At 52.6% G+C, this 57,671-nt stretch carries 49 protein-coding genes and 1 tRNA gene (1 of these 50 running past the window's edge); 19 read left to right on the plus strand and 31 right to left on the minus strand.

Annotated features, from left to right (window positions below; translation table 11 throughout):
• Positions 1-173: 173 nt before the first annotated feature.
• Positions 174-2,153, minus strand: a complete 1,980-nt coding sequence (locus ACLD11_RS13850) for an alkyl/aryl-sulfatase (RefSeq protein ID WP_080160297.1) — start codon at positions 2,151-2,153, stop codon at positions 174-176.
• A 393-nt stretch (positions 2,154-2,546) separates the two neighbouring features.
• Here ACLD11_RS13850 and ACLD11_RS13855 point away from each other — a divergent pair, with 393 nt between their 5' ends.
• Positions 2,547-3,677, plus strand: a complete 1,131-nt coding sequence (locus ACLD11_RS13855; protein WP_080160296.1) for a GGDEF domain-containing protein — start codon at positions 2,547-2,549, stop codon at positions 3,675-3,677.
• A gap of 316 nt (positions 3,678-3,993) precedes the next feature.
• On the opposite strand, the gene ACLD11_RS13860 is transcribed toward ACLD11_RS13855, so the two are convergent.
• Positions 3,994-4,081: transfer RNA gene (locus ACLD11_RS13860), tRNA-Ser, on the minus strand.
• A 394-nt stretch (positions 4,082-4,475) separates the two neighbouring features.
• Between ACLD11_RS13860 and yccA the strand changes: the two genes are divergently transcribed.
• The gene (yccA, locus tag ACLD11_RS13865; protein ID WP_000374046.1) at positions 4,476-5,135 is read left to right on the plus strand and encodes an FtsH protease modulator YccA; all 660 of its coding nucleotides are present in this window, start codon (positions 4,476-4,478) and stop codon (positions 5,133-5,135) included.
• Positions 5,136-5,221: 86 nt separating this feature from the next.
• Positions 5,222-5,551 (plus strand): sulfurtransferase TusE, encoded by a 330-nt coding sequence (tusE, locus tag ACLD11_RS13870; protein ID WP_000904446.1) that lies wholly within the window; start codon positions 5,222-5,224, stop codon positions 5,549-5,551.
• Here the strand turns inward: tusE and yccX are convergent.
• The 3 genes from yccX to ACLD11_RS13885 are packed head-to-tail and all read right to left on the minus strand — an operon-like array spanning position 5,548 to position 7,231.
• The gene (yccX, locus tag ACLD11_RS13875; protein WP_000072884.1) at positions 5,548-5,829 is read right to left on the minus strand and encodes an acylphosphatase; all 282 of its coding nucleotides are present in this window, start codon (positions 5,827-5,829) and stop codon (positions 5,548-5,550) included. The genes tusE and yccX overlap by 4 nt on opposite strands.
• A 48-nt stretch (positions 5,830-5,877) precedes the next feature.
• Complete coding sequence (locus ACLD11_RS13880; RefSeq protein WP_000548082.1) at positions 5,878-6,657, minus strand: helix-turn-helix transcriptional regulator; 780 nt, start codon at positions 6,655-6,657, stop codon at positions 5,878-5,880.
• 25 nt (positions 6,658-6,682) lie between these two features.
• Positions 6,683-7,231: a YbhB/YbcL family Raf kinase inhibitor-like protein gene (locus tag ACLD11_RS13885; RefSeq protein WP_000859417.1), complete on the minus strand. Its 549-nt coding sequence runs from the start codon at positions 7,229-7,231 to the stop codon at positions 6,683-6,685.
• A 214-nt stretch (positions 7,232-7,445) separates the two neighbouring features.
• Between ACLD11_RS13885 and rlmI the strand changes: the two genes are divergently transcribed.
• Positions 7,446-8,657 carry a 23S rRNA (cytosine(1962)-C(5))-methyltransferase RlmI gene (gene rlmI / locus ACLD11_RS13890; RefSeq protein WP_000140480.1) on the plus strand — a complete coding sequence of 404 codons (1,212 nt, stop codon included), beginning with the start codon at positions 7,446-7,448 and terminating at the stop codon, positions 8,655-8,657.
• A 57-nt stretch (positions 8,658-8,714) separates the two neighbouring features.
• Positions 8,715-9,032: a heat shock protein HspQ gene (gene hspQ / locus ACLD11_RS13895; protein WP_000561983.1), complete on the plus strand. Its 318-nt coding sequence runs from the start codon at positions 8,715-8,717 to the stop codon at positions 9,030-9,032.
• A 44-nt stretch (positions 9,033-9,076) separates the two neighbouring features.
• Here hspQ and ACLD11_RS13900 read toward each other — a convergent pair whose 3' ends face one another.
• On the minus strand, positions 9,077-9,490 hold the full coding sequence (locus ACLD11_RS13900) for a CoA-binding protein (RefSeq protein WP_001537782.1): 414 nt from the start codon (positions 9,488-9,490) through the stop codon (positions 9,077-9,079).
• A gap of 173 nt (positions 9,491-9,663) precedes the next feature.
• Between ACLD11_RS13900 and ACLD11_RS13905 the strand changes: the two genes are divergently transcribed.
• Positions 9,664-10,326 (plus strand): DUF2057 family protein, encoded by a 663-nt coding sequence (locus ACLD11_RS13905; RefSeq protein ID WP_000847732.1) that lies wholly within the window; start codon positions 9,664-9,666, stop codon positions 10,324-10,326.
• A 94-nt stretch (positions 10,327-10,420) separates the two neighbouring features.
• Positions 10,421-10,879 (plus strand): methylglyoxal synthase, encoded by a 459-nt coding sequence (gene mgsA, locus ACLD11_RS13910; RefSeq protein ID WP_000424187.1) that lies wholly within the window; start codon positions 10,421-10,423, stop codon positions 10,877-10,879.
• Between the two features lie 35 nt (positions 10,880-10,914).
• On the opposite strand, the gene helD is transcribed toward mgsA, so the two are convergent.
• Positions 10,915-12,969 (minus strand): DNA helicase IV, encoded by a 2,055-nt coding sequence (gene helD / locus ACLD11_RS13915; RefSeq protein ID WP_023228225.1) that lies wholly within the window; start codon positions 12,967-12,969, stop codon positions 10,915-10,917.
• Between the two features lie 123 nt (positions 12,970-13,092).
• Between helD and ACLD11_RS13920 the strand changes: the two genes are divergently transcribed.
• Together ACLD11_RS13920 and yccS are read left to right on the plus strand one after the other, a co-directional pair.
• Positions 13,093-13,539 (plus strand): YccF domain-containing protein, encoded by a 447-nt coding sequence (locus tag ACLD11_RS13920; protein WP_001261222.1) that lies wholly within the window; start codon positions 13,093-13,095, stop codon positions 13,537-13,539.
• Positions 13,540-13,557: 18 nt separating this feature from the next.
• Positions 13,558-15,711, plus strand: coding sequence for a YccS family putative transporter (gene yccS, locus ACLD11_RS13925; protein WP_411015018.1), 2,154 nt, complete (start codon positions 13,558-13,560; stop codon positions 15,709-15,711).
• Here yccS and ACLD11_RS13930 read toward each other — a convergent pair.
• Positions 15,698-16,303, minus strand: coding sequence for a TfoX/Sxy family DNA transformation protein (locus ACLD11_RS13930; RefSeq protein WP_411015019.1), 606 nt, complete (start codon positions 16,301-16,303; stop codon positions 15,698-15,700). The two genes, yccS and ACLD11_RS13930, sit on opposite strands and share 14 nt — an antisense overlap.
• A gap of 216 nt (positions 16,304-16,519) precedes the next feature.
• On the opposite strand from ACLD11_RS13930, the gene sulA reads away from it, so the two are divergent.
• Positions 16,520-17,029, plus strand: coding sequence for an SOS-induced cell division inhibitor SulA (sulA, locus tag ACLD11_RS13935; RefSeq protein WP_411015020.1), 510 nt, complete (start codon positions 16,520-16,522; stop codon positions 17,027-17,029).
• Between the two features lie 356 nt (positions 17,030-17,385).
• Positions 17,386-18,438: a porin OmpA gene (gene ompA / locus ACLD11_RS13940; protein ID WP_023193195.1), complete on the plus strand. Its 1,053-nt coding sequence runs from the start codon at positions 17,386-17,388 to the stop codon at positions 18,436-18,438.
• 71 nt (positions 18,439-18,509) lie between these two features.
• Here ompA and matP read toward each other — a convergent pair whose 3' ends face one another.
• On the minus strand, positions 18,510-18,962 hold the full coding sequence (matP, locus tag ACLD11_RS13945; protein ID WP_000877172.1) for a macrodomain Ter protein MatP: 453 nt from the start codon (positions 18,960-18,962) through the stop codon (positions 18,510-18,512).
• Positions 18,963-19,147: 185 nt separating this feature from the next.
• Between matP and ACLD11_RS13950 the strand changes: the two genes are divergently transcribed.
• Both ACLD11_RS13950 and fabA read left to right on the plus strand, forming a co-directional pair.
• On the plus strand, positions 19,148-20,908 hold the full coding sequence (locus tag ACLD11_RS13950) for a Lon protease family protein (protein ID WP_350389503.1): 1,761 nt from the start codon (positions 19,148-19,150) through the stop codon (positions 20,906-20,908).
• Positions 20,909-20,976: 68 nt separating this feature from the next.
• Positions 20,977-21,495, plus strand: a complete 519-nt coding sequence (fabA, locus tag ACLD11_RS13955; RefSeq protein ID WP_000227928.1) for a bifunctional 3-hydroxydecanoyl-ACP dehydratase/trans-2-decenoyl-ACP isomerase — start codon at positions 20,977-20,979, stop codon at positions 21,493-21,495.
• 99 nt (positions 21,496-21,594) lie between these two features.
• Here fabA and rmf read toward each other — a convergent pair whose 3' ends face one another.
• From rmf to rlmKL, 6 genes are all read right to left on the minus strand, one after another.
• Positions 21,595-21,762 (minus strand): ribosome modulation factor, encoded by a 168-nt coding sequence (gene rmf / locus ACLD11_RS13960; protein WP_001537784.1) that lies wholly within the window; start codon positions 21,760-21,762, stop codon positions 21,595-21,597.
• Between the two features lie 255 nt (positions 21,763-22,017).
• Entirely contained in the window at positions 22,018-22,581 is a 564-nt protein-coding gene (gene pqiC / locus ACLD11_RS13965) for a membrane integrity-associated transporter subunit PqiC (RefSeq protein WP_000759136.1), read from the minus strand.
• Positions 22,578-24,218 (minus strand): intermembrane transport protein PqiB, encoded by a 1,641-nt coding sequence (pqiB, locus tag ACLD11_RS13970; protein ID WP_150362072.1) that lies wholly within the window; start codon positions 24,216-24,218, stop codon positions 22,578-22,580. Before pqiB ends, pqiC begins: the two co-directional genes overlap by 4 nt.
• A gap of 4 nt (positions 24,219-24,222) precedes the next feature.
• Positions 24,223-25,476 (minus strand): membrane integrity-associated transporter subunit PqiA, encoded by a 1,254-nt coding sequence (gene pqiA / locus ACLD11_RS13975; protein WP_411015021.1) that lies wholly within the window; start codon positions 25,474-25,476, stop codon positions 24,223-24,225.
• 14 nt (positions 25,477-25,490) lie between these two features.
• The gene (locus ACLD11_RS13980) at positions 25,491-27,398 is read right to left on the minus strand and encodes an ABC transporter ATP-binding protein (protein ID WP_411011852.1); all 1,908 of its coding nucleotides are present in this window, start codon (positions 27,396-27,398) and stop codon (positions 25,491-25,493) included.
• Positions 27,399-27,410: 12 nt separating this feature from the next.
• Positions 27,411-29,519: a bifunctional 23S rRNA (guanine(2069)-N(7))-methyltransferase RlmK/23S rRNA (guanine(2445)-N(2))-methyltransferase RlmL gene (rlmKL, locus tag ACLD11_RS13985; protein WP_411015022.1), complete on the minus strand. Its 2,109-nt coding sequence runs from the start codon at positions 29,517-29,519 to the stop codon at positions 27,411-27,413.
• A 98-nt stretch (positions 29,520-29,617) separates the two neighbouring features.
• Here rlmKL and ACLD11_RS13990 point away from each other — a divergent pair, with 98 nt between their 5' ends.
• The gene (locus ACLD11_RS13990; protein WP_411015023.1) at positions 29,618-30,727 is read left to right on the plus strand and encodes a YcbX family protein; all 1,110 of its coding nucleotides are present in this window, start codon (positions 29,618-29,620) and stop codon (positions 30,725-30,727) included.
• Here the strand turns inward: ACLD11_RS13990 and zapC are convergent.
• The 3 genes from zapC to pepN all read right to left on the minus strand — a co-directional run bounded on the left by zapC (position 30,724) and on the right by pepN (position 35,262).
• Positions 30,724-31,266 (minus strand): cell division protein ZapC, encoded by a 543-nt coding sequence (gene zapC, locus ACLD11_RS13995; protein WP_411015024.1) that lies wholly within the window; start codon positions 31,264-31,266, stop codon positions 30,724-30,726. The two genes, ACLD11_RS13990 and zapC, sit on opposite strands and share 4 nt — an antisense overlap.
• Positions 31,267-31,431: 165 nt before the next feature.
• A complete protein-coding gene (gene pyrD / locus ACLD11_RS14000) occupies positions 31,432-32,442 on the minus strand; it encodes a quinone-dependent dihydroorotate dehydrogenase (protein WP_064000557.1) in 1,011 nt (336 codons plus the stop codon).
• A gap of 207 nt (positions 32,443-32,649) precedes the next feature.
• On the minus strand, positions 32,650-35,262 hold the full coding sequence (gene pepN, locus ACLD11_RS14005; RefSeq protein ID WP_411015025.1) for an aminopeptidase N: 2,613 nt from the start codon (positions 35,260-35,262) through the stop codon (positions 32,650-32,652).
• A gap of 266 nt (positions 35,263-35,528) precedes the next feature.
• Here pepN and pncB point away from each other — a divergent pair, with 266 nt between their 5' ends.
• The 4 genes from pncB to aspC all read left to right on the plus strand — a co-directional run bounded on the left by pncB (position 35,529) and on the right by aspC (position 41,372).
• A complete protein-coding gene (pncB, locus tag ACLD11_RS14010) occupies positions 35,529-36,731 on the plus strand; it encodes a nicotinate phosphoribosyltransferase (RefSeq protein ID WP_411011855.1) in 1,203 nt (400 codons plus the stop codon).
• Positions 36,732-36,899: 168 nt separating this feature from the next.
• Complete coding sequence (gene asnS / locus ACLD11_RS14015; protein WP_411011856.1) at positions 36,900-38,300, plus strand: asparagine--tRNA ligase; 1,401 nt, start codon at positions 36,900-36,902, stop codon at positions 38,298-38,300.
• Between the two features lie 605 nt (positions 38,301-38,905).
• The gene (gene ompF, locus ACLD11_RS14020) at positions 38,906-39,997 is read left to right on the plus strand and encodes a porin OmpF (protein WP_079981435.1); all 1,092 of its coding nucleotides are present in this window, start codon (positions 38,906-38,908) and stop codon (positions 39,995-39,997) included.
• Positions 39,998-40,181: 184 nt separating this feature from the next.
• Complete coding sequence (aspC, locus tag ACLD11_RS14025; protein ID WP_411015026.1) at positions 40,182-41,372, plus strand: aspartate transaminase; 1,191 nt, start codon at positions 40,182-40,184, stop codon at positions 41,370-41,372.
• 61 nt (positions 41,373-41,433) lie between these two features.
• On the opposite strand, the gene ACLD11_RS14030 is transcribed toward aspC, so the two are convergent.
• The 7 genes from ACLD11_RS14030 to cmoM all read right to left on the minus strand — a co-directional run bounded on the left by ACLD11_RS14030 (position 41,434) and on the right by cmoM (position 52,381).
• Entirely contained in the window at positions 41,434-42,081 is a 648-nt protein-coding gene (locus ACLD11_RS14030) for an MBL fold metallo-hydrolase (protein WP_001109471.1), read from the minus strand.
• 27 nt (positions 42,082-42,108) lie between these two features.
• Positions 42,109-42,657 carry a DUF882 domain-containing protein gene (locus ACLD11_RS14035; protein WP_411011858.1) on the minus strand — a complete coding sequence of 183 codons (549 nt, stop codon included), beginning with the start codon at positions 42,655-42,657 and terminating at the stop codon, positions 42,109-42,111.
• A gap of 259 nt (positions 42,658-42,916) precedes the next feature.
• Positions 42,917-44,767 carry a L,D-transpeptidase gene (gene ldtD, locus ACLD11_RS14040; RefSeq protein WP_411015027.1) on the minus strand — a complete coding sequence of 617 codons (1,851 nt, stop codon included), beginning with the start codon at positions 44,765-44,767 and terminating at the stop codon, positions 42,917-42,919.
• 344 nt (positions 44,768-45,111) lie between these two features.
• Positions 45,112-49,578, minus strand: coding sequence for a chromosome partition protein MukB (gene mukB, locus ACLD11_RS14045; RefSeq protein WP_079962729.1), 4,467 nt, complete (start codon positions 49,576-49,578; stop codon positions 45,112-45,114).
• A complete protein-coding gene (gene mukE, locus ACLD11_RS14050; RefSeq protein WP_000060025.1) occupies positions 49,578-50,282 on the minus strand; it encodes a chromosome partition protein MukE in 705 nt (234 codons plus the stop codon). Before mukE ends, mukB begins: the two co-directional genes overlap by 1 nt.
• A complete protein-coding gene (gene mukF, locus ACLD11_RS14055; protein ID WP_001288828.1) occupies positions 50,263-51,585 on the minus strand; it encodes a chromosome partition protein MukF in 1,323 nt (440 codons plus the stop codon). Before mukF ends, mukE begins: the two co-directional genes overlap by 20 nt.
• Complete coding sequence (gene cmoM, locus ACLD11_RS14060; RefSeq protein ID WP_001154025.1) at positions 51,578-52,381, minus strand: tRNA uridine 5-oxyacetic acid(34) methyltransferase CmoM; 804 nt, start codon at positions 52,379-52,381, stop codon at positions 51,578-51,580. Before cmoM ends, mukF begins: the two co-directional genes overlap by 8 nt.
• A gap of 140 nt (positions 52,382-52,521) precedes the next feature.
• Here cmoM and elyC point away from each other — a divergent pair, with 140 nt between their 5' ends.
• A complete protein-coding gene (gene elyC, locus ACLD11_RS14065) occupies positions 52,522-53,298 on the plus strand; it encodes an envelope biogenesis factor ElyC (protein ID WP_000899568.1) in 777 nt (258 codons plus the stop codon).
• On the opposite strand, the gene ACLD11_RS14070 is transcribed toward elyC, so the two are convergent.
• From ACLD11_RS14070 to msbA, 6 genes are all read right to left on the minus strand, one after another.
• Entirely contained in the window at positions 53,278-54,171 is an 894-nt protein-coding gene (locus ACLD11_RS14070) for a YcbJ family phosphotransferase (protein ID WP_000436893.1), read from the minus strand. The genes elyC and ACLD11_RS14070 overlap by 21 nt on opposite strands.
• Before the next feature lie 210 nt (positions 54,172-54,381).
• A complete protein-coding gene (kdsB, locus tag ACLD11_RS14075; protein WP_000011576.1) occupies positions 54,382-55,128 on the minus strand; it encodes a 3-deoxy-manno-octulosonate cytidylyltransferase in 747 nt (248 codons plus the stop codon).
• Entirely contained in the window at positions 55,125-55,307 is a 183-nt protein-coding gene (ycaR, locus tag ACLD11_RS14080) for a protein YcaR (protein WP_000350061.1), read from the minus strand. The genes kdsB and ycaR overlap by 4 nt, the downstream gene beginning before the upstream one ends.
• A gap of 51 nt (positions 55,308-55,358) precedes the next feature.
• On the minus strand, positions 55,359-56,591 hold the full coding sequence (locus tag ACLD11_RS14085) for a winged helix-turn-helix domain-containing protein (protein WP_411011860.1): 1,233 nt from the start codon (positions 56,589-56,591) through the stop codon (positions 55,359-55,361).
• Between the two features lie 43 nt (positions 56,592-56,634).
• Positions 56,635-57,612: a tetraacyldisaccharide 4'-kinase gene (gene lpxK, locus ACLD11_RS14090; RefSeq protein WP_000561698.1), complete on the minus strand. Its 978-nt coding sequence runs from the start codon at positions 57,610-57,612 to the stop codon at positions 56,635-56,637.
• Positions 57,609-57,671: the 3' end of a lipid A ABC transporter ATP-binding protein/permease MsbA gene (gene msbA, locus ACLD11_RS14095; RefSeq protein ID WP_183059723.1), read on the minus strand. 1,686 nt of this gene lie beyond the right edge of the window; only the last 63 of its 1,749 coding nucleotides appear in the window; its start codon lies beyond the right edge, outside the window; its stop codon occupies positions 57,609-57,611. The genes lpxK and msbA overlap by 4 nt, the downstream gene beginning before the upstream one ends.

Consider the following 57,671-nt stretch of genomic DNA (forward strand, 5'->3'; position numbering starts at 1 on the left):
CTTATTTGGTGGACACCACTTTGTCGGATACATCAGATTATGACCAGACGGTTCGCGCTGTACACTTACTAAAATGAAGCAAGATATAAAGAATGAAGGAAAAATCGAGTATGAAAAACGTACAGAATTGTCTGAAGTAACTCCCTGCAGCATTGAAGCCGCAGGGAATCTATTTATGGTGTAACGATATTGAACCAGAACTCAAACTTGTCCATATAGCCCAGCATCTCATCCAGTTTCGCAGCATTACCGGTGACGTTGGCTTCGCCTTTATCTTGAGCCTGCTTCAGGGTTTCTTCCTTCAGGATAATTTTATTCAGCGTGTCACGGTTCAGAGTAATCGTGGCATCAGCATCTTTCGCTTCAGCATTAGCCGTGTGATTGAGCACGCCGTTTTCCAGCTCCAGCTTGTACTTTCCGCCGTCGCTGCCAAGGTCAATGTTAAACACCGCCTGGGCATTACCTGCTTTTTCACCGTTGATATGTACAGCCAGGAAGTCAAAGAACATTTCAGGCGTCATCGCCCGAACGGTATCCGGACTTGCGGTATTTGGCGTCGGACCTTTAACCACACCGTTACGCAGCTCCTGAGCACCGGTCAGATAAAAGTTACGCCATGGACCAGATTCAGCCTGATACCCCAATTGTTCCAGCGCATCGGCTTCAAGGTTACGCGCATTCTGGTTATTTGGATCGGCAAACACGACCTTACTCACCACCTGAGCAACCCAGCGGTAGTTCCCCTGGTCAAAGTCTGCTTTGGCTTTCTGAAGAATCGCATCGGCACCGCCCATGTATTCAACAAATTTCTTAGCCGCTTCTTCGGGTGGCAGCTCATCAAGGGTTGCCGGATTGCCATCGAACCAACCGAGATACAGTACATACGTTGCTTTTACATCATGACTGATAGATCCGTAATAGCCGCGGTTGGCCCAGGTTTTTGCCAGGCTATCCGGTAGTTTGAAATTGGCCGCTATTTCATCGCGAGTCAGACCTTCATTGGCCATGCGCAGAGTCTGGTCATTGATATAACGATACAGGTCTCGCTGGCTTTTCAGCAGACCAACAACATTCTCATTACCCCAGGTCGGCCAGTGGTGCTGGGCCATAATAATTTCAGCTTTGTCACCCCAACGTACTATGGCTTCGTTGATATATTTCGACCATGGCAACGGCTCACGAATTTTCGCGCCGCGTAGCGAGTAGGTGTTATGCAGGGTGTGAGTGACGTCCTCTGCGGCTTCGATGAGTTTCTTCTCTTCGATGAACCACAGCATTTCCGAAGGGGCTTCCGAACCAGGCGCCAGCATAAAATCGTAAGTCAGGCCATCAATCACTTCTTTCTGGCCGTCTTTATCGATGATATTAGTGGGCGCAATCAGTGTCACCGTCCCCGCAGAAGTGGTCGTCCCCAGTCCGGCGCCAACCTGGCCGGAGGCATCTGGTTTCAGGAGGTTGCCATACATATAGCTGGCACGGCGGCTCATCACGTTGCCGGCCATAATATTCTCGGCTACTGCTGCCTCCATAAAGCCAGCAGGCGCATACACTTTCACCTTGCCGGATTTCACGTCCGCTTCATCGACAACGCCACGCACCCCGCCATAGTGGTCAACATGGCTATGAGTGTAAATGATGGCGACAACAGGCTTATTGCCCCGGTTTTTGAAATACAAATCCATACCAGCTTTGGCTGTTTCCGCAGAAACCAGCGGATCAACAACCGTAATCCCCTCGTTACCTTCGATGATCGTCATGTTGGATAAATCAAGGTTACGAATCTGGTAGACGCCGTCTGTTACTTCAAACAAGCCACTGATATTAATTAGTTGGGACTGACGCCACAGACTAGGGTTAACAGTGTCAGGCGATTTTTCCCCTTCTTTTATGAAAGCGTACTGCTGTGGATTCCAGATAACATTCCCTTGCTCTCCCTTAATCACATCTTCAGGTAAAGCGGCGATAAAGCCTTTATGGGCATTCGTGAAATCGGTGTTATCAGAGAAAGGGAGTTGGTTATAAAGCGCATCGTTAGCTTGCCTGGTTGAAGCAGTGGCACCTTTTGGGGCTTCCTGTGCAAATAAAGGTGTCAGCACAGTAGAAGAGAGTAGCCCCGCCAGCGCAAAACTTTTAACGATCAACTTAAGTCTCATTTGTACCCCTCATGTAAAAATATTCTATATCACTCAATCTGGTCGATTAATTATCTGTTAATTCAAACAATTAAAGTTATTGCTGATCATTTTCGCTCTTTTAAATATAACAAAAACATTACATTTCGCCATTTATGGATACAAATAAATCATGTTTTACGTCTGCCAGTTCCATCCTCTTTTAGTAAGTGGGGGGGGCTCGCTTCCGGTTTCCGGAAGACACTATAATTCTCCCCCCTACTACAGGAGCTGTGACTATAAGTTCGTCACTGTGGAACAAAATCATCTCATCAGCCAAAAATGCTGCCTGGCCTGATAGCTTTTCCATTTTTCACTGTGAGATATCAGCGCACTACACTGGATAGTAATTCTTCATTTATGAGGCGATTAAGGATGGGACAGGATTCGGACGACAGACGCCGTACTTCCAATGCTGGAAGGGTATGGCAGGATCATAAAGATATGGTCACGCAAGCGCTACGTGTAAGTATTCCGTGGTTCACATTTGTGAATATCAGCTTTGCGCTTATCATTTTATTTCGCCACGTACTCATCAGTGACTTTGACAAGTCGATCAGTGCACAGACTGGAATACTGCCGTTAATAGACGATATTATGGGCAGTATTATTGTTTTTTCGGTCCTGATACTCCTTTTCATTTACCGCCTTTCGGCCAGATTTACGCCTCTTTGTCTGGTGATGCTGCTGATTCTCAGCCTGATGTGGAGTTATTGTAGCTACTGCTTTATTGTTTGGTGGCAACTGCCTTTTGCCTGGCCTCTCAGTGTCATCCTTATGCTTACCGCGCTGGCTGCACTTTATTATTATCCGCCTGCGTTGCTACTTTTCATCGTCCCCTTATGGCTGACCGCCCTGCTGGCCAGTGTGCAACTTAACCAAAATGTAAATATCCGGTTTTTATTGGTCTGGATTATTCTCACCGCCATACTCATTTATGGTCGCTTTATCCTGCAGCGCTGGTTTGATGAAGCCTGGTTGCGTTACCAGGAAAACCGGATGCTTATCGCGCGTCTCGACGTTATGGCTCACCAGGATGCACTGACCGGGACCGCTAATCGACGTTCAATGGAAAGTTTTCTTGGGGATGCTCTCCGCCAGGCGGAGTCGTTTGCACTGATCATGCTCGATGTGGACTATTTCAAAAACTATAACGACCATTATGGTCACCAGGCTGGCGATGCCTGTCTGGCAAAGGTGGCTGATGTGATGAAGAGATCGGTTCGTACTCCGGCAGACCTGGTGGCACGTTACGGGGGCGAAGAATTTGTCGTTGTGCTGCCTTCGTCGTCGCTGAATGAAGCTGCGCTGGTTGCTGAACGTATTCAGACAAACCTGCGTGAAATCGCACTGGCGCATGTAGCATCTGCGGTTAGTGAAACGGTCACTGTCAGCATGGGCATCACCCTTTCCACAGCCGGTGACACTGTTACCGGCATTATTGCCAGAGCGGATGAGGCCCTTTATCGGGCTAAACAACAGGGACGTAATCGTTGGGTAAAGTAAAACCAGTTGCCCGGTGTTTGATACAGATGATCACCTTGCCATACTCAGATAATTAAAACTGAATATTTGGAAGCAAAAAAGACAGTCGGACTCACGGAACCTTTGCGCTGGTACAGCCTGAATATCAGATAAAATTATGTCCAGCCGCAGATAACCAGTTGACAAAGGTTACACCGACGCTGGACATACCGCTTTTGTCAGTCAACTCATGAAAAAACAGTCTTTTTTTCGGGAAATATTCTAACAGTATTTTCTAACTATATTCTAAGCGCCCAAAAAACAAAGGGGTTACCTTTCGGTAACCCCTTGTTTAATCTGGCGGAAGCGCAGAGATTCGAACTCTGGAACCCTTTCGGGTCGCCGGTTTTCAAGACCGGTGCCTTCAACCGCTCGGCCACACTTCCGGAATGAGGCGCACTATAAACATCCCGGTGCGTCATGTAAAGACCGAATGTGTTCGTTTGCGTGAAAAACAGGCAAAATTTCGTTAATTGCCTGAAATAGCGGCACATTGACCATTTCTTCAACACAAAAACTGGCTTAATACGTGTTGATCGTCCCCACTGTTTTATCGCTGTGATTATCAATTTTTTATCGGTAGCGCGTGGTTGGCGCTGCCGCCTGTTTTATGGCGTAGCGCCAGACATGAGCAGACCGTTTTAACGACGGTAATCACCTGAAATCTCTTAAGGAAACTAAACGTAAACGAATGCGTAAAGATGGGTAAAACCACTGGGTGACAGTGACTGTTTTTATTATTCTCCTTTATTAATTACATCTGTCATAAGAGAGTGACTAATGGATCGTATCATTACATCATCGCGTGATCGTAGCTCGCTACTGAGTACGCACAAAGTACTGCGCAACACCTATTTTCTGTTGAGCCTGACGCTGGCTTTCTCCGCAATTACCGCGACAGCCAGTACGGTACTGATGCTGCCCTCCCCCGGCCTGATTCTGACGCTGGTCGGTATGTATGGGCTGATGTTCCTGACCTATAAAACCGCCAATAAGCCGGTCGGTATCCTGTCTGCTTTTGCGTTTACCGGCTTCCTCGGCTATATCCTGGGCCCGATTCTTAACGCCTATCTGTCAGCAGGCATGGGCGATGTTATTGGCCTGGCGCTGGGTGGTACCGCGTTAGTATTTTTTTGCTGCTCCGCTTACGTTCTGACCACCCGTAAGGATATGTCTTTCCTGGGCGGTATGTTAATGGCCGGGATCGTCGTCGTGCTGATTGGTATGGTGGCGAATATTTTCCTGCAACTGCCTGCATTGCACCTGGCGATTAGCGCGGTGTTTATCCTGATTTCCTCGGGCGCTATCCTGTATGAAACCAGTAACATCATTCACGGCGGTGAAACCAACTATATTCGTGCGACCGTCAGTCTGTACGTTTCGCTGTACAACATCTTTGTCAGCCTGCTCAGCATCCTGGGCTTCGCCAGCCGCGACTAATCGACATTCCCCTCTTCCAGCCCTGCTTATGCAGGGCTTTATTTTTTGCTACACTGCCGTCCGTGTTGATTACGCAGTGAAACGTTATGTTGATCTTTGAAGGTAAAGAAATCAGTACTGATAGCGAAGGCTATCTGAAAGAGACGACGCAGTGGAGTGAAGCGCTGGCAGTCGCTATCGCCGCCAATGAAGGCATTGAGCTCTCTGCGGAACACTGGGAAGTCGTGCGCTTCGTGCGCGAATTTTACCTGGAGTTTAATACCTCTCCCGCCATCCGAATGCTGGTAAAAGCGATGGCGAATAAGTTCGGCGAAGAAAAAGGCAACAGCCGCTATCTGTATCGTCTGTTCCCGAAAGGCCCGGCAAAGCAAGCGACCAAAATCGCCGGTCTGCCCAAACCGGTAAAGTGTATTTAATACCGAATACTGAAGCCTGTTAACGTCTCGCGAGGGCTGTGCGGTTCAGTGAGGATTTTGTCCACACGAGCAGAGCGCGGCCCGCCCTCTTTCAGCCACTTGATGAGCTTTTCCACCTGCGCCGCGTCGCCACAGGCCACCACTTCTACGCTTCCGTCATCCATATTCTTCGCATAGCCGGTTAACCCCAGCCGCTGCGCCTCATGCTGCGTGGTATAGCGAAACCCGACTCCCTGAACGCGACCATAAACCCAGGCGATAATGCAGACGTTCGACATGATGGTTCTCCTTTCATAATCAGTGGTGGAGGCTCATACAGGACATACTTAACGTACCTGACTGGGCAAACACCCATAATGTTGGCGGAATCTGGCCGTAAACCGCGACCCCGACAGGTAGCCGCACCGTAGCGCTATTTCGCCGATTGGCAGCGTCGTCGATTGCAGTTGAGAAAGCGCGCAGGACATGCGCACCTCTTCAACAATTTGTCGATAACTCTGCGATTCACGCTGCAAACGCCGACGCAACGTCGATGTTCCCATAGCAAGACGGCGGGCTATCTCCTGGGCTGTCCATAGCTTAGCAGGCGAGAGCATAATCAGTTGCCGCACCTGCTCCGTGAGGGTGTAACGCCGTTCAATAAGCAGTGGTCCCGCCGCGCCATCATGTAAAAGCGCTAACAGTAACCCCATCGCCTGATGTTCCTGTAGCCCAACGGGCAACCCCTGGCGCACAGCATCCAACACGTTCTCCCACATAAATGTCAGGCTACGGCTCATCGGCGTACACAGCGATGTCAGGTTTGCCGGTGGATAATCCTGAACGTACATCGTTTTAAAGCGAGCAATAATCTCCGGTGAAAGTAACAACAGGTCGGAGCGAAAACCGTTCTGCGCAGGCTGATTAATAATCTCCAGCGGCGTGTTCGCCGGAATAATAATCAACTCGCCCGGCCCGGCGACAAGGCGGCTATCATCCTGAATGATGACTTTACTGCCCTGCGTAATATGGCAGATAGCGGCGGAAAAAAGCGTAACACGATGCAAACGGTGCAGATGACTGGAACGCACCTCTGCCGTCGTAAGATCCTGATGTCGAATATGCATCTCCTGCACCGTGCCGTCCTCTATTTTATCTTCCGTATGTGGCCGTGAATTGTGCTTTCGCAATCACATGCGCGTTAAGCATAAACCCTACCAACGCGCCACTCGACTCACTGTCGAGCGGCAGTGTTGCCGTATTCAGCGCCCACACAGTAAACTGATAGCGATGAGGCTTATCGCCCGGCGGCGGACAGGCGCCGCCAAAGCCAGCATAACCGAAATCATTACGTCCCTGCACCACTCCAGCGGGTAACGTTTTTTTATCAGCCCCCGTCGGCAGGTCGTGAATCTGCGCAGGAATATTCACCATCGTCCAGTGCCACCAGCCACTTCCGGTGGGCGCATCAGGATCGAAGACGGTAATAGCGTAGCTTTTGGTTCCGGCAGGCGGATTGCGCCAGCTCAGCTGCGGCGAAATATTTTCTCCGCTACAACCAAATCCTTTAAAGACGTGCTGTTGCGTTAAACGAAAATCCGCCGGAATATCCGCGCTACTGAGGCTAAACGCCGATGCGGCAGATACGCCGCCACTCAATGCCATCATTGCGGCTGCGGTCAAAGAGAAGACTGTTTTCATTGTATTTCCTTCTTCATGTAAAGAAATAACACTATAAAAAGCGCCCACTGAAGAAACTGTGCCTTTACGATTCTATTTTGTGCAGAAACGCTCACCACCATACGCTGATGATTGCCCCTCTTATCTGTGCTACCCTACGCGCCATTTCGTTTTCACGGTCCCTGGCTGGAGCTATCATCCGGCTCGCGTCACTGTTTGTGAGAGGTTACTCCGCATGACTGAATCTACATTTCCGCAATATCCCCGTTTAGTCCTCAGCAAAGGGCGAGAAAAATCTTTACTCCGCCGCCACCCATGGGTCTTTTCCGGCGCCGTCTCCCGTCTGGAAGGCAAAGCCAACCTCGGTGAAACTATCGATATCGTCGACCATCAGGGAAAGTGGTTAGCACGCGGCGCCTGGTCGCCAGCATCCCAGATCCGCGCGCGCGTCTGGACATTTGATAAAGCAGAATCCATTGATATTGCGTTTTTCACCCGCCGCCTGCGCCAGGCGCAGCAGTGGCGCGATTGGCTGGCGAAAAAAGACGGCCTGGATAGCTATCGTCTGATCGCCGGTGAGTCCGATGGCCTGCCTGGCGTCACTATCGATCGTTTTGGTCATTTTTTGGTGCTGCAACTGCTCAGTGCCGGGGCCGAATATCAACGCGCCGCATTAATTAGCGCTCTGCAAACATGCTATCCGGATTGCGCTATTTACGATCGCAGCGACGTCGCCGTGCGGAAAAAAGAAGGGATGGCGCTGACGCAAGGTCCGGTCACTGGCGAACTGCCGCCTGCGCTTCTGCCAATTGAAGAACACGGTATGAAATTGCTGGTCGATATCCAGGGCGGCCACAAAACCGGTTATTATCTTGATCAGCGCGACAGTCGTCTGGCGACGCGCCGCTACGTGGAAAATCAGCGGGTACTGAACTGCTTCTCTTATACCGGCGGTTTTGCCGTGTCGGCGTTAATGGGCGGTTGTCGCCAGGTTGTCAGCGTGGATACCTCACAGGATGCGCTGGATATCGCCAGGCAAAACGTTGAACTGAACCAACTGGACTTGAGCAAAGCCGAATTCGTGCGCGATGACGTGTTTAAGTTGCTGCGCGCTTACCGTGAACACGGCGAAAAATTCGACGTCATCATCATGGACCCGCCCAAATTCGTCGAAAATAAAAGCCAGTTAATGGGGGCCTGCCGGGGCTATAAAGACATTAACATGTTAGCGATTCAACTGCTCAATCCGGGCGGCATACTGCTGACATTCTCTTGCTCCGGACTGATGACCAGCGATTTATTTCAGAAAATCATTGCCGATGCCGCAATAGATGCCGGTCGTGATGTACAATTTATAGAGCAGTTCCGTCAGGCCGCCGATCACCCGGTGATCGCCACCTACCCGGAAGGGCTGTATCTGAAAGGGTTTGCCTGTCGCGTCATGTAACTTGAAAAGTGGAATAGTATCCTCATATAAAGGGTATCTATTTCCCGGGAGGTGACTATGATAGCCAGCAAATTCGGTATCGGCCAACAGGTCCGCCATTCCCTGTTAGGTTACCTCGGAGTGGTCGTCGATATCGACCCGGAATATTCGCTTGATGAACCGTCGCCTGATGAACTGGCGGTTAACGACGAACTTCGCGCCGCTCCGTGGTACCACGTGGTAATGGAAGATGATGATGGTCAGCCAGTGCATACTTATCTGGCCGAGGCCCAGTTGCGAAGCGAAATGCGGGACGAGCATCCAGAACAGCCATCAATGGATGAACTAGCGCGTACCATTCGCAAGCAGCTTCAGGCGCCGCGACTACGTAACTGATTGTATTTAAAAGGCCGGAGAGCGATATCCGGCCATTTAAACTTTTATTTCGCCAGCCCCAGGCGAGGGATCTCAATCGCCGGGCAGCGATCCATCACCACGGTCATGCCTGCATCCCGCGCCAGTACCGCCGCCTGCTCGTTGATCACGCCAAGCTGTAGCCACAGCGTTTTTGCGCCGATGGCGATAGCTTCCTGTGCGACGCCCCATGCAGCTTCAGAGTTGCGAAAAACATCCACCATATCGACTTTTTCGGGAATGTCCGCCAGCGTGGCATACCCCTGTTGCCCCAGCAATGTCTTACCCGCGACTTTTGGCGCAACCGGAATCACATGGTAGCCCTGTTCAAGCAGGTATTTCATTACCCGATAACTTGGACGATCGGGTTTATCGCTCGCACCTACCAGCGCGATAGTGCGAGTGGACGTCAATACATCAGCAATATCGGTCTCTTTCATCATCTTTCTCCTGGCTGTTTTGCAAAGTGTACGACAAACCTGACATAGCAACCATTCATCCCATACCGATGTATGAGAGCAAAACGCCAAAATATGTCTATATGTTAGTAAACATGATCTAAGAAAAATTTCGATACATTATTAGCCAGACGGCCTTTGGACAGGAGAACCTTATGAAAACCGGCGCGCTAACCACCTTCCTTGCTCTCTGTTTGCCGGTGACTGTTTTTGCCACAACGCTCCGTTTGTCGAATGAGGTTGATCTGCTGGTGCTGGACGGTAAAAAGGTGTCCAGCTCTTTATTACGCGGCGCAGAGAGCATCGAACTGGAAAACGGGCCGCATCAACTCGTTTTCCGGGTGGAAAAAACCATCCGACTGCCCGGTAATGAAGAGCGGCTTTATATTTCTCCGCCGCTGGTGATAAGTTTCGATACCCAGTTGATAAGTCAGGTCAATTTCCAGCTCCCGCGGCTGGAAAACGAGCGCGAAGCCTCGCATTTTAACGCGGCGCCGCGTCTGGCGCTTTTGGACGGCGACGCCATGCCCATTCCGGTAAAACTCGATATTCTGGCCATTACTTCTACGGCTAAAGTGGTCGATTATGAAATAGAGACCGAGCGTTATAATAAATCGGCGAAACGCGCCTCGCTTCCTCAGTTCGCCACGATGATGGCAGACGACAGCACATTACTTTCCGACGTCTCAGAGCTTGATACCGTACCGCCGCAATCACAAACTCTGACAGAACAGCGGCTGAAATATTGGTTCCGACTGGCCGACCCGCAGACACGCCATCATTTTCTGCAATGGGCGGAAAAACAGCCGCCCTCTTGATATGAGTTGTCCCAGCGCGCAATTTTTTTGTCTTTCTCTTGCAGCATCAAGCGCTTCCAGTAATCTGTAGACAGGTTAACTACGGAATCGAATTATGGAACTGACGACTCGCACCTTGCCGACGCGCAAACATATCGCGTTGGTTGCTCACGACCACTGCAAACAGATGTTAATGAACTGGGTGGAACGCCATCAGCCGTTGCTGGAAAAACACGTTCTTTATGCAACCGGCACCACGGGGAATCTGATCCAGCGCGCAACCGGTATGGACGTTAATGCGATGCTGAGCGGCCCGATGGGCGGCGACCAGCAGGTTGGCGCGCTCATTTCAGAAGGGAAAATCGACGTGTTGATATTCTTCTGGGACCCGCTTAACGCGGTACCGCACGACCCCGATGTCAAAGCGCTACTGCGTCTGGCCACCGTATGGAATATCCCTGTCGCCACTAACGTCTCAACGGCGGACTTTATCATCCAGTCCCCGCATTTTAATGACGCTGTAGATATTCTTATTCCGGATTATGCGCGTTATCTGGCCGAGCGCCTGAAATAACCGCTACGCGGGCGGGGTGCTGTACCGCCCGCGCTTTAGGGCTTCCTCGCCACCGGAACATCCAGCTGTTTAAGCGCCTCCACAAAGCGCGAGGGATTATCTTTATTGAAAAGCAGCCAGACCCGCGCGCGCGCGCGCGTCAACGCCACATATAACAAACGCCGCTCTTCAGCGTCCGGAAAATCCTCAACCTGAGGAAGAAGCGCACTTTCCATAATGGACTCTCGCGCCGGGGCGGGGAAACCGTCGTTACCCTCCTGCAATCCGACAAGAATCACGTAATCGGCCTGTTGGCCTTTGCTGGCATGGATAGTCATGAAGTCTATCTGTAACTTCGGCCAGCGAGTCGCCGCTTTTTGTAGACTCGCGGGTTTCAGATGATGATAGCGCGCCAGCACCAGGATACGTTCATCTTCCTTCGCATAGCCGGATAATTTATCCAGTAACGCGTCCAACTGGCTTTCATCCAATAACGTCACCGCTTTTTTATCGCCTGGGGTCAGACTATTTAACGGTTTTTTAAGCTGGTGCGGATTCTGCTGTACAAAGCGATTGGCAATATCGCCAATCCGACTGTTAAAACGGTACGTGGTGTCCAGGTGGCAATGCTCGCCCTCGCCGAACGTCTGATGAAACGCCGTCGTTAAGGAGAGCTGCGCCCCGCTAAAACGGTAAATTGCCTGCCAGTCATCGCCAACGGCAAACAGCGTAGTCTGGCTATTCTGCTTGCGCAGCGCCTCTAACAGCGCCGCCCGTTGCGGGGAAATATCCTGAAATTCATCGACCAGAATATGCTTCCACGGGCTGATAAAACGCCCTTTTTCGAGGATCACCATTGCCTGATGGATCAGCCCGGAGAAATCAACGGCATTTTCCGCTTTCAACGCGCTTTTCCAGGCCTTTAGCAGCGGCGCCATCAGCTTAATGCGTTTGCCAAACAGCTCGCGGCACTCCTCTGGTGCGCCAGCGATCATTTCTGCCTGCGCGCCGCCGTGCATACGCATCAAACTGACCCAACGATCCAGGCGAGGGGCCAGACGCCGCTGCAATGTCTCATCATCCCAGAAATTACCTTCCGGCACCGCCCACTGCATCTCCTCTTCCAGCCACTGACGCCAGCCTTTGGCCTGCGCTTTTTTCTCGCTACACTGCTGACGCCAGGTGCGCAGAAATAGCTGATGCCGCGCGGTGGCGTCACTTTCCAGCTTACTGACAACCGGCGCTTTTTTACTGCCTTGCTGAATAATATACAGCGCCAGCGAATGGAACGTACGGGCAGTAATCTCTTCCGTATGTAAGCGCTCGCGGATACGCTCATCCATCTCTTCTGCCGCCTTGCGACCAAACGCCAGTAAAAGAATTTGCCCCGCATCGGCTTGTCCGCGCGCCAACAACCAACCCGCGCGCGCCACCAGCACCGAGGTCTTACCGCTTCCCGCGCCCGCCAGTACCAGTAACGATGATTCGCCGTTAACCACCGCCCTGGCCTGGGAAGGATTAAGCGGAGAGGATTCTATCTGCGTAAAAAAGTCGGCATGCGCTTCCAGCATGGCATCAGCATACGCCTGATTATGCTGCTGCCGACTTCCCTCGCTATCCTGTAACCATGCCAGACACTTACGCCATATCTCGCGACAGTGAGCAAACTCCTCCAGACGTGAGACCGGTAGCGGCAAGGCGGCAAACGTCTGGCGAATTTCGTGTTCCAGCCCCCGAACGCGTTCACGGGTAAGCCATTGGTTTTCGCCCGTTCGCTCACTAATACGCGCCCATTGCTCCTGCAATGCCTGCGCGGCGACATCACTCATCTCCTGGCTCCAGCGACGCCAATGCGCGTCCAGATAGCGATGGAATTGCTGGGTTTCCGACCACTCGGTACCGTGCAAACGTACGACTTTATCCTCCGGCAGGACAAACTCCAGCTCGCCCCATACCAGCCCACGCTTACAGTGAATCGCCAATAACTGATTGAATGGAATAAGATATTCATGCCTGTCGCCAGACACTTTCACCCCAGCGTTGAGGATCACGGCACGATCATACGGGTGTTGCGCCAGACGTTTTCCAAGAGAAGTTGCTTTCAGTTCCATGACTCAGCGAATCCAGACGTAAAGATGTGCTTATCAGTGTAACCGCCAGAGAAAACGTGCTCCAGTCTAAAAAAACGTTACAATTGCCCGCAGTGATAGAAAACCGGAATGAACTGAGGGTTTATGCGTACCGTTCTGAATATTTTAAACTTTGTACTGGGCGGCTTTGCCACTACGCTGGCCTGGCTGCTGGCGACGCTTGTCAGTATTGTGCTTATTTTTACCCTGCCGTTGACCCGCTCCTGCTGGGAGATAACCAAACTGTCCCTGTTCCCTTACGGTAATGAAGCCATTCACGTTGACGAACTTAATCCGGCGGCGAAAAGCGTATTAATGAATACTGGCGGTACCTTGCTGAATATTTTCTGGTTACTTTTTTTCGGCTGGTGGCTATGCCTGATGCACATTGCCTCCGGTATCGCGCAGTGTGTCACTATCATCGGGATACCTGTCGGTATTGCGAACTTTAAAATTGCCGCGATTGCGCTTTGGCCTGTCGGTCGCCGCGTCGTCTCTGTAGAAACCGCTCGCGCCGCGCGAGAAGCTAACGCGCGCCGCCGTTTTGAATGATCGGGACAAATAGCCTTTATGTTAAGTCCGTTGATTCGCCGTTATACCTGGAACAGTACCTGGCTGTATTACATCCGCATTTTTATCGCTCTGTGCGGCACCACCGCCCTGCCCTGGTGGCTGGGCGACGTCAAACTGACCATCCCGCTCACGCTCGGTATGGTTGCCGCGGCGCTAACCGATCTCGACGATCGCCTTGCCGGACGCTTGCGTAATTTAATCATTACCTTAATTTGCTTTTTTATCGCGTCGGCTTCTGTGGAGCTGCTCTTTCCCTGGCCGTGGCTATTTGCGTTGGGCTTAACGTTATCCACCAGCGGGTTTATTCTGTTGGGAGGACTGGGGCAACGCTATGCCACCATCGCGTTCGGCGCGTTACTCATTGCCATCTATACGATGCTGGGTACCTCTCTATACGATCACTGGTATCAGCAACCACTGCTCCTGCTGGCAGGCGCAGTATGGTATAACCTACTGACGCTAACCGGGCATCTGCTATTTCCGATCCGTCCGTTGCAGGATAATCTGGCACGCAGTTACGAACAGTTAGCGCACTATCTGGAACTGAAATCACGTCTGTTTGATCCTGATATTGAAGATGAAAGCCAGGCGCCGCTCTATGATTTAGCGTTAGCGAACGGGCAGTTAATGGCGACGCTGAACCAAACGAAAGTGTCGTTGTTGACTCGCCTGCGCGGCGATCGCGGTCAACGCGGTACGCGCCGCACCCTCCATTACTATTTTGTGGCGCAGGATATTCATGAACGCGCCAGTTCTTCGCATATTCAATACCAGACGCTGCGCGATTATTTTCGCCATAGCGACGTCATGTTCCGCTTTCAACGTCTGATGTCGATGCAGGCGCAGGCCTGTACGCAGCTGGCGCGCTGTATCTTACTGCGTACGCCGTACCAGCATGATCCGCGTTTTGAACGCGCCTTTACCCACATTGACGCCGCGCTTGAACGTATGCGCGCCAGCGGCGCTTCTTTAGAGCTGTTAAATACGCTTGGGTTCTTATTAACCAACCTACGCGCCATTGATGCGCAACTGGCGACGATCGAGTCGGAGCAGGCCCAGGCAATGCCGCGCAATGAGTCAGAAAACCAGTTGGCTGATGATAGCCTGCACGGGTTTAGCGACATCTGGCTGCGTCTGAGCCGTAATTTTACCCCGGAGTCCGCTCTCTTTCGCCATGCGGTACGCATGTCGCTGGTATTGTGCATCGGTTATGCTCTCATCCAAATTACCGGGATGCGCCACGGGTACTGGATATTGCTCACCAGCCTGTTCGTTTGTCAGCCTAACTATAACGCGACCCGCCATCGCCTTGCGCTCAGGATTATCGGTACGTTGGTAGGCGTTGCGATCGGCCTGCCGATTTTATGGTTTGTTCCTTCGCTTGAAGGACAGTTAGTTCTGCTGGTGATTACCGGCGTGCTTTTCTTCGCATTCCGTAATGTGCAGTATGCCCATGCGACGATGTTCATCACCCTGCTGGTATTACTCTGCTTTAACCTCCTGGGCGAAGGCTTCGAGGTAGCGTTACCGCGCGTCGTCGACACGTTAATTGGCTGCGCTATCGCCTGGGCTGCGGTCAGCTTTATTTGGCCGGACTGGCGCTTTCGCAACCTTCCCCGGGTACTCCAGCGCGCCACCGATGCTAATTGCCGCTACCTTGATGCGATCCTTGAGCAATATCACCAGGGACGGGATAACCGCCTGGCCTATCGCATTGCCAGACGCGACGCGCACAACCGCGATGCAGAACTGGCATCCGTGGTTTCTAATATGTCGAGCGAACCCGACGTCACGGCCGAAACCCGGGAGGCGGCGTTCAGGCTGCTTTGCCTCAATCACACTTTTACCAGCTATATCTCCGCCCTCGGCGCGCACCGCGAAAAGCTCAGTAATCCGGACGTGTTGGGGCTTCTGGATGACGCGGTCTGCTACGTTGATGATGCGCTTCATCATCAACCTGAAGACGAACAGCGCGTACACCAGGCGCTGGAGGGTTTAAAGCAGCGAGTTCAGTCACTGGAAACACGTCCGGACAGCAAAGAACCTCTGGTTGTTCAACAAATTGGTTTGCTCATTGCCTTACTGCCCGAGATTGGACGCTTGCAACGGCAAATTTCACCGCCGACTTCTAGATTAATTACCCAGCCGTAAGCGAATGAGCCCAGTCGGCAAGCTCCTGGCGACGACTCGCCGGGAGCGCCGCTTCATGTACGCCGACAATTGCGCCTTCCAGGGCATACAAAACTTTCACCGTCAGCAAGGGATTGCTTTGTCGCAACCTTAGCCAGCACATTTTCGCGCCCAGTATGCGTAACATATTTTCGTCCTTTATCCCTGACTCATTGAGCAATGTTTCCAGATGGAAGGTCATATTGGGGAGATCTTTGAGTCTGTGCTGTAAAATACGGCTGTGTTTTTCCTTCATTGCCGCGTCAAGAGAATACTTCGATAAACGCACCAGCTGCTGCTGATCGCGCCACAGGCTTTCATCCACCCGGTAATAGTTGAGCATAACGGGACGTCCACACTTCATAAACATGAGCCAGGCGGGAGGATGCTTCACACAGTAGGGTACGCTTTCTTCACAGGCGCGGAGATAAAGCTCGCCATTAGCCACCATCGCAAAGACGGTATCCTCCACGGTCAGACTATAGCTACCGAATAAAGATCGATACTGGATCGTCCCCAAAGAGGCCAAATATTCTTGCGATTTATAGATCCTGGCATAAGAGAGTGCTCTCATAAAATTCCTTTTAAATCATAAAGTAAAAGAATGATTTGCAGTAACGGATCCGTTAATGACGAAAATAGGCAACTTATACTCCGCGAGCAAGATGATTTTTATTTTTGACGCCACTAAGAATAAAAATTGCGAGACAGTTTCCGAAAATAGAGTTGATCTTTCATCGCCACAGGGGTACTGTATGAATATACAGTAACTCACAGGGCTGGATTGATTATGTACACTTCAGGTTATGCAAATCGTTCTTCGTCATTTCCTACCACTACCCACAACGCTGCGCGCACCGCTACGGAAAATGCCGCGGCAGGACTGGTCAGTGAAGTTGTCTACCACGAAGACCAGCCCATGATGGCGCAACTCCTGCTTTTGCCTTTACTCCGTCAGTTAGGCCAACAATCACGCTGGCAGCTCTGGCTCACGCCGCAGCAAAAGCTCAGCCGTGAATGGGTTCAGTCTGCAGGTTTGCCATTAACGAAAGTGATGCAAATTAGCCAGCTTGCGCCTCGTCATACGCTGGAGTCGATGATCCGCGCTTTGCGTACAGGAAATTACAGCGTGGTAATTGGTTGGTTGACTGAAGAACTGACAGAAGAAGAACATGCCAGCCTGGTTGAAGCAGCGAAGGTAGGTAATGCGGTAGGGTTTATCATGCGCCCTGTACGTGCACACGCTTTACCCAGGAGACAGCATTCCGGGCTAAAAATTCACTCTAATTTGTATCATTAAGTAAAATTAGGATTTATCCTGGGCTTTTTTTTACGCGAGCGCATCTCCTTTGAGTGGTAACGTTTTTTTTGCGAGAAAGCTTGCCAGAAGCGGTTTCCGCAATTTTTGCTGTACGATTTATTATCTGAAACTGTTAAATGATGTGTATATCCGTCATGTTTTTTTCACATGTCTGACGGAGTTCACACTTGTAAGTTTCCAACTACGTTGTAGACTTTACATCGCCAGGGGTGCTCAGCATAAGCCGTAGATATCGGTAGAGTAACTATTGAGCAGATCCCCCGGTGAAGGATTTAACCGTGTTATCTCGTTGGAGATATTCATGGCGTATTTTGGATGATAACGAGGCGCAAAAAATGAAAAAGACAGCTATCGCGATTGCAGTGGCACTGGCTGGTTTCGCTACCGTAGCGCAGGCCGCTCCGAAAGATAACACCTGGTACGCTGGTGCTAAACTGGGCTGGTCTCAGTACCATGACACCGGCTTCATTAACAATGATGGCCCGACTCATGAAAACCAACTGGGCGCAGGTGCTTTTGGTGGTTACCAGGTTAACCCGTACGTTGGCTTTGAAATGGGCTACGACTGGTTAGGCCGTATGCCGTACAAAGGCGACAACATCAATGGCGCTTATAAAGCTCAGGGCGTTCAGTTGACCGCTAAACTGGGTTATCCAATCACTGACGATCTGGACGTTTATACCCGTCTGGGTGGTATGGTATGGCGTGCAGACACCAAGTCTAACGTCCCTGGCGGCGCGTCTACTAAAGACCACGACACCGGCGTTTCCCCGGTATTCGCGGGCGGTATCGAGTATGCCATCACCCCTGAAATCGCAACCCGTCTGGAATACCAGTGGACTAACAACATCGGTGATGCCAACACCATCGGCACCCGTCCGGACAACGGCCTGCTGAGCGTAGGTGTTTCCTACCGTTTCGGCCAGCAAGAAGCTGCTCCGGTAGTAGCTCCGGCACCGGCTCCGGCTCCGGAAGTACAGACCAAGCACTTCACTCTGAAGTCTGACGTACTGTTCAACTTCAACAAATCTACCCTGAAGCCGGAAGGCCAGCAGGCTCTGGATCAGCTGTACAGCCAGCTGAGCAACCTGGATCCGAAAGACGGTTCCGTTGTCGTTCTGGGCTTCACTGACCGTATCGGTTCTGACGCTTACAACCAGGGTCTGTCCGAGAAACGTGCTCAGTCTGTTGTTGATTACCTGATCTCCAAAGGTATTCCGTCTGACAAAATCTCCGCACGTGGTATGGGCGAATCTAACCCGGTTACCGGCAACACCTGTGACAACGTGAAACCTCGCGCTGCCCTGATCGATTGCCTGGCTCCGGATCGTCGCGTAGAGATCGAAGTTAAAGGCGTTAAAGACGTGGTAACTCAGCCGCAGGCTTAAGTTTCCGTCTGATAAAAAACCCCGCGCCGCGGGGTTTTTTGCTCTGGTCTGGATGACAACGCCTTTCAGCGTTACTTCTTGCCTAATAACGCCTGTAAATCCTGCTTTAACGTGGTCATTTGCGTGGCATATTTCTCTTTATGCTCCGCGTCTTCTATCAGTTGCACTATCGTTTCGGATAATGTTTTACCGCGTCGCTGCGCAAGGCCCGCCAGACGCTGCCAGACCATAAACTCTAAATCGATAGATTTTTTGCGCGTATGCTGATGTTCCGCATTGAAGTGTCGTTTGCGTCTTGCCCGAATGGTTTGTTTCATCCGATTAAGCAAGGCAGGATTCATATGCCTGTCTATCCAGACATTTACCCGCACCGGTTCATTTTCGAGGGCCAACAACAAATTGACGGCTTCCTGGGCAGCACTGGCTTCCACGTAGCGGGTGATCAACTCCCCTTCGCGGTGCTTTTTCACCAGATATTTCCATTTCCAACCGCTTTCAAGATTTTCAAGTTGTTGATATTTCATTGTGATCCCAATGTTACCGTGTAACTGTTATCAGAATATCAGTTTTTTAGCCATCTGAAGAAAAGAATCTCGAACCTGTGAATGGTTACACGTCTTCATATTACTTTGCATTCGCTTTCCGCGTGTGCAGCGTGACGGGTTAGGCTATAATCCCCCCTTTTACAACAGACTAAAAAACCTCAACTTTGACCATTACGAAACTTGCATGGCGTGATCTGGTTCCGGATAGCGAAAGCTATCAGGAGATATTTGCACAGCCACACGCGACTGACGAAAACGACACCTTACTCAGTGATACTCAGCCACGACTGCAATTTGCGCTTGAGCAGCTTATTCAGCCGTGGAGCTCATCCTCTTTTATGCTGACTAAAGCGCCTGAAGAGCAAGAGTATCTCACTTTACTTTCAGATGCCGTCCGCGCTCTGCAAACCGATGCCGGACAATTAACCGGCGGACATTATGATGTTTCCGGGCATACTGTTCATTACCGCGCCGCGCAGAATGCGCAAGACAACTTTGCCACCGTCACACAAGTCGTCAGCGCGGACTGGGTCGAAGCCGAACAGCTCTTTGGTTGCCTACGGCAGTATAACGGCGACATTACCCTGCAGCCGGGACTGGTTCATCAGGCGAACGGCGGCGTGCTGATTATTTCCTTACGAACCCTTCTGGCGCAGCCGTTGCTATGGATGCGTCTGAAAGCCATCGTTAGCCGCGAACGTTTTGACTGGGTGGCCTTTGACGAATCGCGTCCATTGCCGGTCTCCGTGCCATCAATGCCGCTCAAACTGAAGGTGATTCTGGTTGGCGAACGTGAATCACTGGCCGATTTTCAGGAGATGGAACCGGAGCTCGCGGAACAGGCTATCTACAGTGAATTTGAAGACAATTTACAGATAGCGGACGCAGAAGCTATGACCCTGTGGTGTCAATGGGTGACGCGTATCGCTTCACGCGATAATTTGCCTGCCCCGGCGCCGGACGCCTGGCCCGTCCTGATACGCGAGGCTGTGCGCTATACCGGCGAACAGGATACGCTGCCTCTTTGCCCACTGTGGATAGCCCGCCAGTTTAAGGAGGCGTCGCCTTTATGCGAAGGCGATACCTGCGGCGCAGAAGCGCTCAGCCTGATGCTTGCCCGACGCGAATGGCGAGAAGGCTTTCTGGCGGAGCGGATGCAGGATGAGATTCTGCAAGAGCAGATCCTGATTGAAACCGAAGGCGAACGCGTTGGACAAATCAATGCGCTTTCCGTCATTGAGTTTCCCGGGCATCCGCGCGCCTTTGGCGAACCGTCGCGAATTAGCTGTGTTGTGCATATCGGCGATGGCGAATTTAACGATATTGAGCGCAAGGCCGAACTTGGCGGAAATATCCACGCTAAGGGAATGATGATTATGCAGGCCTTCCTGATGTCGGAGTTGCAGCTGGAGCAACAAATTCCCTTCTCTGCCTCGTTAACCTTTGAGCAGTCCTACAGCGAAGTGGATGGCGATAGCGCCTCAATGGCGGAATTATGTGCGCTCATCAGCGCGCTGGCCAATGTGCCAGTGAATCAAAACATTGCGATTACCGGCTCGGTCGATCAGTTTGGTCGCGCGCAACCGGTGGGCGGGCTAAACGAAAAAATTGAAGGTTTCTTCGCCATCTGCGAGCAGCGGGAATTAAACGGTAAACAGGGCGTGATTATCCCTGCCGCCAATGTCCGCCATCTCAGTCTTAAATCTGAACTGCTGCAAGCGGTTAAAGAAGAGAAGTTCACTATCTGGGCGGTAGACGACGTGACCGACGCCTTACCGTTACTGTTAAATCTGGTGTGGGATGGCGAAGGTCAAACGACGTTGATGCAGACTATCCAGGAGCGTATCGCGCAGGCGACGCAACAGGAAGGCCGCCATCGTTTCCCGTGGCCGTTACGTTGGCTGAACGCTTTTATTCCGAACTGATCGGACTTGTTCAGCGTACACGTGTTAGCTATCCTGCGTGCTTCAATAAAATAAGGTTTACATAAAACATGGTAGATAAACGCGAATCCTATACAAAAGAAGACCTTCTTGCCTCTGGTCGTGGTGAACTGTTTGGCGCTAAAGGGCCGCAACTCCCTGCGCCGAACATGCTGATGATGGACCGCGTCGTTAAGATGACCGAAACGGGCGGCAATTTCGACAAAGGCTATGTCGAAGCCGAGCTGGATATCAATCCGGATCTATGGTTCTTCGGATGCCACTTTATCGGCGATCCGGTGATGCCCGGTTGTCTGGGTCTGGATGCTATGTGGCAATTGGTGGGATTCTACCTGGGCTGGTTGGGCGGCGAAGGCAAAGGCCGCGCTCTGGGCGTGGGCGAAGTGAAATTTACCGGCCAGGTTCTGCCAACAGCCAGGAAAGTCACCTATCGCATTCATTTCAAACGTATCGTAAACCGTCGCCTGATCATGGGCCTGGCGGACGGTGAGGTTCTGGTGGATGGTCGTCTGATCTATACCGCACACGATTTGAAAGTCGGTTTGTTCCAGGATACTTCCGCGTTCTAAGTGTTGAATTGATATTCCGCGCTATCGGTATCATGCTTGCAAAGCCAATAAAGGCGAAACCTCCGCACTGCGGAGGTTTCTTTTTCTAAAGAGACAGAATCAGGCCATTACCGCCCTGTCCTCCATGGCTTGTCGCCAACCTCCCAACCAGTATGACCGTTGATTCAGCGTCTGATAGGGACACATTTCTTTTGATCGTCCGGCGATGCCGGCCTGATATCCACGTTGATGTGCCCGTTCCAGGCGATCTCGTTTTTGTCTCTTCATGCCTCGTTTCCCTCATATTTGTATCTGGTGGAAAAGAAAACAGTGATTACAAAATGTGCAATCACACTACACGAATACCTCTAAATGGATCGCCCGTCAATGCGCAAAATTCACACCAATGTCATATTTGTGAGCTATACGGTAAATCATTTGTACAAAAAATGTGAGCCAGAACAATTATTTTTCCGGCGTCAAAAATAAAAAAACCGCCTCAGGCGCACGACCTGAAGCGGTTAAATTTACATTACTTTTATCTCAGGGAAGTCGCTTTATCTCATCTGCGATAGCGGCTGCTTCCTGACTCCATGCGCTTGCCAGTACTTTGACCATCTCATCATAGCCATCTTTCTGCTGGCTGGCTTCGATATGGAAAGGCCGCTTAATCAGTTGTCCGTTGTGGTTTAATAGCCACTCCCCGCTGACGATAACTTTACCATCGTAACGTCCATGGAATCCGGTTACGGTAACGTTTAACGTATCCTGGGTGGTTCCCAACGGCTGGGAAGCGACGACCCAGCCAGGAAGCCGGGCGCTAAGATTCGCCACCAGCGTGTTACGTAATTGCTGGTCCAGCGGGCTGGCCCACAGATTGTTATTGGCAATCACATACTGGACATCACTGGTTTGATACACCACACCGTTACCTGCCAGATAGTCAGGTACGGAAACCTGCTCTACCCATAAGAGACGGTTGCCCTGGCTTGCGGTGCTTTGCACACCGCTTTGCGCTATCGGGAGCTGATAATAGCTTTTATTCTCTCCGCCGGAGCTACATGACGCCAGCCAGAACGCCATTATCACGACTAGCCATTTTTTCATTGTTTCGCCCTCTTAGGCTCAGGATCTTTTTTATCCTTCGCTTCAAATACCAGCGCGTTGCTCTTCTCGTTCAGAGTTTTCAACACCGGTTGTAACTCACGAAGCACCTGATCGAGACGCTGCATATCCGCCACCATTTTGTTATACGCCGCCGATCCAGGCTGGAAACCTTGCATACTGCGGTTAAGTTCGCGTAACGTCGTTTGCATATCCGCCGGAAGCTGCTGCATCGACTGACTGGAGGTAATCTTGTTCATATTATCCAGCGTGGTTTGCAGCCGACGCATAGTACGCTGGCTTTCAGACAGCGTATTGGTCGCTTGTTCGATCATCGGATTCAGCGGCAGGTTGTTGATCTTATCCAGCGTTTCCACCAGTCGCTGTTGAATTTGCGCCAGGCCGCTGCTGACGGTGGGAATAATTTCATAACCATCAAATTCACGTAGCCCGGTAATCGGCGGCTCTTTAGGATAAAAATCCAGATCGACATACAGCGCCCCGGTCACCAGGTTACCGGTTTTAAGCGAAGCGCGTAAACCGCGCTTAAGCAGTTCCGTCAAATGCGCGCCAACATCCGCATTTTCTCCCAGTTGCGCTTTCAGACGCTCCGGTTCAATGCGCACCAGCACAGGAATACGGTAATCGTCGTTAAACACCTGACGCATATTAGACGCAAAGAAAGGCACTTTGCTTACCGTCCCCAGACGAATACCGCGGAACTCCAGCGGCGCGCCGGGTTGTAATCCGCGCACCGAATCTTTAAAGAACATCAGGTAATCGATATGATCGGTGTACAGCGAATCCTGAATACTTTTTTGATCGTCGTAGAGGTTAAACGCCGTTTTTTCGGCGACGGGTTGCCCCTGCTCAAGTCCTTCCGGCACATCAAAACTCACGCCGCCGCCAAACAACGTCGTCAACGATCCCATTTCCACGCGCATTCCCGCCGATGTCAGATCCACAGCGATACCGCTATCTTTCCAGAATCGGACATTACTGGTGACCAACCGATCGTTTGGCGCCTTAATGAACAACTGATAACTCATTGTCCGTTTTTGCGGATCGAAAGAGCTGGTTTCAACGGACCCTACCCGATAGCCCCGGAACAGAACGGGATCGCCGGGACTGAGTTGACCGGCCTTTTTGCTGTCCAGAATCACACGAATACCTTTGGCATCAGGCGGTGCCAACGGCGGTGAGTCAAGAAGCTGATAGCTTTCTGGCTGGCTGCCCTTATTCCCTGGTTGTAGTTCAATATATGCGCCTGATAACAGCGTCCCAAGCCCGCTGATGCCTTCACGCCCCACCTGCGGTTTTACGACCCAAAATACCGAGTCTTTATGCAGCAATTTTTCCATACCGGAATGAAGCCGCGCTTTGATTTGTACATGGGTCAGATCGTCAGTCAGCGTCGCGCTTTCAACCACGCCGACATCCACGCTGCGACTTTTGATCGTCGTTTTTCCGCCTTCAATGCCTTCCGCATTGGTGGTGATTAAGGTAACTTCCGGTCCCTGGTGGCTGTAGTGATAAAACAGAATCCAGGCTCCGATAAGCGCAGTAACAATCGGGAATATCCAGACAGGCGACCAATTTTTCACCTTTTGTACTTTGGCTTCCCCTTTTTTAGGTTCCATGCTATCAGGACTCCTCATGGCCTGGTTCGTATTCACGATCCCACGACAGACGCGGATCAAAGGTCATCGCAGAAAACATTGTCATTATGACGACTAAAGCAAACATCAACGCACCCATCGCAGGATAAATATTCATTAACCCTCCCATGCGCACCAGCGCAGAGAGTACGGCAATGACAAAGACATCAATCATTGACCAGCGCCCCACAAACTCCACTACTTCATAAATAAAATGCATCCGTTCACTGTCGCGCTTACCGTGGCCTTTCGCATCCCAACAAAGCCAGGCAATGGCGATCATTTTTAGCGTCGGCACCATAATACTGGCGAGAAAGATAACCGCCGCCACCGGATAAGACCCCTCGCTCCACAGCAAAATCACGCCAGCCAGAATGGTCGACGGCATTTTCGAGCCCAGTAAGTCGGTAATCATAATCGGCAAAATATTGGCGGGCAGATAAAGCATGATCGAGGTAAATAATAACGCCAGCGTCCACTGCAAACTGTTTTTACGCCGGACATAGCCTTTCGTATGGCAACGCGGACAGACGAGACTCTCCGCAGGCAGGATCGCCGTGCAGCAGGCGCAAGAACGCAAAGACTGCCGGATACCGGTAATCCCCGGCGTTAACGGCTGCGCCAGTGCAGGCTGCGGGGCGATATCATCCCACAACCAGCGGCGATCGACACACTGGAACGCCCGCAGTTGAACGAGACAAAATAAGCACCAGGGAATAAAGCTGCTGCCGATGCCGATATCGCCGTAGGCCATCAGCTTAACAAAACTGACCAACACCCCGGCGAGAAATATTTCCGCCATTCCCCACGATTTGAGGAGGAAAAAAATCCTTGCCAGCGTTTTTTTTACCGACAACGGCAGATTGGCGCGGTTGACAAGTAATATAATGGTCACCAGGCAAAATGCCGGCACCAGTTGGACAAATAATAAAAAGAACGTGCCGAGGCTGGCGTAATCTTCAGAAAACATGACGCCGGGGATTTCCAGAAGCGTGACTTCGCTGGTGACGCCCGCGACATTCATATTCACGAAGGGAAAAAGGTTAGAAAGCAGCAACATAAATAGTGCCGCTAACGCATAGGCTGTAGGACGCTGCCGGGGCGCGTCCCACTCGGTCGTTAACGTTGCGCCGCATCGTGGACATGCTGCTTTTTGCCCATGCGAGAGGCGGGGTAAAGCCACCAGCATGTCGCATTGCGAGCACAATATGTGCTTCGCAGCATGGTGATGTTCACACATAGGAGCTCCTTTCGTTATGCCCCGTTTTTCAGACCTTCAAGATACTCCCAACGTTCGAAGGCTTGCTCAAGTTCTTGCTCCGCCTGACTTAAATCGGCCAGAACTTTTTGCGTTTGCTCATGGGGTTGGCTAAAAAAGGCCGCATCCGCAACCTGCGCCTGTAGCGCTTCCAGCTTCGCTTCCAGGTCTTCAAGCTGACCGGGTAACTGCTCCAGCTCGCGCTGCAGTTTATAGCTTAGTTTGCTACTGCCACGTTTTACAATTTCTGCTTTAGGGGCAATAACTTCCTCATTTTTTTTCGCCATCGGCTGTTTCGTCGCCAGATGCTGCTCTTGCTGCGCGCGCGCATCATGGTAGCCGCCGATATAACGTCCGATTTTGCCGCCGCCCTCGAAAATCCAGCATTCCGTCACGGTATTATCGACAAATTGCCGATCGTGGCTGACCAGTAGTACCGTGCCCTGATAGCCATCAATTAATTCTTCTAATAGTTCCAGCGTTTCGACGTCAAGATCGTTCGTTGGTTCATCGAGAATTAAAAGATTGCTCGGCTTGAGGAACAGTCGTGCCAGCAGCAGACGGTTACGTTCGCCGCCGGAAAGCGCGCGAACGGGTGTCATCGCCCGTTTGGGGTGAAACAGGAAGTCCTGCAAATAGCCCAGTACATGGCGCGGCTTACCGTTTACCATCACCTCTTGCTTGCCTTCCGCAAGGTTATCCATCACGGTTTTTTCCGGGTCCAGTTCGGCGCGATGCTGATCGAAGTAGGCGACTTCCAGCTTCGTTCCTACGTGGATGCGCCCGCTGTCAACCTGAAGCTGTCCCAGCATCAGTTTCAGTAGCGTGGTTTTACCGCAGCCGTTCGGGCCAATTAACGCAATCTTGTCGCCGCGCTGCACCTGAGCGGAGAAATCTTTTACCAGTTGTTTTCCTTCTACCTGGTAATCGACGTTTTCCATCTCAAAAACGATTTTACCGGAGCGCGTCGCCTCTTCGACCTGCATCTTCGCCGTGCCCATCACTTCCCGACGCTCGCTGCGTTCACGACGCATCGCTTTTAACGCCCGCACGCGCCCTTCATTACGGGTGCGGCGCGCCTTGATACCCTGGCGAATCCAGACTTCTTCCTGCGCCAGTTTGCGATCAAATTCCGCGTTTTGTAATTCTTCTACGCGCAGCGCTTCTTCTTTCTCCAGCAGGTATTGATCGTAATTTCCCGGATAGGTGACCAGTTTGCCACGATCGAGATCGACAATGCGGGTCGCCATATTGCGAATAAACGAACGATCGTGAGAGATAAAAATAATCGTTCCGTTAAAGGTTTTCAGAAACCCTTCCAGCCAGTCGATAGTTTCGATATCCAGATGGTTAGTCGGTTCATCCAGTAACAATACGCGCGGATTGCTGACCAGCGCCCGACCCAGCGCGGCTTTACGCAGCCAGCCGCCGGAGAGCGACGACAGCGCGGCGTTAGGATCGAGTCCAAGCTGCGCCAGCACTTCATTAATACGGTTTTCCAGCTGCCACAGATTATGATGATCGAGCTGTTCCTGTACACGCGCCATTTCATTGAGGTTTTTCTCGCTGGGATCGGTCATCACCAAACGGGAAATCTCATGATAACGCTTGAGGTATTCCGCTTGTTCTTCGATACCTTCGGCGACAAAGTCATAGACGCTGCCCGCAATATTACGTGGCGGGTCCTGTTGCAGACGCGCGACGATCAGATCCTGCTCATAAATAATACGCCCATCGTCCAGACCCTGTTCGCGGTTAAGAATCTTCATCAAGGTGGATTTCCCGGCGCCGTTACGCCCCACCAGACAGACGCGTTCGTTATCTTCGATATGCAACTCTGCGTTATCGAGAAGCGGCGCGTCGCTGAACGACAGCCATGCGCCATGCATACTGATTAATGACATTTACTTTTCCTTTCAGGCGGCGCGGATCAGCCAGCAGTTATGGATCTGACGGTTACGGGCAAAATCCGGGGAGAGCGTTTTTTGCGTAATTTCTTGTGCTGCAAGCCCCAGTTCCGCCAAACCTTCCAGATCCATACGGAATCCGCGCTTATTATTTGAGAACATGATGGTGCCGCCTTTACGCAGCAGGCGTTTTAAATCTTTCATTAACGCGACATGATCGCGCTGAACATCAAACGACTCTTCCATACGTTTTGAGTTAGAGAACGTCGGTGGATCGATAAAGATCAAATCGAACTGTTCATTCGCCTCGCGCAGCCAGCCCAGGCAGTCGGCCTGAATCAGGCGATGCGCGCGGCCGCTCAGTCCGTTCAGACGCAAATTACGTTCGGCCCACTCCAGATAGGTGCGGGACATATCTACCGTTGTGGTGCTGCGCGCGCCGCCCAGACCTGCATGTACGCTGGCGCTGCCGGTATAAGAAAAGAGATTCAGGAAATCTTTGCCTTTGCTCATTTCTCCCAGCATCCTGCGGGCAATACGGTGATCGAGGAACAGACCGGTGTCGAGATAATCCGTCAGATTTACCCATAAGCGCGCATTATATTCGCTGACCTCAAGGAACTCGCCCTTCTCGCTCATTTTCTGATACTGGTTTTTTCCTTTTTGCCGTTCGCGGGTTTTTAACACCAGTTTATTCGGCGGAATACCGAGCACTGACAAGGTTGCCGCAATAATATCGAACAGACGCTGCCGCGCTTTTTGCGCATCCACCGTTTTCGGTGGCGCATATTCCTGAATCACCGCCCAGTCGCCGTAACGGTCTACCGCCACGTTATATTCCGGCAGGTCGGCATCATACAAGCGATAGCATTCAATCCCTTCCTGGCGCGCCCATTTCTCCAGCTTTTTAATATTTTTACGCAGGCGATTAGCGTAATCTTCCGCCACCGTCGCCGGCTTACTGTCCGCCGTGGTTTCCGCAATATGATAGTTTTTCTGCACGCAGTCCAGCGGGCCATTCTTGGCTTTAAACTGTTTGTCGGCACGCAATTGCAGGCTGCCCAGCAAATCGGGCGAAGCGCTGAACAGCGACAGGTTCCAGCCGCCAAACTGATTTTTCATGGTACGGCCCAGCAGGCTGTGCAACGCAATCAGCGCCGGTTCGCTGTCCAGACGTTCGCCGTAAGGCGGGTTACTGATCACCGTACCATACGGGCCTTTCGGCAATGGATTACTCAGTTGCGCCACATCTTTCACTTCAAAGGTGATAAGCTCCCCGATACCGGCGCGACGGGCGTTGCTGCGCGCCCGCTCAATGACGCGCGCATCGCTGTCGGAACCGTAGAAATGAGAGGAATACTCCGCCAGCCCCTTACGCGCCCGGGTCTGCGCTTCGGCTTTCACTTCCTGCCAGATAGTTTCGTCATGCTGTGCCCAGCCGCTAAATCCCCAGTGACCACGGTGCAGGCCCGGCGCGCGATCGGTCGCCCACATCGCGGCCTCAATCAACAGTGTCCCCGAACCACACATAGGGTCGAGTAGCGGCGTACCGGGTTGCCAGCCGGAACGCATAACAATCGCTGCCGCCAGCGTCTCTTTAATTGGCGCCAGCCCGGTGCGATCGCGATAACCGCGCAGGTGCAGGCCATCACCACTGAGATCCAGCGCAATGCTGGCAGTTTCTTTATTCAGCCAGACGTTAATACGGAGGTCCGGCGATTCGCGGTCCACATTTGGACGCGGAAGATTTTTCCGCGTAAATGCATCGACAATCGCGTCTTTAACTTTCATCGCGCCATACTGACTATTACGGATGGTGTCGTTCAGGCCGCTGAAATGCACCGCAAACGTCGCGCCAGGATTAAAAATCTCTGTCCAGTTTATCGCCTGAACGCCGAGGTAAAGATCGAGATCGCTGTAGACCTTGCACTCACCCATCGGCAGGATAATACGCGAGGCCAGGCGGCTCCACATCAGGCTCTGGTAAATAAGCCGCGTGTCGCCCTGAAAATGGACCCCACCCTGAACAACCTGACACCCTACGGCGCCCAGTTTTTCCAGTTCAGTTTTTAACAGCTCTTCCAGCCCGCGGGCCGTACTGGCAAACAGAGAATTCATATTGTCACTTTTACGCTAAGAAAATTGTTGCGCATTATAGCTAATCTCACGCCCATGTCATAAAGTTGAAGGCTTATTTTCATTTGAGGGACTGTACGGTGGCGACGTTATCACGGCTCTTTATTCATCCGGTCAAATCCATGCGCGGCATTGGTCTGACTCATGCGCTGGCAGATATCAGCGGCCTGGCTTTTGATCGCATCTTCATGATAACCGAGCCTGACGGCACATTTATCACCGCCCGCCAGTTTCCACAAATGGTACGTTTTACCCCCTCTCCCTTACACGACGGCCTCCATTTGACCGCGCCAGACGGCAGTAGCGCGCTGGTTCGCTTTACGGATTTCACCCCGCAGGATGCGCCGACCGAGGTCTGGGGAAACCATTTTACCGCTCGCGTCGCCCCGACGGCGATTAATCAATGGTTGAGCGGCTTTTTCTCCCGCGATGTCCAGTTGCGCTGGGTTGGGCCGCAATTGACGCGCCGGGTTAAACGGCATAACGCGGTGCCGCTGGGATTTGCCGATGGCTACCCGTATTTATTGACCAACGAAGCCTCGCTGCGCGATCTGCAACAGCGTTGTCCGGCAGGCGTACAAATGGAACAATTTCGCCCAAACTTAGTGGTTTCCGGCGTAGCGGCCTGGGAGGAAGATAGCTGGAAAGTGCTTCGCATTGGCGATGTGATTTTTGACGTCGTGAAGCCCTGTAGCCGCTGTATTTTTACGACCGTCAGCCCTGAAAAGGGGCAAAAACATCCTTCCGGCGAACCGCTGGCGACACTGCAAGCTTTTCGTACCGCCCAGGACAATGGCGATGTGGATTTCGGTCAGAATCTGATTGCCCGCAATAGCGGCGTCATTCGCGTCGGCGATGAAGTGGAGATTCTGGCGACAGCCCCGGCAAAAGCTTATGGCGCCACAACGGTCGACGACAGCGTTACGTCAGATAAACACCCGGACGCGAGTGTAACCATCGACTGGCAGGGGCAAACCTTCTGCGGGAATAATCAACAGGTACTACTGGAACAGTTGGAGAATCAGGGAATTCGTATTCCGTATTCTTGCCGGGCAGGTATCTGTGGTTGCTGCCGGATACGTTTGCTGGAAGGCGAAGTAAGTCCGCTGAAAAAATCGGCTATGGGTGACGATGGTACGATTCTGAGCTGTAGCTGCGTGCCTAAGACCGCGTTACGACTGGAAAATTAAACCGCTTGTTCAAGGCTGAAACTGTGACAGTGAACCTGCGGTTTCAGCCTGTCGTTCATAATTTTAATCGCATCGCCAAGCTGCATGGTTCGGCCTGCTATCACCACGCCCGGCTGTGCCAGCAGACACAACGCGGCATTTTCTCCCGGCTCAACGACCAGCAAATTAACCTGTTCCGCAGTATCGCTTAACCAGACGCTTGCGGCATCGCCCATTCCCGGGGTCCACATTTCGCCATGCGCCACAAAATGCCAGCTTTTTGGCATCTGCGGTTTGAGATAGCGAATCGCCACCAGCGCATTCAACACCAGCTCCGCGCGTTGCTCTTTGGTTAATTCGAAATCCCGGCATTTTTCTTCAAAGGAAAAATAGAGCGCGGCATCATCCACACAAAAACCGGTCGGGCAAAACGCGTCCGGCGTAAGCATTTTACGAGAGAAGCGCGAGCGAAAAAGCATACCATTGGCGAGATCGAGCATCATACGATCGTGCTCTTCATCATAATACCAGCGCCAGTTATCGTCAGGTTTAATTCGCATTACCTCTCTCCCGCTTTTAAGCAACTCGTAACAGCATTGTCCTTTCGCCGCTTCGTTTATTACCCCAATAATAAAAGCCTAAAATGTCTAAATAAGCAACAGTGGAGAAATATAAAACAACCAGCGCCGGAAATAAAGCCCTGGTTGTCTGATAAAGGGTAAAGTTTAGATATGCGTTACGATTTCTTTAATCAATGGCGGGCCTTTAAAAATAAAGCCGGAATAAATTTGTACCAGCGTAGCTCCTGCCGCTATCTTCTCGCGCGCGGCGATAACTGAGTCAATGCCGCCGACGCCGATAATAGGCAATTGTCCTTTTAATTCCAGGGATAAACGGCGAATAATTTCTGTGCTTTTTAATTGTAATGGCCGGCCACTTAATCCCCCCGTTTGCTGGCAATTTTTCATTCCTTGTACCAGAGAACGATCGAGGGTGGTATTTGTCGCAATCACCCCATCAATATTATGACGAAGCAGGCTATCGGCAACCTGGATCAATTCTTCTTCACAAAGATCCGGCGCGATCTTTACTGCCACCGGCACATATTTATGGTGGATCGCCTGAAGATCGTTTTGCTTATTTTTAATGGCAGTTAACAGATCGTCCAGCGCATCGCCATACTGGAGCGTACGTAGCCCTGGCGTATTCGGCGAAGAAATATTAATGGCGATATAACCCGCATAAGCATAAACTTTTTCCATACAAATCAGGTAGTCATCTTTGCCATTTTCGACAGGCGTATCTTTATTTTTACCGATGTTAATTCCCAGAATGCCATCAAAATGGGCTTTTTTAACATTCTCGACCAGGTTATCGACGCCCAGATTATTAAAGCCCATCCGATTGATCAGACCTTCAGCATCCACCAGACGAAAAAGACGCGGCTTATCGTTACCCGGCTGTGGGCGCGGCGTCACGGTGCCGATTTCCAGGGAGCCAAACCCCATCGCGCCTAACGCGTCGATGCACTCCCCGTCTTTATCCAGACCGGCAGCCAGCCCCAGTGGATTTTTAAAGGTAAGTCCCATGCAGGTAACGGGTTTTGTCGGTACTTTCTGGCGCACCAGCGCTTCCAGCGGCGTACCTGTAATGCGGCGTAATTGTTGAAATGTAAATTCATGAGCGCGCTCTGGATCGAGCTGGAAAAGGGCTTTACGAACGAAGGGATAGTACATGAACTCTCCTGGATTCCCGGTGTGCAAACCGGGGGCGTATTATGGGCGATAACAAAGCAAAAGGGAATTGACCTACGGCAATAAATAGCAATCGTTTTCCTTCATTCTCATTTCACGTTTCGCCAGCGAGCGTCATCGTCCGGCAAAAAAATGCCCGGCAGCGCTAACGCTTACCGGGCATGTCTTACCTCTTTATAACGGATACTGTCAGGCTAACGCTTTAGTTATCTTCTCGTACAGATCGCCGGAAAGATTCTCCAGTCCTTTTAGCTGCTCCAGCGCCGCGCGCATTTTCTCCTGACGCTTATCATCATAACGTTTCAGACGAATCAGCGGTTCAATGAGGCGAGATGCTACCTGCGGGTTACGGCTATTCAGATCGGTCAGCATCTCGACCAGGAACTGGTATCCGCTACCGTCTTGCGCATGGAACGCCGCCGGGTTGCTGCCAGCAAACGCGCCAATTAATGAACGGATGCGGTTCGGGTTGCTCATACTGAAAGAACGGTGTTTGAGCAGGCCGCGTACGGTTTCCAGTACATTTTCCGCCGGGCTTGTGGATTGCAGGATAAACCATTTATCCATTACCAGGCCGTCCTGATGCCACTTATCGTCATACTCCTGCATCAGCGTATCGCGGCACGGCAACTGCGCCGCCACCGCAGCAGACAGGGCCGCCAGCGCATCGGTCATATTATTGGCGTCGCGATACTGTTTGCTGACCAGCGTATTAGCCAGCTCCGTCTCGCCGAACGCCAGGAAGCGCAGGCAAGCATTGCGCAGCGTGCGCTTACCGATATCGCCGTGATCAACACGATACTCATCCAGATGATTGGCGTTATAGATAGCCAGGAACTCATCCGCCAGTTCTGCCGCCAGCGTACGCGTTAGCGCTTCACGAACTTGCGCAATGGCGATCGGGTCAATGACCTCAAACAGCTCCGCAATTTCATTGGCCGAAGGCAGCGTTAAAATTTCTGCGGCCAACGCCGGATCGATTTTCTCATCCAACAGTACTGCGCGGAACGCATCAGCGACATGCACCGGAAGCGATAGCGGTTGCCCCTGCTGATGACGCGCCACATTCAGTTTAATGTATGTGGCCAGCAGGCTTTGCGCCGCATCCCAACGGGAGAAATCATTGCGCGCATGGCGCATCAGGAACGTCAACTGCTGATCGCTCCATTTATATTCCAGTTTCACCGGCGCTGAAAACTCGCACAGCAAGGCCGGAACAGGCTGGAAGTAGACATTATCGAAGGTAAATGTCTGCTCCGCCTGCGTGACGTTCAGCACGGCATTGACCGGATGACCGCCTTTTTGCAACGGAATGACGTTGCCTTCGTTATCGTACAGTTCGATGGCGAATGGAATATGCAGCGGCTGCTTCTCCGCCTGATCCGCCGTCGCCGGAGTACGCTGGCTGATGGTCAACGTGTACTGCTCGGTTTCCGGATTATAATCATCTTTTACCGTTACAATCGGCGTGCCGGACTGACTGTACCAGCGGCGGAAATGGGACAAATCGACATTAGAAGCATCTTCCATCGCCTGTACGAAGTCATCACACGTCGCGGCGCTGCCATCATGGCGCTCAAAATAAAGCTGCATCCCCTTCTGGAAATTTTCCTCACCCAGCAACGTGTGGATCATGCGAATGACTTCCGCACCCTTTTCATAAACGGTGAGGGTGTAGAAGTTATTCATTTCGATTACTTTATCCGGGCGGATAGGATGCGCCATCGGGCTGGCGTCTTCCGCGAATTGTAAACCGCGCATGGTTCGCACGTTACTGATGCGGTTCACCGCGCGTGACCCCAAATCAGAGCTAAACTCCTGATCGCGGAACACGGTTAGCCCCTCTTTCAGGCTCAACTGGAACCAGTCGCGGCAGGTGACGCGGTTGCCGGTCCAGTTGTGGAAATACTCATGACCTATCACGCGCTCAATATCGAGATAATCTTTATCCGTCGCGGTATCGGTTCGCGCCAGCACGTATTTGGAGTTAAAGATATTGAGACCTTTATTCTCCATCGCGCCCATATTAAAGAAATCCACCGCGACAATCATATAGATGTCGAGGTCATATTCGAGCCCAAAACGCGTTTCATCCCATTTCATGGAATTTTTCAGCGAGGTCATTGCCCACGGCGCGCGATCCAGATTGCCACGGTCAACGTACAGTTCTAACGCGACGTCACGCCCGGAGCGGGTGGTAAAGGTATCGCGCAGCACGTCAAAATCACCGGCCACCAGCGCAAACAGATAACACGGTTTCGGGAACGGATCTTGCCACTGAACCCAGTGACGGCCATTCTCCAGTTCACCCTGCGCAACACGGTTGCCATTGGAAAGCAGGAACGGATATTTGCTTTTATCGGCAATAATTTTGGTGGTAAATCGCGCCAGTACGTCCGGGCGGTCAAGATACCAGGTAATATGGCGGAAGCCCTCCGCTTCACACTGGGTACAGAGCGCATCGCCGGACTGGTACAATCCTTCCAGCGCCGTATTCGCCGCCGGACTTATCTCGTTGACAATGCGTAACGTAAAACGCTCTGGCAGGTCGCTGATGATAAGCGCGCCCTCTTCTTCCTTATATGCTGTCCACGGCGCATCGTTGACGTGGATAGATACCAGCGTTAAATCTTCCCCATCAAGGCGAAGAGGCGCATCAGGCGCGCCATGACGAACAGCCTGGCTTATTGCGGTGACCACGGTTTTTTCGGCATCGAGGTCAAAGGCCAAGTCAATATCAGTAATCTGGTAATCCGGCGCGCGATAGTCATGGCGGTATTTGGCTTGTGGCTGTTGTGTCATAAAAAACCTTTCGCATCTTTGTGTAGAGTGTCAACTCCAGTCTATTCCTGTTGCGCAAATCGCGCTACGCAGAATGTTCATCTTTTCAGGCACAAACGGCCTATTTGCTACATTTTTATAACATGGGGCACGAAATGCGCTCGACCCTAAAGACAGCTTATGGTGTGATCGGGGTTCAATAAATCGCTAAACAAGGTATACTCCAGCGGTTTTCTTAGTTGTTTATTGTACTAAACGCTCCCGTGAGAGGACGCTACAGCGCACCTATGACACAATTCGCTTCTCCTGTTCTGCACTCGTTGCTGGATACAGATGCTTATAAGTTGCATATGCAGCAAGCCGTTTTTCACCACTACTATGATGTGCAGGTAGCGGCTGAGTTTCGTTGCCGTGGCGACGACCTGCTGGGTATTTATGCCGATGCTATTCGCGAGCAGGTGGACGCGATGCAGCACCTGCGCCTCCAGGAGGACGAGTTCCAGTGGCTCTCCGGCCTGCCCTTTTTTAAACCGGATTATCTGAACTGGTTACGCGAGTTTCGCTATAACCCAGCTCAAGTCTGTGTCACCAACGATCACGGCAAGCTGAATATTCGCTTAACCGGCCCGTGGCGTGAAGTCATTATGTGGGAAGTGCCGCTGCTGGCCGTGATCAGTGAGCTGGTTCATCACTACCGCTCGCCAAACGCGGGTGTTGATCAGGCGCTCGACGCGCTGGAAAGTAAGCTGGTTGATTTCACTACGTTAACCGCCGATCTCGATATGTCCCGCTTCCACCTGATGGACTTCGGCACCCGCCGCCGTTTCTCTCGTGAAGTGCAGCAGGCGATAGTTAAACGTCTCCAGCAGGAGTCATGGTTCGTCGGCACCAGCAACTATGATCTCGCGCGTCGCCTGGCGCTGACGCCGATGGGCACTCAGGCGCACGAATGGTTCCAGGCGCATCAACAAATCAGTCCGGACCTGGCGACCAGCCAGCGTGCCGCGTTGGCCGCCTGGCTTAACGAATATCCGGACCAGCTTGGTATCGCATTGACAGATTGCATTACAATGGATGCGTTTTTACGCGATTTCGGCATTGAATTTGCCAGCCGTTATCAGGGGTTACGCCACGACTCAGGAGACCCTGTCGAATGGGGCGAAAAGGCGATTGCCCATTATGAAAAGCTGGGGATTGATCCGCTGACAAAAACGCTGGTCTTTTCAGATAACCTTGATCTGCAAAAGGCGGTCGAGCTCTATCGCCATTTCGCCTCTCGCGTGCAGTTAAGCTTCGGCATCGGTACCCGCCTGACCTGCGATATCCCTCAGATAAAACCGCTCAATATCGTGATTAAGCTCGTGGAATGTAACGGAAAGCCGGTGGCTAAACTTTCCGACAGCCCCGGTAAAACGATCTGTCATGATAAAGCGTTTGTGCGCGCGCTGCGTAAAGCCTTTGATCTCCCGCAGATCCGCAAAGCCAGTTAATTCTTTCCAGGGAGCCTGCCAGGGCTCCTTTTTCAGGTTTATTTCCGAAATCTTTCACTTCAGCTGCGATTTCTGCTTGTCTGATTGCAGATGCCAGGTAACATAGGAATACCCCCATTTCGGGTGGACAAGTGTTTATTTTTTCCGACTATTAACAGAGAGAATATTATGAGCGTTGTGCCTGTAGCCGACGTACTCCAGGGCCGCGTAGCCGTTGACCAAGAAGTCACCGTGCGCGGATGGGTGCGTACCCGCCGAGATTCAAAAGCTGGCATCTCCTTCCTCGCCGTTTATGACGGCTCCTGCTTTGATCCTGTACAGGCTGTCATTAATAATTCTCTGCCCAATTATAATGAAGAAGTATTACACCTGACGACAGGCTGCTCCGTGGTAGTAACAGGTAAGGTTGCCGCGTCGCCGGGACAGGGGCAAAGTTTCGAAATCCAGGCCACGAAAGTAGAGGTCGCAGGCTGGGTGGAAGATCCGGATACCTACCCGATGGCGGCAAAACGCCATAGCATTGAGTATCTGCGTGAGGTCGCGCATCTGCGCCCGCGCACCAACCTGATTGGCGCGGTAGCGCGCGTCCGCCATACTCTGGCGCAGGCGCTGCATCGCTTCTTCGATGAGCAGGGTTTCTTTTGGGTCTCTACCCCGCTGATTACCGCTTCCGATACCGAAGGCGCTGGCGAAATGTTCCGCGTCTCAACGTTGGATCTGGAAAACCTGCCGCGTAACGACCAGGGCAGAGTAGATTTTGACAAAGACTTTTTTGGCAAAGAGTCATTCCTGACCGTCTCCGGCCAGCTCAACGGTGAAACGTATGCCTGTGCGCTGTCCAAAATCTATACTTTTGGGCCGACCTTCCGCGCGGAAAATTCCAACACCAGCCGTCACCTGGCGGAGTTCTGGATGCTGGAGCCGGAAGTGGCGTTCGCCGATCTGGAAGACAACGCCCGTCTGGCGGAAGCCATGCTGAAATATGTCTTCAACGCGGTTCTGGAAGAGCGTGCGGATGACATGAAGTTCTTTGCCGAACGCGTGGATAAAGACGCTATCGCTCGTCTGGAGCGTTTTGTCTCCACCGACTTCGCTCAGGTGGATTACACCGATGCGGTCGCCATTCTCGAACGCTGTGGTAAGACATTTGAAAACCCGGTGTTCTGGGGCGTCGACCTCTCTTCCGAACACGAACGCTATCTGGCGGAAGAGCATTTCAAAGCGCCGGTAGTGGTGAAAAACTATCCGAAAGAAATTAAAGCGTTTTACATGCGCCTTAACGAAGATGGCAAAACCGTGGCTGCCATGGATGTGCTGGCGCCGGGAATCGGCGAAATCATCGGTGGTTCTCAGCGTGAAGAGCGTCTGGATGTGCTGGATGCCCGTATGGCCGAAATGGGGCTGAATAAAGAGGATTACTGGTGGTATCGCGACTTGCGTCGCTACGGTACTGTACCGCATTCCGGCTTTGGCCTGGGCTTTGAACGCCTTATTGCTTACGTCACTGGTGTGCAAAACGTGCGCGATGTTATTCCGTTCCCACGGACCCCACGCAACGCCAGCTTCTGATTTTTACGTCACACTCAAGGCCAGCTATGCTGGCCTTTTTTTCGCCTGAATGTCAGCTTTATTATCAATAAGTAAATAAATTTAATTACAACCCTCTGAATTACCACATCTTGTTACGGTATATTTCACAAAAATATTTACACATAAAAATTAATCCTTAATTTTATTGCGGATTAGATTTTTCTGTTCTAATAGCACAATTTTTCACCACAATTTCAGACATCAAGACTTCTAAATGGCTATTTTTATGAAATAGCTCGTCTGCTGCTTTTTCAGGCACAACGGTGTCGCAAACCAATAAATGCAATAAAATCATAGTGATAAAATAAAAATGATCAAATCAAAGCGAGAACTCAGGGGAAGTTTGACGTTGTTCACAAAGTTCCGCAAAAATAACATTTATTTACATATTCTTTCTTTTTGAAACTAAATTTTTATATTTGTAGCACTTTCACGGTAGCGAAACGTTAGTTTGAATGGAAAGATGCCTGTCAGACACATAAAGACACCAAACTCTCATCAATATTTCTGTAAATTTTTATTGACGGAATTTATTGACGGCAGTGGCAGGTGTCATATAAAAAAACCAATGAGGGTAATAAATAATGATGAAGCGCAAAATCCTGGCAGCGGTGATCCCTGCCCTGCTGGCTGCTGCAACCGCAAACGCAGCAGAAATTTATAATAAAGATGGTAATAAGCTGGATCTGTACGGTAAAGCCGTGGGTCGTCACGTATGGACAACGACCGGCGATAGCAAAAATGCCGACCAGACTTATGCCCAGATTGGTTTTAAAGGGGAAACGCAGATTAACACCGATCTGACCGGTTTCGGTCAGTGGGAATACCGTACTAAAGCAGACCGCGCTGAAGGCGAACAGCAGAACTCGAATCTGGTCCGTCTGGCCTTCGCGGGTTTGAAATACGCGGAAGTGGGTTCAATCGATTATGGTCGTAACTACGGTATCGTTTACGATGTTGAATCCTATACCGATATGGCCCCCTACTTCTCCGGCGAAACCTGGGGCGGCGCCTATACCGATAACTACATGACCAGCCGTGCTGGCGGTTTGTTGACCTATCGTAACTCTGACTTCTTTGGTCTGGTGGACGGTCTCTCTTTCGGTATCCAGTATCAGGGTAAAAATCAGGACAACCACAGCATTAACTCTCAGAATGGCGATGGCGTAGGTTACACCATGGCATATGAGTTCGACGGCTTTGGCGTCACCGCAGCGTACAGCAACAGCAAACGTACTAACGATCAGCAGGATCGCGATGGTAATGGCGATCGCGCAGAATCGTGGGCCGTTGGCGCGAAATATGATGCAAACAACGTCTACCTGGCTGCCGTATATGCTGAAACCCGCAATATGAGTATTGTTGAAAATACGGTTACCGATACCGTGGAAATGGCAAATAAAACGCAGAACCTGGAAGTGGTCGCTCAGTACCAGTTTGACTTCGGCCTGCGTCCGGCAATCTCGTATGTGCAGAGTAAAGGTAAGCAGTTGAACGGCACCGACGGCTCGGCCGATCTGGCGAAATATATTCAGGCGGGCGCGACTTACTACTTCAACAAAAATATGAACGTATGGGTTGACTACCGTTTCAACCTGCTGGACGAAAACGACTATAGCTCCAGCTACGTTGGCACCGACGATCAGGCGGCTGTCGGTATTACTTACCAGTTCTGATCAGCAGACCCCTTTGTTTTATGCCTCAAAAACAGGACTTCGGTCCTGTTTTTTTATCTCTCTTAGAGAAAATGTGCGTCTTTCAAAAACAGGCGGGCTTTTTAGCGCTAACGGTTGGCATTTTGTAAATCTGCCGTTAACCTGATAGCGGATTTCCCTTCTGTAACTATAATGGAACCTCGTCATGTTTGAGAACATAACCGCCGCTCCTGCCGACCCAATTTTGGGCCTGGCCGATCTGTTTCGCGCCGATGACCGTCCAGGGAAAATTAACCTTGGCATTGGCGTATATAAAGATGAAACCGGCAAAACACCGGTGCTCACCAGCGTTAAAAAAGCCGAGCAGTATTTACTGGAAAATGAAACGACGAAAAACTATCTCGGCATTGACGGGATTCCGGAATTTGCTCGCTGTACTCAGGAACTGCTGTTCGGCAAAGGCAGCGCGCTGATTAACGATAAGCGCGCACGCACGGCGCAAACGCCGGGCGGTACCGGCGCGTTACGCATTGCCGCCGACTTTTTGGCAAAAAATACTCCGGTAAAACGGGTGTGGGTGAGCAACCCCAGCTGGCCGAACCACAAGAGCGTGTTTAACGCTGCCGGCCTGGAAGTTCGGGAGTACGCTTACTACGATGCGGAAAATCACACGCTGGATTTTGAAGCGCTACAAGCCAGCCTGAGCGAAGCACAGACCGGCGATGTGGTTCTGTTCCACGGTTGCTGTCATAACCCAACCGGCATTGACCCTACTCTGGAACAGTGGCAGGTTCTGGCTGAGCTTTCCGTTGAAAAAGGGTGGCTGCCGCTATTCGATTTCGCTTACCAGGGCTTTGCCCGCGGCCTGGAAGAAGATGCGGAAGGTCTGCGCGCCTTTGCCGCGCTGCATAAAGAGCTTATTGTCGCCAGCTCCTACTCCAAAAACTTCGGCTTATATAATGAACGCGTCGGTGCCTGCACCCTCGTGGCTGCCGATGTGGAAACCGTGGATCGCGCTTTTAGCCAGATGAAATCCGCCATTCGCGCTAACTACTCCAACCCACCAGCGCACGGCGCGTCCATCGTCGCGACTATCCTGAGTAATGACGCCCTGCGCGCTATCTGGGAACAGGAACTGACGGACATGCGCCAGCGTATTCAGCGTATGCGTCAACTGTTCGTGAATACCTTGCAGGAAAAAGGCGCGAACCGTGACTTCAGCTTTATTATCAAGCAGAACGGGATGTTCTCATTCAGCGGTCTGACCAAAGATCAGGTGCTGCGTCTGCGTGAAGAGTTTGGCGTTTATGCCGTGGCTTCTGGTCGCGTGAACGTGGCGGGCATGACCCCGGATAATATGGCACCGCTGTGCGAAGCCATTGTCGCGGTACTGTAAAAAGCTGCCGACTGGCGTGACCGATAAAAAAGCCTGCACATTGCAGGCTTTTTCATTCTGCTTACCAGACCGGCATCTCATCTTGCAGGAAGGGATTATGCAGACGCTCGTACCCGAGCGTAGAGAGCGGGCCGTGGCCAGGAATAAAGGTCACATCATCGCCAAGCGGCAATAATTTTCGCTTAATGGCGTCAATCAACTGGGTGTGATCGCCGCGAGGAAAATCGCTGCGCCCAACGCCACCTTTGAAAATCACATCGCCGGAGATCAGCAGTTGCGACTGTTCATCAAAGAAAACCACGTGTCCCGGCGTGTGTCCCGGACAATGTAACACCTGTAACGTCACATTCCCTACGCTGACGCGATCGCCATCGTTCAGCCAGCGATCAGGCGTCAGCGGCTGACACTCATCCAGACCAAACATGCGGCTTTGCGCCGGCAGTCCTTGCAGCCAGAACTCATCTTCTTTTTCCGGACCGATAACAGGAACGCCGTAATGCTGCGCCAGTTCACTCGCCGCGCCGACATGATCGAGATGCCCATGCGTGAGTAAAATTTGCATCAACGTCACGCCGCTGGCGTCCACTTCCTGTTTAATTTTTTCCGCGTCGCCGCCCGGATCGACCAGCGCCGCCAGCCGGGTTTGTTCGCACCAGATTAATGAACAGTTCTGGGAGAACGCGGTGACCGGAATAATACGATAGTTCATACTGCTCCTTTGATTAAGCCTCGCTGATTACCAGTGCCGCGCCGGCCCGGTATCAATATGCACAAAGTTACTACGTGGGTAATATCCTACACCACCTGCGCGCATAGATAACGCCGCTTTGCGAATATTGTTCAGCGCCACGCCCTCAATATGAAAATCCATCGCCTGCCCTTTTGTATGGTAGCTTTTTTTCGCTACGCCGCTGCTACGGGCGCGTAATTCATTATTGGTATCAAGAGAACGGTAGCCTGAGATGAGCTGCACAGGTTTACGCGTCCCTAACAGCCCCTGAAGTCGGTAAAGTTGGTCAAACAGGCGGGGATCGATTGATCGGACTTTATTCGCGCGATAGTCACGGAAAAAATGGTTTAACTTTGCTAATTCATCCTGAATGTAGGCTCTTCCATCGAAAAACTCCGCCTTGATTGACTCTCCGGTATGGAGATTGTTTAACGTCAAAATGCGTGGGCGTGGGGTCGAGAGTGTGGCAAACGCTGGCACGGGCAGGATGGCGGCGCCGAGAGCGACACCACCAAGCGCCAGCAGCTTGCGGCGATTAGCGTCAAATTTGTCCATGATAATCAGGTCTACAGGTCAATGTTATCGTTAATACACTTCTACCTTTAAGCAGACATGATACCGGCTGGCACAGACTTCTGAACGGCCCGGTCGACTTAAAGGTTGTTGTATATGCACTTCTGGCGCACGAAAGGCACCTTAACTGCCGATAAAGCCCGCGTCAAGATGGCCCTCCCCCAGCCACAACGGGGGTCTACAGCGAAACGCCCCGTTGAAGCCAAACATTAGGACAACATATTTACCAGAACTTCTTCATTTACCTGATTAATTGTTCAACCTTTGGCACAATTTGTGCGCTGGATCGCGCTGTGAGATCGTAATTGTAAATATCTGTACGATATTGCATACGTCCATCTGCACCGACAAACGCGGTCAGATAGTAAAGATTTACTGGAATGTTCTGCCGGATGTTGACATACCGCGTGTCGCCTTGCTTCAGAGCGCCTGAGATCCGCGCATCGTTCCAGCCCGCATCCTGCAAGAGCATATTCGCCAGTTCAGAGGCCTTATTGACCCGCACGCAGCCGGAACTTAACGCCCTGGCGTCACGCTGAAAGAGATTATGGTTGGGCGTATCGTGCAGATAGATCGCATCTGAACTCGGCATATTAAATTTATAACGCCCCAGAGAATTGTGCGCGCCTGGTGCCTGCTGGAAACGGAACGGAAGATTCGATGGCGTAATGGTGGCCCAGTCAACCTGCCACGGATCGATCGCTTCTTTGCTGTTCCAGCCGCGCATCACGGTGTAGCCATGGCGCTCCAGATAGCCTGGGTCATTCCACACCTTCGGTAAAATGTCTTTACGCGCAAGCGTGGGTGGAACGTTCCACGGCGGGTTCACCACCACATTATTCAGCGCGCTGCTCATCATCGGCGTTTTACGATCGGGACGCCCGACGATCACCCTCGAAGCCAGCACCTGGTTGCCATTCTGATAGTAGACCAGCGAATAAGCGGGAATGTTTACCATAATACCGGTAGAGAGTTCCGCTGGCAGCAGGCGTAAACGTTGGATATTCAGTGCCAGTACGCCTGCGCGTTGCGCGGGGGTCATATTAAGCCAGTTACGCGTCGCCGGGCCAATAACGCCATCCGCCCCCAGCCCTTGCCATGCCTGAAAACGCTTTACCGCCTCGACCAGTTCATTATCGTAGGCGGCGCGTACCGCCGGAGCCGGCTTACTACGGCGGGCCGTTGGTTCGTCGACCGGCTGCGCCACCGATGTTTCGACGACCACGGCGGAGGGGCTGACGACGGCGCTCTCAGCAGTGTTATCGCCGGGTAAGGCTATCTTTGGACCGCCATCCAGCATCCCCGTACGCTGTAATATTTCGCGCAGCGCAGGCACATCGTTACTCCATTGCCCCGGACGCAGCGTCGCGGTATTGGTCAACTGCGGCCACGGGCGAGAGTCTGCCACCAGCTTCAGCAACGCGTCATGCATGGGCGCATATTGTGGATGCTGCGGCGCCAGGCTGGCGACAAACATCGGCAACTGGCCCTCTTCCAGCGCGATTTGCCACTGGTTAATCACCGAGACTGGCGGCGTCGCCAATGCGTAAGGTTTGTTACTATATAACCAGCGGTTGCCCTTAACGGGGATATTCGCAATGAAATGGAGATAGCCCATCATGGCGTCTGACAACACAACATCGCGCGCCATACCGTTTACGGCGGGATCGGTCAACAATGCCACCCAGGCGGTAAACTGCGGCTGGAATCCGGCAATCGCCACCTCCGCCAACTGTTGCTGGAAGGCTTTCACCGCATCGCGATTATCCCACATGGGCTTCATGTCGCGCGCGGCATACAGCAATGTTAGCTGGCTCATATAGACCGGCGTATAGCCGGAAGGAAGCTGCGACTGTAAATCAGCCCGGACTTTCTCGGCTGAAACGCCCTCCGGCAGCGGCTGAATCCCGGCCATAATCGCCGTCGCGGCGGATTGCTTCTGCGGCCCAGCCTGATCCGTTGCGGCAACGGCGCTATCGCCAGGTATCATTTCAGGCTCATCGGCCTGCGCATTGAACAGTGGAGCGAATGTTACGGCCAGGCATAAACTGATTGCCGACAGACAACGACCACACATCTTATTAAGCAACATCCCTTGCCCCCTGTTTTCGTTATCATACTCCGCATGACTGTGCTGCCCGCAGAGCGGGTCAACCGCAACCAATGCTTTTGTTTAGTATGACGAGTCAGCCGGCTCACTCGTCAGGCTTAACTCCAGTATATAAAGTTCGTTACGTTTTTGCCTAACCTAATGTAAAGAAGTTTAAAGAAAATGCACTACCCGGAGAGATTTTTCAGATAAAGAAAAAGGCGGCTTTCGCCGCCCCAGGCTAATGATAAAACAGAACTTGTTGTGCCGGATGGCGGCGTAACCGACTTATCCGGCCTTGCCTGATAAGCGAGGCGCCATCAGGCACTTCATTATTTCTGCCGTGTTTAACTCGCTTCTGAAGGCGTATCTTCCGTCTGCGTACCGGGAAGCGTTTCCGGAAGCTGCGGCGCAAAGCCACGCAGCCCGACAACATGAACATGCTCAGTATTCTGAAACACTTTACGCACCAGTTTATACGTCGTGCCCTTCTCCGGACTGATGTTTTCCGGCGCCGCGATGATGAGCTGCATCTGCAAACGTTCGCATAGTTCAAACAGCGTGGCGATAGAGCGCGCATCCAGACGCGCCGCTTCATCGAGGAACAGCAGGCGACATGGCGAAATATCTTTCCCGCGCAGTCTGCGCGCTTCGTCTTCCCAGCTTTGCACCACCATCACCAGAATTGACATCCCGGTCCCGATAGCTTCACCCGTTGATAGCGCGCCGGATTCCGCACGCAACCAGCCGTCGGACCCACGGTTAACTTCAACTTCCATTTCCAGATAGTTACGGTAGTCCAGCAGCTCCTCGCCGATGGTCTGCGGCGTGCGTTGCCCCATATCGATCTGCGGATTCAGACGCTGATACAGTTTCGCCAGCGCTTCGGAGAAGGTCAGACGATTGCTGTTAAACAGATCCTGGTGCTGCTCCTGCTGTTCTGAAAGCACATCCAGCAAGGTGGCATGTGTTTCACGCACGTTAACGTTTAACCGCACGCTATTCACCTGGCCAAACGAGACGCTTTGCAACCCCTGGTTCAGCATACGAATACGGTTCTGCTCACGCTGGATAGTCTTGCGGATGATGTTTGCCACGCTGCGGGAACTGATCGCCAGCTTTTGCTCACGCGATGTCAGCTCTTCCGTCAGACGGCTCAGCTCAATCTCCATTTGTTCAATGGCTTCAACCGGATCGTCGGTACGAATAATATCCTGACGAATACGCTCGCGCAGATGCTGGTAAACGGCCACAAAGAACTGGATTTTACGTTCCGGGCGTTTCGGATCTTCCGACAGACGCAATACGTCGCGCAGATGTTCGTTATCCGCGACGGCCAGGCGCAACGCGCCCAACGCCTTATCCGACATGGAGCGCAGTTCATCCGCCGACAGATAAGCCAGCTCACGACGGTGCAGACGGCGTTCCACGCCATTGTCTTTCACCATCCGCATGACTGCGCACCAACCGGCTTTCGCGGTCACAACCTGCTCGCGCATTTCATGATAATCGCGCTCCAGCTTGCGCAGCTTACGGGTCAGGTTATCCATCTCCGCTTCGCAGAAGGTGAGCGCTTTCTCAAGCTGATTGCGACGCGAACGGTTATTGCTCAACTGGGCGTGCAGTTCATCGCGACGCTGGCGGGCGCGTTCTTCCGCCCCGCTGTCGGCGCGAACGCCAATATCCTGTAATTCGCGCTGCAAATCGTTAAGCAGCTCTTTTTTCGTGTCGTAAGAGCTTTTTAGCGAGGCCAGGACCTGGCTGTACTGACTTAACTGCGCGGCATGGCTGCGCAGCGCTTCGCGGGCGCGGGTACGCTCGGCTTCCGCCTGCTCCAGCCGCTGGCGCAGCTTTTCGTTGAGATCGCTGTTGCCGCTCAGCATTTCCGCCGAGTCGGAATAGCTGAAATGCGCCCGACGTTCGACGACTTCAGCCAGCGCAAAAGCCTGCTGGCGCGCGTCGCGCTGCATTTGCTGCGACCATGCATAGTCTTCTTTTAACTGCTCAAACTGTTCCGGATCGCTTTGCAGAACGGAAACCACCGGCTCCAGTTTGGCTAACTGGTTGCCATATTGCTGCACAAATCGCGCCGCTTCCTGCGCCTCATCCAACCGTTCCTGAATTTCATCGACCCGATCGGCCAGCGTTTCATCGGCCAATAAATTCAGCCGCGGCAGCAAACGGTTAAGCGCGGAAACGCCCTCTTTCGCCTGCTCAAACTGAAGGCGCTGTTGCTGGTTGTCGCTTTCATGCGTCGCCAACGCGCGCTCCAGCTCGACGCGACGCCCGTTCAGTCGGCGAATTTCCGCTTCCGGATCGTCCTCAAAGGCAACGGAAAGGTGGCTACCGATAAAACGGCTGAACGCCTGGTGCAAACGCTGGGTTTTCTGCACGTCAAACGAGAGCGTGGCAAAGCGCTCGGAAAGCACTTCCCGTTCCGCATGGAGACTTTCAATACGGTTCTCGCGCGCCGCACGGCCAAAAATAGGCAGCGACGGGAAACGCGAATAACGCCACTGACGGTCGGCAATTTTCACGACCACCGCCTTTTCCAGCTCGTCAACGCTGAATACGCTGTCATCAAAAGACTGCGGATCGCCTTCGATCAGGTACAGATCTTCCGGGCAGTCGGTCAGACCTTCAAGCTGTTCGGCTATTTGCGATAAATCCGGTACGACGATCGCATGGCGCGACGGGCCATACAGTGCGGAAAAGTACGGCGCATCTTCAAGACTGACATCGTCGTAGATTTCCGACAGTAGTACCCCGCCAAAACGCTCCGCCAGCGCATTCAAACGCTGATCTTCCGCGCCGCCCGGCTGGCTTAAACGTTCGATCTCTTCATCAACCGCATTTTTACGCGCGCCCACTTCGTCGCGTTCGACAATGGCTTCGCGCTCACGCTCCAGTAGCTGTTGCAGGTATTCGGTCACTTCCTGGCTGGACGTAAACTCCTCGCCGCACTGTTCGCTAAGCTGGTTCAGGCTATTCTGCGCCGCCAGCCAGACAGGAGCGCGTTGCATCAGATGTTGAATACGCGACTGAAGCTGTTCCTGTTCCTGACGCAAGGCCATACGCTGTTCGCTGGCTGACGATACGCTATCAGACAAGGACGCGATGCGGGCTTCCAGCTCCTGATGCAGCGCTTCCAGTTCGTCAATATCAAAATTTTTGCCCTGTCGCTTACAGAACTCCGCCAGCAGACGTTCTGCCTCTTGCTGCTCGCGCAGCCGCTGTTCCAGTTCGCTCAGGCGCATCCGCAGCGGCTGTACCTGTTCCGCCAGATGACGCTGGTTCACGCCGTCCCGTAACAGCTCGCGCGCCACGTCCCAGGCTTCGCTACGCGCCAGCGGGCCGTTGATCGCCGCCACCAGCTGGTAAGCCTGCTCAAACTGGCTGTGCGCGGTTTGCGCCACGCTCATTTTTTGTTCCAACGACAGCAGTTTTTCCGTAGCTTCCTGCTCTTTCGCCTGGAAAGTATCCAGCCATTCGGCGGCGCTTTCCGGCGTTAGATCCGGCAGATGGCAAAGTTCTTTAGCGCGGGCAAGCGCTGATATCGCCTGGTTATACTGAATCGCGCGCGTTTGCTGTACATCCAGCGCCTGCTGGTAATCCGCAAGCTGGCTTTTGAGTTCATCGACTTCCAGCTCGGCGGCTTCGGCACGCGCTTCATTTTCGTCCTGCATTTCGGCGGCTTCCGCCACCACTTCATTTTGCTCTTCGAGTCGAATCTGCAGCTCTTCAAGATCCGCTTCGTAGCGTTCAATTTTTTCCTGCTGGCGCAGCGCGGTTTGCACCAGATTCAGGTGATCGCTCGCCGCCTGGTAATCCGCTTCAAGAGAACCTTCGGCGCCGTTATGTTCGCCCAACTCACGGGCCATATCGACGTGCTTATACTGCTCTGCCGCCAGTTGTTTGCGCGATGTGTACAGTTCGCGTCGAAACGCCAACGCCTGATCAAGGTGAACCCGACGCTCATTGGCGTGGCGCATATAATCCGCCGCCACATAATCGGTGGCTTCGCTGATCAAATGCTTAAACAGATCGCGATCGGATTGGGTAACACGAATCGCTTCCAGCGTGAGTCGGTTCTCGCGCAGCGCCGCTTCCATATCCTGGAACGCCTTGCGCACACCGCTGTTTTCCGGCAATAAATAATCGCGTAGCGATCGGGTAATGGCACTGGAGATCCCGCCGTACAGCGAGGCCTCTATCAAACGATAGAATTTACTACGATCGGAAGCGGAGCGCAGACGACGGGCGATAATCCCTAAGTCAAACATCAGCGAATGATAATCGGTGATGGAGTTAAACTGCTTAAACTGCACGCCTTCCATCTCGTCAAGCTTGTCTTTCAACTCAGCAAGCGACAGTACGCGCGCCTGACGTTCGTTTAATGTCTCCGTCACCAGTTGTGTCGGCTGTACCGACATCGGCAGCCCCTGGATAGCGAACGGTTTGATGTCCACTTTGCGATCGCGCCCAGCGACCTGCTGCAGACGCACGCCGACCACCACCCGCTGATGGCGGGAATTAATAGTGTCGAGCATGGAGTAACAGACGCCCGCCTTCAGCTTACCGTGCAGGCCTTTATCGCGCGAACCGCTGGTGGCGCCGGCTTCCGTGGTGTTACGAAAGTGCAGTAATGTAAGATCCGGGATCAGCGCCGTGACGAACGCCGCCATCGTCGTGGATTTCCCGGCGCCGTTGCCCCCGGATAACGTCGTGACCAGTTCATCCAGGTCAAAAGTGCGGGCAAAAAAACCGTTCCAGTTAATCAGCGTTAGCGAGCGAAATTTACCGCGTTCAATCATTATTCTTCCTCTCCACTGTCCGGCTGACTCTCTTCGGTCTCATCATTAAGTTGCAGATGGTTTTCAATGGGCATCGCTTCCCCGTCGCGGATGAGACGACGCTGCGCCTCGCGAGGATCGTCGCCGGCGCGGACATCCGCGCCAAAGCGGAAGACCGATTCGGTAATGCGGAATTTGCTGCTGTCGTGGCCCATAAACCATACCATGCCCAAACGACGCAGGCGGTTTAAAGAAGAACGCACCTTTTCCTGCAGTTTCTGACGATCAACGTCAGATCCCGTCGAGCGGTTATTCACCAGCTTTAGCAGTTTGGCTTCGTCCGCAAGGGTAAGCAGCTCGTCGTACAACTCTTGCTGAGTAAAGATCCCTTCGTTGGCCAGACGCTCCGGGCTAAGATAGAGGTAGCAGAGAATTTTACCGACCATCATATCCAGTTCGGATAACACCGAGCGCGGGATAAGCGTGGTAGAACGCGGACGCAGGTAGAAGAATCCCTCCGGCGCGCGGATCAGTTCCACGTTATAACGCGCGTAAAACTCTTCCAGGTATTCCTGAAAATCCATCAGAAAGGCATGATTATCCAGTTCGTCCAGCCCGATGTGGCGGCCCGAACGTAATGCGCTATCCAGCGCCGGAAATAACGGATTCGCCAGCGCCTGCGCCAGCTTAACCGGCATCACTTGTTCAATATTTGTCAATGACATGCGCCTGTACCTTGGCTCCGTAATCATTAATCGGCTGCCATTTGGCTGGCAGTCCGGTGAAATCTGCTTGCGCTACGCCAAGACGTACCGCTTGATCGATAACAATACGCGCCACGTCGAAATGACGCGCGCGCGGGTATTGCGCCAGATACTCGCGCACCACCAGCCCAAGATCCAGTGGCGTTTGTCTGGTTTTGTAGATAGCCAGCTGTTCTTCAATGATGGCCGCTAACTGCTCGCGGATCTCGTTAAACTCTTCATATTCCAGATCCGGCGGCAACTCCCCGGTGACTTCATCGTCACGCAACGCCATCTCTTCATCGCGCATATCCAACAGACGATCGGCATTCGCGTAGGTTAGCGCCCACGGATCGTCAAAATAAGTCTGCACGGACTGGCGCAACCGCTGGGCGAAGACACGGTTTTTATCCATATCGATCGCGGTACGGATAAATTTATGCACGTGACGATCGTAGCCGATCCATAAATCAATAGACTGCTGACCCCAACTGATAATGCGGTCGAGTTTACTTTGTAAGTCAAACACCAGCCTGTCGACAAAATGCAGATCGTCGTGCGTCATCGTGGCATCCTGAATGCGCAGCAGGTTAGCCTGCAGCTTATCGCCCGCCGCCTCCAGCGTATCCTGCAACTCGCGCAGCGTACCGGACGTTTCGGAAAGCAGCAGCTCACAGCTGGAAATCGCCGCCCGCCAGTCTTTATTCAGCAGTTGTGCGATATCGTCTTTCACCTGCTGCTGCTGTTCATCCATGATGCGCTGGGTCAGATCGATACTGTCGAAAATCTCCGCCACCGAATATTTCAATGGCGCGTAAACGTTGCGATGCCAGTGGAACTCATCGCCACCCTCCGCTGCCGCATCCGCCGCGCGCTTCAATTCGCCGGCCACAATCGACAACTGCATAGAAAGACGCAGCGTAGAGAATTCGCGTTGACGAATGTAGTAATCGGTGATGCCAATCCCGAGCGGGGTTAATCGGTAAATCGCATTGCCTTCCGCCTGCTCGCTGGTAAAGCGGTTCAGCAGACGTTGACGCACCATATCGTTAATCGCGTTATTAGCGCGCACGCCGATGGTTTCGCTGGTTTGCTCAAACGCATCACTCACATGGCGGAATGCATCCACCAGCTCGCCTTCACTCATCTCGCCGTCAAGGCGTTCGCCGTTCAACGTGGCGACCGCCAGCAGAAAGGAAAGTCTGTCTACCGGCAGCGAGATGGAAAAGTCGTTTTTTCTGGCCCAGGCAACCAGTTCGGGGACTGTCTGGGAAAATTCACTCATAGGTTATCCTTGCATCTGCGGCTAGCGCCGGGCTTTTAATCGCGGTGACATGAATGTAGCGCCCAAGGCTAATATACGGCTCCTGGCGGCAATAACGCGTTTCCAGTTCGACCAGGGTCTCATAACAGTCACGCTGCTGGTGTTTTTCACGCAGATAATCATGAAACACACGCACGCCGGTTTTACCGGTAATCTGCCAGCCAATCGCCTCCAGCCACTGGTACACCTGCGCGGGGTCGCGCGGGTAGTCAGGCGACAGCGTGCGCTTCTTGCGTTTAGGCATCCCCGCCTGCACGTAGTCAAAATTACCCGCCACCATATTGTGCATCAGTAAACCGTTAGCGTTATAGAACATCAACGACAGCGCGCCGCCAGGGCGCAATACTGACCAGAGCGTTTCTAATACGCCGACAGGATCGGCTACCCACTCCAGCACAGCATGAAACAATATCAGATCAACCGGGCTTTCCAAATGCGAAGCGACGTCCTGAGCCGGGCATTGTATAAAATGCATGTCTTTGCTCACACCTTTTGCCTCGGCCGCCTGCCGCGCGCGGGCGATCATTTCGCCAGACAGATCGCATAACGTCACCTGATGGCCGCGTTCCGCCATCTTAATCGCCGTTTGCCCTTCGCCGCCGCCGGCATCCAGTACCCGCAGTTTTCGCCCGCCAATCTCCTCCAGCACGCGATCCAGGTCTTGCCACAGAATGGCTTGCCGCAGTTGCCCTTTGGTCGTGCCGTAAATGTTACGGGAAAACTTTTCAGCAATGTCATCAAAATTGCGATCCTGCATCGGACTCTCCACAGGCTGGCTCAGGCGTTATCTGATATGATAAAACCGCTATTTTGTCACAGCCACGGCGAGAATGAACCTGTCTGGTGTAATATCATCGTTAATCCGCCGCTATATGGTTAAAAAAGGAACCAAAAAGGATGCTTTTTACGCTAAAGAAAGTGATTGGCGGTATGTTATTGCCGCTTCCGCTGATGTTGCTGATGATTGGCGTCGGCCTGGCGCTGGTCTGGTTTAGCCGCTTTCAGAAGACCGGAAAAGTATTTATCAGCGTAGGTTGGCTGGCGCTATTGCTATTAAGCCTGCAACCCGTCTCTGACCATCTGCTGCGTCCGATAGAAAACCGCTACCCTACCTGGCAGGGTCCGCAAAAGGTGGAATATATTGTGGTTCTCGGCGGCGGTTATACCTGGAACCCGCAGTGGGCGCCGAGCTCTAATTTAATTAACAACAGTTTACCGCGGCTGGCGGAAGGCATTCGGCTGTGGCGCGCGAATCCGGGAGCCAAGCTGATTTTTACCGGCGGCGTAGCAAAAACCAATACGGTAAGCACGGCGGAAGTCGGTGCGCGGGTGGCGCAGTCGCTGGGCGTACCGCGTAGCGATATTATTACGCTGGATAAGCCAAAAGATACGGAAGAAGAAGCCGCCGCCGTTAAGCAAGCCATCGGCGACGCGCCTTTCCTGCTGGTAACCTCCGCCTCGCATTTGCCGCGAGCGATGATTTTCTTTCAGCATGCCGGGCTGAATCCGCTTCCCGCGCCGGCGAATCAGTTGGCAATCGATTCGCCGCTCAATCCCTGGGAGCGGGCAATTCCGTCCCCGGTCTGGCTGATGCACAGCGATCGCGCTGGGTATGAAACATTAGGGCGACTTTGGCAATGGCTGAAAGGCATATCAGGCAAGCCAGGGGAGTAATGATTTCGCCGCCAGATCAAAATTGGTACGGTTAAAACGTCCGGTATTGACCAATTGCGCAACCTCGTCCCACAGCACATAGAGCCAACGCCGCCAGATGAAGGACTCCGCCACTGGCGCGCGTTGCAGATAATGCCAAAGCAATCCCTCCGCCAATGGATTATCCATCAGGCGAAACAGTTCGAACTCTCTCGGCGCCCACAGCATCAGCCCGGGGCCGACCATCGCCAGAAGCTGATCGCTACGGGCGTCTTTAAGCATACTGCGCAGGCAGAAGTTGCCATGCACCAGTACGCAGTTGTCGTTAAACCCTTCAAATAACGAAGGAAGACATTCTCTGGTACGAAACAGAATGCGTTTGTCCTGCATCGTCAGGCCGGTATTGCTGAACTGATTTAGCGTCGTCCACAGCACCTCCACCCGCTGACGATACCAGGAAGGCCAGATATTCTCCTGAGTATGGTCCACGGCGCCAACGCAACCGCGGCTATCCTGCCGATGCCAGGCTAACAGCCCTTCGACAATCTGATCTTTTAGCTGTTCCCAGCGTTCCGGAGTGCGCGCCGGCGCCTCGACCGGCACACCGCGCAGTCGTTCCAGTAGCAGCACATCCGGACCAGGATGCTCTTCATGCGTCAATACGCCATAGATTACCGGCATCCTCACCGTACCGCTACGCGCCAGCATTGAGGTTTTCCATGCCAGTTGCTGCGCAACGCCGGGAGTGGTAAAACTTCGCGCCATCAGCGGCATCGGATTTCCCTGGCTGTCATATAATGACCACAATGCGGAATCCGCTTTCTCATTCACGCACTCTATACGGCTAAGTTTTTCACCCAACAAATGACTGAGTTCGGCCCGCAACTGTTCCATTCCAGATTACCCCCATTAGTGCTACTGCTTTAATAATGAGCGTCGTATGGACAGATGTCACCCGTATCAGATCAAGGGAAGAAAAGAAAAATGAGGAAAATCGTAACGGTACGAGAAAGCCGCCACTGATGAGCAGACGTGAGTATTCATCTTTGCGCTATCATACCGCGCTGTTCATGACCGTCTAAGACGATCATGAACAGGATCATGTTAACGCATTTCAGCGCGCACGCGCTCCAGGTCGTCGGCGGTGTCTACGCCCGTGCCGGGCACCGCTTTGGCGACAGCGACATGAATTTTTTCGCCGTACCACAGCACACGGAGTTGCTCCAGCATTTCAATATGTTCCAGCGGGCTGGGTTGCCAGCTCACGTAACGGCGGATAAATCCCGCGCGATAGCCATAAATGCCCAGGTGACGAAGGCAAGTATCCCCTACCGTTTCCAGACTTTTTGCAAAGCGATCGCGATCCCAGGGAATCGTCGCCCGGGAAAAGTAAAGCGCATAGCCTTCAGCATCCAGCACGACTTTTACCGCATTCGGGTTAAACGCTTCTTCGGCGCTGTGAATCGGCACCGCCAGCGTCGCCATGCCAACCTGGCGCTGCGCCAGATTTTCCGCGACCTGGCGAATAATAACCGCCGGGATCATCGGCTCATCGCCCTGAACGTTCACAATAACGGTATCGTCGCTGAATCCGCACTTCTCTACCACTTCCGCCAACCGTTCGGTGCCGGACTGGTGATCGGCGCGCGTCATGCACACTTCGCCGCCAGCCGCTTCTACCGCACGAGCCACGTCTTCATGATCGGTCGCGACAATAATGCGTTCCGCGCCAGATTCGCGCGCCCGCTCCAGGACATGAACAATCATGGGTTTACCATTAATATCCACTAATGGTTTGCCTGGCAGTCGGGTAGATGAAAAACGGGCCGGAATGATGACGACGAAACTCATGATTTACTCTCATCAGATGTCAGGGCGCGAGCTTCATTTTCCAGCAATACAGGAATGCCGTCGCGTAACGGGAAAGCGAGATTATCCAGTTTGCAAATTAATTCTTGCTGTTCCTGGTTATACCAGAGTTTGCCGTTACATACCGGGCAGGCGATGATTTCAAGCAGACGATGATCCATAGTTCCTCCAGATGGACCGGATTGTGAATCCTTCAATATTAACATAATCGGTTATGGTGCAGGGTCTATTTCCCAGCCATGACGCATGGCGCTAAACAGGCCTGGCGGACATTGTCCCAGCGTCACGCGCGATGCCCGTTGCCAGGCAGCAAACGCGCTAATCGCCTGCCAGATTCCTTTTTGCAGATTAACGCCAGGACGAATATCGTCCTCCAGATACAGCGAGATAACCTCAAGTACCCCCGTTTTACGGTGCATTTTGGCATCCATTCGCCCGACTAAACGGCCCTGGTATAATAGCGGCAGCACAAAATAACCGTACTGGCGCTTCGCCGCGGGCGTATAACATTCCAGCCGATAGTTAAATCCGAAAAGCTGCGCTGCCCGCTTGCGATCCCATACCACAGGATCGAAAGGCGACAGTACTGCGCTATGGGTCGCCTTTAAGGCGTTATTCAGCGCCGGTTCAAGCTGCGAAAGAAGATCGGCATGAAGCCACATCCGCCCCAACGTTTCCACCTCGACCGGAATAATCTGCTGCTGTTCCGCCCGGCTCTCCCGCCATCCCTTCAGGTCAGGACGTTTCAGGCGGTAGTAATCCGCCAGCCACTGTTCACGGAAAATCCCCAGACTGCGCGCGCTATTATCCAGCATCAGGTTTTCCGCCTGCGACTGTGACAGTCCATCGCGTCCATCATCCCAGTGCGGCATCACACGGGGCGTTAAATCATATACACGTTGAAAATTACGCCGCTCAACAACCATGACTTTTCCGGCGGTAAATAAACCCTCAAGGTGGCGTTTATGTGGTTTCCATTCCCACCAGCCGCTGACGCCTTTCTGCGCATGTTCAAAATCGGCAGAACGCACCGGACCGTGCTCCTGAATATGCCGAACCAGCTGTTCTATTTCTTCCGCGTGCTCATGCATCCATGCCGCGCGATATTTCCAGCCCATCTTTTCCGGCGACAGCATACGATGGCGGATAAGTTTAAAGTCGTCGCGTGGTAAGAAACAGGCCTCATGCGCCCAGTATTCCATTAACTCGCCGCGTCGCAGCGCCTCATCCAGCCAGGCCTGCGGGTACGAGCCGAGACGGCTAAACAGCACCAGATAGGGGCTACGTGCGACAACATTGATGGTATCAATTTGCAACAACGCCATGCGTGAGATGGCGGCAAGAACATCGCCAGGCATCGCGTTACGGCGCGGCTTTTTCAATAGCCCCTGCGCAGCAAGGTGAAGACAACGGGCCTGGGAAAGAGAAAGGTACGGCAATGACATTCATGACTCCATAAATTCATCACTGCCGCAGCATTGGGGTACGCTAGCGAACCAGCGAGGTGATATGTTCAAGCAACTTATCAGGCTGCTCACCGGACAAACGCGCATCAACCGGTAAGAACCACCAGTTATCTTCGGCAAAAGCACGGCATTTCACCGCGTCTTTTTCCGTCATTACCAGGGTCTGCCCTTCACCGACCAACGCCTGAACGTCAGCAGGGGCGAGCGTTTGATGATCGGCCAGCGGGACGCACTTTTGCGGATGCGCGCCACAGGCTTCCAGCGTCGCGAAAAAGCGCGGCGGATGACCGATGCCCGCCATCGCCACAATATTGCTCAGTTGCGCCACATCGCAACGCGCTCCCGTACGTAAGTTCACCGCCAGTCCAGGCGCTAGCTGCATGGGTATTTCGCCTGCCCGGGCGACGCCGCCATTCACGATAGCGGCGTCCACGGTTTTCAGGCGACTGGCGCGTTCGCGCATAGGACCGGCAGGAAGCCACCAGCCGTTGCCAAAGCGGCGCACGCCGTCAATCACCACAATTTCAATATCTCGCGCGAGTCGGTAATGCTGCAACCCATCGTCAGTGATAATAATCTGCACATTATGCGCCGCCAGAATCGCTTTCACCGCCGCGGCGCGTTCAGGCGCTACCGCGACAGGCGCGCCGGTCCGTTGATAAATCAATACCGGTTCATCTCCCGCTTCTGCGGTTGTCGTCTCCGGCGTCAGAAGTAGCGGATAAGCGGCAGCTTTCCCGCCGTAGCCGCGGGAAACGACCCCCACGCGCACGCCACGCTGTTGCAGCTTTTCCACCAGCCAAATGACTACGGGGGTTTTACCGTTACCGCCAGCCGTAAGATTCCCTACCACAACCACCGGTACTGGCGCTCGCCAGGCGCGTTTCAAACCAAGCTTATAGCTCAGACGAATCGCCCCGCTCACCAGGCCATACAGCCAGGAGAGCGGCAGCAGTAACCGCCATAGCGGGGATTCACCCGACCAGATACGCGCAATCATTGGCCAAATTGCATCTTATGTAGCTGGGCGTAAACGCCGTGTTGCGCCAGCAGCTCGCT

This window comes from Salmonella sp. 741265116_PST (assembly GCF_046567715.1).
GTDB classification, from domain to species: domain Bacteria; phylum Pseudomonadota; class Gammaproteobacteria; order Enterobacterales; family Enterobacteriaceae; genus Salmonella; species Salmonella enterica.

Excerpts from the sequence above, each read along its gene's own strand:
- helD (WP_023228225.1), bottom strand. The coding sequence starts at position 12,969 with ATGGAACTGAAAGCAACTTCTCTTGGAAAACGTCTGGCGCAACACCCG.
- ompF (WP_079981435.1), top strand. The coding sequence starts at position 38,906 with ATGATGAAGCGCAAAATCCTGGCAGCGGTGATCCCTGCCCTGCTGGCT.
- ompA (WP_023193195.1), top strand. The coding sequence starts at position 17,386 with ATGAAAAAGACAGCTATCGCGATTGCAGTGGCACTGGCTGGTTTCGCT.
- ACLD11_RS13930 (WP_411015019.1), bottom strand. The coding sequence starts at position 16,303 with ATGAGAGCACTCTCTTATGCCAGGATCTATAAATCGCAAGAATATTTG.
- ACLD11_RS13850 (WP_080160297.1), bottom strand. The coding sequence starts at position 2,153 with ATGAGACTTAAGTTGATCGTTAAAAGTTTTGCGCTGGCGGGGCTACTC.
- rlmI (WP_000140480.1), top strand. The coding sequence starts at position 7,446 with ATGACTGAATCTACATTTCCGCAATATCCCCGTTTAGTCCTCAGCAAA.
- yccX (WP_000072884.1), bottom strand. The coding sequence starts at position 5,829 with ATGTCGAACGTCTGCATTATCGCCTGGGTTTATGGTCGCGTTCAGGGA.
- fabA (WP_000227928.1), top strand. The coding sequence starts at position 20,977 with ATGGTAGATAAACGCGAATCCTATACAAAAGAAGACCTTCTTGCCTCT.
- ACLD11_RS14085 (WP_411011860.1), bottom strand. The coding sequence starts at position 56,591 with ATGTCATTGCCGTACCTTTCTCTTTCCCAGGCCCGTTGTCTTCACCTT.
- ACLD11_RS14070 (WP_000436893.1), bottom strand. The coding sequence starts at position 54,171 with ATGGAACAGTTGCGGGCCGAACTCAGTCATTTGTTGGGTGAAAAACTT.
- pepN (WP_411015025.1), bottom strand. The coding sequence starts at position 35,262 with ATGACACAACAGCCACAAGCCAAATACCGCCATGACTATCGCGCGCCG.
- ycaR (WP_000350061.1), bottom strand. The coding sequence starts at position 55,307 with ATGGATCATCGTCTGCTTGAAATCATCGCCTGCCCGGTATGTAACGGC.
- asnS (WP_411011856.1), top strand. The coding sequence starts at position 36,900 with ATGAGCGTTGTGCCTGTAGCCGACGTACTCCAGGGCCGCGTAGCCGTT.
- mukE (WP_000060025.1), bottom strand. The coding sequence starts at position 50,282 with ATGTCATTGACAAATATTGAACAAGTGATGCCGGTTAAGCTGGCGCAG.
- aspC (WP_411015026.1), top strand. The coding sequence starts at position 40,182 with ATGTTTGAGAACATAACCGCCGCTCCTGCCGACCCAATTTTGGGCCTG.
- lpxK (WP_000561698.1), bottom strand. The coding sequence starts at position 57,612 with ATGATTGCGCGTATCTGGTCGGGTGAATCCCCGCTATGGCGGTTACTG.
- matP (WP_000877172.1), bottom strand. The coding sequence starts at position 18,962 with ATGAAATATCAACAACTTGAAAATCTTGAAAGCGGTTGGAAATGGAAA.
- pqiB (WP_150362072.1), bottom strand. The coding sequence starts at position 24,218 with ATGGAACCTAAAAAAGGGGAAGCCAAAGTACAAAAGGTGAAAAATTGG.
- ACLD11_RS13980 (WP_411011852.1), bottom strand. The coding sequence starts at position 27,398 with ATGTCATTAATCAGTATGCATGGCGCATGGCTGTCGTTCAGCGACGCG.
- yccS (WP_411015018.1), top strand. The coding sequence starts at position 13,558 with ATGTTAAGTCCGTTGATTCGCCGTTATACCTGGAACAGTACCTGGCTG.
- pqiA (WP_411015021.1), bottom strand. The coding sequence starts at position 25,476 with ATGTGTGAACATCACCATGCTGCGAAGCACATATTGTGCTCGCAATGC.
- tusE (WP_000904446.1), top strand. The coding sequence starts at position 5,222 with ATGTTGATCTTTGAAGGTAAAGAAATCAGTACTGATAGCGAAGGCTAT.
- rlmKL (WP_411015022.1), bottom strand. The coding sequence starts at position 29,519 with ATGAATTCTCTGTTTGCCAGTACGGCCCGCGGGCTGGAAGAGCTGTTA.
- hspQ (WP_000561983.1), top strand. The coding sequence starts at position 8,715 with ATGATAGCCAGCAAATTCGGTATCGGCCAACAGGTCCGCCATTCCCTG.
- pyrD (WP_064000557.1), bottom strand. The coding sequence starts at position 32,442 with ATGTACTATCCCTTCGTTCGTAAAGCCCTTTTCCAGCTCGATCCAGAG.
- ACLD11_RS13855 (WP_080160296.1), top strand. The coding sequence starts at position 2,547 with ATGGGACAGGATTCGGACGACAGACGCCGTACTTCCAATGCTGGAAGG.
- mukF (WP_001288828.1), bottom strand. The coding sequence starts at position 51,585 with ATGAGTGAATTTTCCCAGACAGTCCCCGAACTGGTTGCCTGGGCCAGA.
- cmoM (WP_001154025.1), bottom strand. The coding sequence starts at position 52,381 with ATGCAGGATCGCAATTTTGATGACATTGCTGAAAAGTTTTCCCGTAAC.
- ACLD11_RS13905 (WP_000847732.1), top strand. The coding sequence starts at position 9,664 with ATGAAAACCGGCGCGCTAACCACCTTCCTTGCTCTCTGTTTGCCGGTG.
- pncB (WP_411011855.1), top strand. The coding sequence starts at position 35,529 with ATGACACAATTCGCTTCTCCTGTTCTGCACTCGTTGCTGGATACAGAT.
- ACLD11_RS14030 (WP_001109471.1), bottom strand. The coding sequence starts at position 42,081 with ATGAACTATCGTATTATTCCGGTCACCGCGTTCTCCCAGAACTGTTCA.
- ACLD11_RS13900 (WP_001537782.1), bottom strand. The coding sequence starts at position 9,490 with ATGAAAGAGACCGATATTGCTGATGTATTGACGTCCACTCGCACTATC.
- zapC (WP_411015024.1), bottom strand. The coding sequence starts at position 31,266 with ATGCGAATTAAACCTGACGATAACTGGCGCTGGTATTATGATGAAGAG.
- mgsA (WP_000424187.1), top strand. The coding sequence starts at position 10,421 with ATGGAACTGACGACTCGCACCTTGCCGACGCGCAAACATATCGCGTTG.
- mukB (WP_079962729.1), bottom strand. The coding sequence starts at position 49,578 with ATGATTGAACGCGGTAAATTTCGCTCGCTAACGCTGATTAACTGGAAC.
- rmf (WP_001537784.1), bottom strand. The coding sequence starts at position 21,762 with ATGAAGAGACAAAAACGAGATCGCCTGGAACGGGCACATCAACGTGGA.
- ACLD11_RS13920 (WP_001261222.1), top strand. The coding sequence starts at position 13,093 with ATGCGTACCGTTCTGAATATTTTAAACTTTGTACTGGGCGGCTTTGCC.
- ACLD11_RS14035 (WP_411011858.1), bottom strand. The coding sequence starts at position 42,657 with ATGGACAAATTTGACGCTAATCGCCGCAAGCTGCTGGCGCTTGGTGGT.
- ldtD (WP_411015027.1), bottom strand. The coding sequence starts at position 44,767 with ATGTTGCTTAATAAGATGTGTGGTCGTTGTCTGTCGGCAATCAGTTTA.
- pqiC (WP_000759136.1), bottom strand. The coding sequence starts at position 22,581 with ATGAAAAAATGGCTAGTCGTGATAATGGCGTTCTGGCTGGCGTCATGT.
- ACLD11_RS13885 (WP_000859417.1), bottom strand. The coding sequence starts at position 7,231 with ATGAAAACAGTCTTCTCTTTGACCGCAGCCGCAATGATGGCATTGAGT.
- sulA (WP_411015020.1), top strand. The coding sequence starts at position 16,520 with ATGTACACTTCAGGTTATGCAAATCGTTCTTCGTCATTTCCTACCACT.
- kdsB (WP_000011576.1), bottom strand. The coding sequence starts at position 55,128 with ATGAGTTTCGTCGTCATCATTCCGGCCCGTTTTTCATCTACCCGACTG.
- yccA (WP_000374046.1), top strand. The coding sequence starts at position 4,476 with ATGGATCGTATCATTACATCATCGCGTGATCGTAGCTCGCTACTGAGT.
- ACLD11_RS13880 (WP_000548082.1), bottom strand. The coding sequence starts at position 6,657 with ATGCATATTCGACATCAGGATCTTACGACGGCAGAGGTGCGTTCCAGT.
- elyC (WP_000899568.1), top strand. The coding sequence starts at position 52,522 with ATGCTTTTTACGCTAAAGAAAGTGATTGGCGGTATGTTATTGCCGCTT.